Consider the following 57,366-nt stretch of genomic DNA (forward strand, 5'->3'; position numbering starts at 1 on the left):
TGCCGCGCCCATCAGCAGCGCGGGCGTCGTCTTGTCGCAGCCGACCAGCAGAATCACGCCGTCCATCGGATTGCCGCGAATCGACTCTTCGACATCCATCGAGGCCAGATTGCGAAACAGCATCGCGGTAGGGCGCAGATTGGTCTCACCGAGCGACATCACCGGAAACTCGAGCGGCAAGCCGCCCGCTTCATGCACACCTTTCTTCACGTACTCCGCGAGTTCGCGAAAGTGCGCGTTGCACGGCGTCAGTTCCGACCACGTATTGCAGATGCCGATCACCGGACGTCCGTCGAATTCGTCGTGTGGAATGCCCTGGTTTTTCATCCACGAGCGATGCAGAAAACCATCGCGGTCCTTGAGACCGAACCACGCCTGGCTGCGCAGCGGCTTTTTAGTCTGGTTCGAATCAGCCATGAAATCTCCTGTTGGCAAACATGTAGAGGGGGCGCGCGTCAGTGCACGCGCTTGCTGCGGCGGAACTGGTCGAACAGCACCGCGAGCAGCAGAATCCCGCCGCGAATCAGGTATTGGTAGAAGGTCGGCACGTTCAACAGGCTCATGGCGTCCTGCACCGAGCCCATGATCAGCACGCCGACCAGCACACCGGAAATCGTCGCGACACCGCCCGTGAGCGAGACGCCGCCGAGCACGCATGCCGAGATCACGCCGAGTTCGAGGCCGACCGAGGTTTTCGGGTCGCCCAGACTCATACGTGACGCAAGCATCACGCCTGCAAAGCCGGTGACGAGGCCCTGCAATACGAACACTGTGATCTTGATGCGCGTGACCGGCAAGCCCGCCAGTAACGCCGCCTCGCTATTGCCGCCGACGGCCAGCACGTTCTTGCCGAACACGGTTTTCTTCAGCAAAAAACCGAACAGCACGAAGCCGATGATGTTGCTCCAGATCGGAAACGAAATGCCGAGGAACGCGCCGCCGCCGAGGTCGAAGAAACGCTCTTCGGAGATCATCACCGCGTCGCCGTTCGAGGTGATGTAGGCGAGGCCGCGCACGACCTCCATCATGGCGAGCGTGACGATCAGCGAGTTGATCTTGTAGCGCGCAACCAGCACGCCGTTGACGAGTCCGACCGCGCCGCCCGCGAGCACGCCGGCCGCGACGCCGAGCATCACGCTATGCGTTGTGGTGATCAGCGTGGACGCCACCACGCCCGCGAACGCGACGATCGACGCCACCGACAAATCCACTTCACCGAGCGCGAGAACGAACATCATCGTCACGGAGATCGAACCGATCAGCGTGACGGAGAGCAGCAAGCCCTGGATGTTTCGCGAGCTTAAAAAATCCGGCACGGTGAACGACAGGGCCGCGAACAGAATCACGAACACCATCACGATGCCGGACTTGTTGATCAAATCCCAGGTACGCACGGCGCGCGCGCTCAAGCCTGCTGAGGCGACGGCTGGGGTCGTGGAATCGGTGGAGGGTGTATGCATGGTGTGTATTCCGTTTCAATGGCGCGATTCGATTCAGTTGCCTTCGTTGTGTCGAGGATTTAAGGCAGCGTCAGCGGGGCAGCGCGAGCTTGATCAGCGCATCCGGCGTGGCCTGCGCCTTGGGCAGATCGCCGACGATGCGGCCTTCCTTCATCACGATCACGCGATCCGCTACGCCGATCACTTCGGCGAGATCGCTCGACACGACGATCACTGTGCGTCCCGCTTCGGCGAGCCCATACAGCAGCCCGTAAATCTCGCTGCGCGCGCCGACGTCGATGCCGCGTGTGGGTTCGTCCATCAGGAAGACGTCGATGTCTTCGGCGAGCCAGCGAGACAGAATCACCTTCTGCTGATTGCCGCCCGAGAGTGTGCCGATCGGCGTTTCGCCATTGCGCGTCTTGATCGCGAGCTTGCCGATGAACTCTTTCGCGGTCTGCGCTTCCTTGCGCCCGTTGAGCACGTTGAAGCGGCTGAAATGGCGGCGGCAACTGATGTTGAGGTTGTCCGATACGGACGCGATCGAGACGATGCCTTCCTGTTTGCGATCTTCGGGACACAGCGCCACGCCGGCACGCACGGCATCGCGCGGCGTGGCGAAGCGCACGCGCTTGCCTTTGAGCGTGATCTCGCCGGCAGCCGGTTTGACCGCGCCGTAGATAAGCTTCATCAACTCGGAGCGACCCGCGCCGACGAGGCCGAAGAATCCGACTATTTCGCCTTTGCGTGCCGCGAAAGAAGCCGGTTCGCGCAGGCCACGTCCCACCAATTCCTTGACGTCGAGCTGCACGTCGCCGAGGTCGCGCGATCGATAGCCGTACACGTCGGCGATCGAACGGCCCACCATGCAACTGATCAGGCGATCGCGATCGAGTCGTTCACCCGCTTCGAACGTATCGATGCGGCGGCCGTCACGAAACACCGTCACGCGATCGCACAGCTCGTAGACTTCATCCATTCGATGCGTGACGTAAATGATCGCGCGACCTTCGGCCTTCAACGCGCGAATGATCCGGAACAGTTGCGTCGTCTCGCGCGACGACAGCGAACTGGTCGGTTCGTCGAACGCGATCACGCGCGCGTCGCGCATCAACGCCTTGCCGATCTCGATCATTTGCCGCTGGCCGATCGAGAGATTCTTTACTTGCTGCGACGGATCGATCTTTTCGCCGAGCCGTTCCAGTTCGCGCACGGCGCGTGCCACCAGCGCTTTTTCGTCCAGTATGCCGAAACGATTCGGCAGGGCGCCGAGCATCAGGTTTTCCGCAACCGTCAGTTCCGGCACCAGATGCAGTTCCTGATAGATGATCGCCACGCCTGCGGCAATCGCCGCCTTCGTGGTGGTGAACTGCTGCTCGACGCCATCGAGCGACAAGGTGCCCGCCGCGGGTTGATTCACGCCGGACAACACCTTGAGCAGCGTCGATTTGCCGGCGCCGTTTTCGCCCATCAAGCCATGCACTTCGCCGCGCCGCACTTCAAGCGACACCTGGTCGAGCGCGAGCACGCCGGGAAAGCGCACAGTGATGCCGTCGAGTCGCAGATACGGCTCGGTAGACACGAACGCAGGCGAGGGCGCCGCTTCGGCTGAATGGGACTCGGTGTGTGAGGACATCATCGAAAAACCTCAAGCTGGTGAACAACCTGTGCGGGCCGCTCTCGCGTGAGCGAGACGGCCCGCAGCGTGCAAACTCGAATGCCGCTTAAATACCGAGTTCTTTACGCACGTCCTGCCAGTTGCCGCGCACCATCAGCTTGCCGGTGGTCTGCGTATCGGCGGGCGGCTGCTTGCCGTCCTTGATCCACTCGACGAGGTTCTCCGTGCTGTCCTTGCCGTGCATCGTCGAGCTCACGGCGATCGTGCCGTAAAAGCCCGTCGGTTCCTTTTTCTGGAATTCGGCGAATGCTTCGCCCGCGCCGTTGATGCCGACACCGATCACGTCCGCAGCCGGAATATGCAATTGCTCGGTCGCGCGTACGCCGCCCAGCACGCTTTCCTCGTTGAGCGCGAAGATCACCCACTTCTTGATGTTCGGATGCTGCGCGAGCACTGGCGACGAAGCGTTGAAACCGCCTTCGTCATCGGTCGTCTTTTGCGGGGCGTCGAAGATGTTTTCCTTCTTGAAGCCGCCGGCGATGAGCGATTGCGTCGCGCCATCGGTGCGCAGTTTCGCGGTCGGCAATTCGTAGTTCGTGATGCGCAGCGCGCCGACTTCTTCCGGCTTCCAGCCGCGGCGCTTCATCTCTTCAGCAATCGCGGTGCCGACCTGATTGCCGATCTTGAACGCGGACATGCCCAGATGCGGCACGTTCGGCAGCGGCTTGCCGGTGGAGTCGACCAGTTGATCGTCGACGGTGACGAACTTCATGTTGTAGCGCTTCGCGCGCGCCTGGATCGCCGGTCCGAGACGCACGTCGGGCGCGCAGATCACGAAGCCTTTGGCGCCTTGTGCGCCGAGGTTGTCGATTGCGGCCAGCACTTTTTCACCGTCCGGCGTGCCGATGTTCACTACCGCGAAGCCGTCCTTCTGACCGAGCGCGCTCGCGGCTTTCTGTTCGTTGATGAACCATGCCTGTTCCGGCATCTTCACGAGGAAGCCGACTTTGAGCGGCGCGTCCGCGTGTGCGGAAAGTTGTGCGGCAAAAGGCGCGGCGAGGGCGGCGGCCGCCATCGCGGATACCGTCAAACGGCGAAGCTTGCTGGTCATATCTGTCTCCTGAGGTTGAAGGGCTGCATTGATTTCGTTTAATTGCAGCGGGTGATGCACGGCGGCGTCAGCCGGGACGTGGATGAGCGTTGGGGTGCGCGGTGAGGTGAAGCGATCTCGTCACCATCAGCCCGCCACGTACGCCGTTTTCACGGCGGTCCAGAAGGCCGCATCCGTAGCGCCGTAGGCGGACGCCTTACGGCCGCCGCCGGGCGCGTGATGCTCGACGGCAGTGGTCGGCAGATTGATTGTGACGAGGCCGCTATGCACATGACGGCGAAAATGCCGCGCGCGATTGAGCGAGCGCGTGCAGATGCCGGCGCACAGACCGTATGCGGTGTCATTCGCGAGATGCAGCGCGTGGTCGTAGTCGTCCGCGCGCAGCACGACGGCGAGCGGGCCGAAGATTTCCTCCCGCGCGACACGGTGTTCGGATTCGCCGATGAACAACGCAGGCTCGAAAAAGTAGCCACGTGTCGCGCGCTCCAGCCGGCGCCCACCGTGCAGCAATTGCGCGCCTTCCTCCTGACCGATGCGCACGTAGTCGAGATTGCGCTCCAACTGTGCTGCGTTCGCCACAGGACCCATGTCCGTGCTGTGCTTCAACGCGTGGTCGATCGAGAGTCTGGCGAGCTTCGCCTGCAATGCGTCCACGAACGGCTCGAACACCGCGCGTTCGATGATCAGCCTTGCGGAGGCAGTGCTGCGTTGGCCCGTCGAGCCATAGGCGCCGCTCAAGGCGGCCTCGACGGCGCCGTCGAGATCGGCGTCGGCCAGCACGACGAACGGATTCTTACCGCCCATCTCCAGTTGCACACGCGCCTGGCGAGCGGCGGCGGCTTGCAGCACGCGTGTGCCGGTTTCCGCCGAGCCGGTAAAGCTGATCGCCGCCGCCAGCGGATGCGCGGCAATCCGCGCGCCGACCTGGCGGCCGCTGCCCATCACGAGATTGAATACGCCCGCGGGCAAACCGGCGCGGCTGATGATCGAGGCCAGCGCCGCCGCGCAAGCCGGCACCGATTCGGCCGGCTTGAAGACGACGCAGTTGCCGTGAGCGAGCGCGGCGCCGATCTTCGCCGCGGCAATCACCAGCGGCGCGCTCCACGGCGCGATGATGCCGATCACGCCGAGCGGTTCACGCGTCACGTCGATCTCGACGCCGGCGCGCGCCGACGCAACGGGTTCGGCGAAGGCGCGCATTGCCTCGGCCGCGCACAGCTTGAAGATCTGCCCAGCACGCGTCGCTTCAGTTAAGGCCTCGGGCAGCGTCTTGCCGACTTCACGCGCGAGTAGCCGGCCGAGTTCGTCGCGGCGCGCGAGCACCTCGCTGCCGATGGCGTCGAGCGCATCCGCGCGACGCTGCGCCGAACCCAGCGACCACTCGCGGAAGACCGCGTACGCCGCTTCGATGGCCATATCGGTTTGCCGCACGTCGGCTCGTACATATTCGCCGACCGGGTCGTCCAGGTCCGACGGATTGAGCGAGACGCCCGCGGTCGCGCCCGTCTCCCATCCGCCATTGATGTAGTGGCGGAACGGACTTGCAACGAGTGGGACGAGCGGATCGCGGTTCATCGACGGAAAGGCGCCACGTGAGGAAGCTCAGAAAGTCCACGAATGGTATGAGCCGCCCCAATAACTTTCCAATCCCTTTTTCGGCTATCCTGATATCAATTCCGGTATGGCGCGATGAGGCCTTGCCTTGGGAGAGTGCACGGTTCGTGGCTTCGAGCCGCGCCTCATAGAAAACAGGTTGGAGACAGGCCATGACGCGTAGCTACTCGAACTGGTTCGTGCGAGCGCGGCTCAAGACGCGGCAGTTGCTGCTGCTCGCGGCGATGGAGGAGGAGGGTAATGTCCGGCGGGCCGCCGACGTGCTCGGCATGACCCAGCCCGCCGCATCGCGTCTGCTGAAAGAACTCGAGGACATGCTGGAAGTGAGCCTGTTTGACCGCACGCCGCACGGCATGCACGCCACGCTGTACGGCGAGGTCATGATCCGTCATGCGCGCATGGTGCTGTCGAATCTGAGCCATGCGCATGACGAAATCTCGGCACTGCGCGCCGGTCTGGCGGGCCAGGTGCGGATCGGCGTGATCGCGGCGGCTGCGGCGACCATGGTGCCGCGGGCGATCGCCAGCGTGAAAGAACGCTATCCGCAACTGCAAATCTGGGAAGAGGTCGAAACTTCGGACGTGATGCTGCCGCGGCTGGCGGAAGGTGAATTGGACATCATGATCGGCCGCGTATTGGAGCGGCAAAACCAGTTCAAGACCGAAGTCCGCTACGAACCGCTCGCCGATGAACCGCTTTGCGTGGTGGCGCGTCCCGGCCATCATCTCGAAAATGAGACAGGTTTGACACTGCGTGGAATCGTCAACGCCAGCTGGGTTTTACATCCGCCGGGCAGCGTGTTGCGCCATCGTTTCGATCTGATGTTTTCTCAAATTGGGCTGAATCCGCCCCAAAACGTGGTCAATACCAACAATTTTCTGGCGATTTCGAGCTTGCTGCTCCAGAGCGACATGTTGGCGGTTTTACCCGACGAAGTGGCGCGTCAATACCAACAGTATGGCGTGCTGAAGCGGGTACCGATCGATTTACCGTGCAGGATGGATACATTCGGTATCATCACGCGCCAGTCGCACCTGCTTTCGCCGGCGGCCTCAGTCGTGCTCGAAGCCTTGCGGGAAGCCGCTGGCGAGGTCTACGGCACCGCTTTCGAACCGACAGTGGCGCGATAAATGCTTCTCCCGTGGTCATGACGGCCGGCTGGCGGCGCGGGAGGAATAGAAGATGTACAACAAACACGGAAAACGGCAACGCGCCGTCGACGATTCTTTTTCAGTTCGCTCCGGTGGAGCGAGCGCCTGGTTTAGCAACGGCATGGCTCTCAAATCGACGATTTACAAGGCGGAACTGCAGATCGCCAACATGGACCGGCACTACTACGCCGACCATTCGCTGACGATCGCCCGCCATCCCTCGGAAACCGACGAACGGATGATGGTGCGCGTCGCCGCGTTCGCGCTGTTCGCGCAGGAGCGCCTCGAATTCTGCAAAGGTCTGTCGGATGTGGACGAACCGGACCTCTGGCAAAAGGATCTGACCGGCGCGATCGAAACCTGGATCGAAGTCGGCCAGCCGGATGAACGGCGCATCGCCAAGGCGAGCGGTCGCTCGAACGAAGTGATCGTAATCGCCTACGGCGGCCGCGCGTCGGACATCTGGTGGCAGGGCGTGCGCAACAAGGTGGAACGCATGCGCAACGTGACGGTGTGGACGCTCGGCGAAGACGTCGCCACTGCCCTCGGCTCGCTGGCCGAACGGACCATGCGGCTGCAATGCACCGTGCAGGACGGCGAGGCATGGCTCGGCAGCGCCGAAGCGGATGCGGTGAAAATCGAATGGACGGTGCTGAAGGCGCCCGCCAATGCCTGACGCTTTTTGAGAGCTGCAAAGCTAGAGCGACGTCACACGCGCCGCTTCCGGTGGCCCCTTGAGTTCCACCATGTTGCCCTCCGGGTCGAACAGATACAGTGACTGTCCATAGCCGTCCGCGCCGTAGCGCAGCCCCAGTTCGCCCAGCCGCGCGCCGTGTTCGACCAGATGCGCCTTGAGCGCTTCAGCGTCGAACGGATCGATGCGCAAACATACGTGATCCATATTCCGCCCGGTGCCCGGCACGCCGTTTTCGGCATGGTCGAGCTTGGCGCCGACCTGCAACAGGTCGATCAGCGAGCGCCCCGCGCGCAACTGGGTCAGGCCCAGATCGCGCTGCTCCTTTTCGATGCGGCAGCCGAGCACGTCGCAATAGAAACGCGCCATGACCTCGATGTTGGTCGCCCGAATGACAATGTGATCGATCTCGCGAATGTGGATTTTCATGTGGAACGCCCCTTGGCTGGCTCGCAGAACGGGTGAATTGCCAGTGTAGAAGAAGAAAGGGCGGCGCTGCGAGTGCAGGCCGTGAAACCCGCATTGAGGGACAGATCAGGATCGTATGGACGAAAAAAAGCCCGCTCTATGTGGAGCGGGCTGAATCCATATCAGGAGGAGACATGGAGGAGACAAGTACTAATATACACATGCACCTGGTGCGGCGCAATAACTTTTTAAGGGAAAACCCGATATCGTGCCAAATTGTCGCAGTTTTCCCCAAAACGGACGCCTGGCGGGGCTTCGAGCCTACGAAGAAGCGCAATGACAGAGCAAGAACCGGGGCGTAGTGTGTCGGCATGCGGCCTACATTGGTGGCATCGACACCGTCTCTTCGGGACCATCATGAACCGCAAACCTACCGATATCACCTCCGGCGTCACCAACTGGACTTCCGACGGCGAGCGCTGGGAAGCCGTCACGCGCCGCGAATCGCAAGCCGACGGCGCGTTCTTCTACGGCGTCAGAACGACCGGCGTGTTCTGCCGTCCGTCGTGCGCCTCGCGGCTGCCGCGCCGTGAGAACGTCGCGTTCTTCACCGATGCCGCCGCCGCGCGCGCCGCGGGCTTTCGCGATTGCAAGCGCTGCCAGCCCGGCGGCCTGCCGCGCGAGCTGGAAATCGTCAATCGCGCGTGCGCCGCGCTGGACGCCGAGCCGCAAGAGCGCCTCACGCTCGCGCAATTGAGCGATGCCGTGCACGTCAGCCCGTTCCATCTGCAGCGTCTGTTCAAGCGGGTGGTGGGCGTGTCGCCGCGTCAATATCAGGCCGCGCAGCGGGGCGCAGCACTGCGCGACGCGCTCCAGAGCGGCTCGGACGTCACGCGCGCCACGCTCGACGCCGGCTTCGGCTCGCCGTCGCGGATGTACGACAGCGCCTCGGCCGAACTGGGCATGGCGCCGTCCGCGTATCGCCGCAAGGGCGCTGGGCTCACCGTGCGCTATGCCAGCGCCCCGACGCCGCTCGGCTACGTGCTGGTCGCGGCGACGGAAAAGGGCATCTGCAAGATCGGTTTCGGCGACGACAAAGCCGTCCTCGCCGACGACCTGCGCGGCGAATTCGCCAACGCCGACCTGTTGGAAGATACCGAACACCTGGCGCCGTTCATCGCGCAGATCGACGCCTATTTACACGGCACCCGCCAGGACTTCGATCTACCGCTGGATATCGCCGCGACGGCATTCCGGCAGCGCGTGTGGGACGCGTTGCGGCGCATTCCGTACGGTGAGACGCGCAGCTATTCGCAGATCGCCGAAACGGTCGGCGCGCCACGCGCCGTGCGCGCGGTCGCCAGCGCGTGCGCGACGAACCCGGTGGCATTGGCAATTCCTTGTCATCGCGTGGTGGCCAAGGGCGGAGCGCTGGCAGGCTATCGCTGGGGTTTGCCGCGCAAGGCCGCGCTGCTCGACAACGAGGCGCAGCACGTCGGCGACTTCCCGCGCGGCCAAGCCGAACGCAACACGCGCGCCCATGCAGACGCCGAAACCGACATCGAAACCACCACCAAACTGGACCACGCCGCGTGAGTACGCTTGACGAAGTCGCTACCCTTGAATTGCCGTTCAAACCACCCTTCGACTGGCCGCGCCTGCTGCGTTTCTTCGGCGGACGCGCGACGCCCGGCGTCGAAGCGGTGGAAGACGGCGCGTATCGTCGCGCGATCGCTTGGGCCGGCGACAGCGGCACGCTGAGCGTGCGTCTGCATCCACGCAAGCGCTGCCTTGTCGCCAGCATCGAAGGGCCCGTGAGCGTTCACGCCGACGCGCTCGCCGCGCCGATTGCGAAGATGTTCGACCTGCACGCCGATCCGAAAAAGATCGGCACCGAACTCGCTGCGGACCCGTGGCTCGCGCCACTGGTCGAAGCGGTGCCCGGCTTGCGCGTGCCGGGCGCGTGGTCAGGCTTCGAACTCGTGGTGCGCGCGATCGTCGGGCAGCAGGTCAGCGTGAAGGCGGCGACCACCATCATCGGAAGACTGGTGCAGCGCGCCGGCGAGCGCATCGACGGACACCCGCATGAGAACACTGCCTGGCGCTTTCCGACGCCCGCCGCGCTGGCAGCCGTGGATCTCGCTCAGATCGGCATGCCGGGTAAACGTGTAGCGGCGTTGCAGGGCTTCGCGCACGCGGTCGCCACCGGCCACGTGCCGCTCGACAGCAACACGGCCGATGCCGACAGCCTGCGCGCCGCGCTGCTCGCGCTACCCGGCATCGGTCCGTGGACGGTCGAGTACGTCGCCATGCGCGCGTGGCGCGATGCCGACGCGTGGCCCGCGTGGGACCTCGTGCTGATGCAGTCGATCTGCGCGCGCGATCCGTCGCTCGTGCGGCCCACGCAGCAACGTACTCGAACCGACACGTGGCGGCCATGGCGCGCGTACGCGGCGATGCATCTGTGGAATGAAGTAGCGGACCGCGCTGGCGCCGCGCGTGGCGGTTGAAGCAGCGCGTCGCTCCCGGCGGTTGACGCGCTGCGTCGCCGGTGGTGCCCGTAGCATCGCGCGGTTTTGGGGAGAAGAAATGCGGATCGCGCGCGAGGCGCGCGGCGGACAGAGTGATGTGGCGCAGACCCGACGGACTGGCACAAAAAGCAGCGAAATTGGCCCCAAAGAGAAGCGGCCCGGAGTGCTCCGATGAGCCGCCGAAGCGGCCTCAAGCAGCCGTTCTGGCGAGATGTTAAAGTGCCCGCTACTGAAAATTCCGCCGAACGTTGTCAACCGCAGTGCTGCGGCACATGGCGGCCGACAACGCCCGACTCGCATCAATGCCAAACACGACACCTTCCCGCACGACCGACGCGTTCTCGCACCGCCTGTCCGTGCTGACCTCAGGCCCGCAGCGCGACGCGCTGATACGCGGCCTGCGCGGCATCGAAAAGGAAAGCCTGCGCGTGACGCACGAGGGCAAGCTCGCCTTGACGCCGCATTCGCGCGCGCTCGGTTCGGCGCTTACGCATCCGTCGCTCACTACGGATTATTCCGAAGCGCTGCTCGAACTGATCACGCCGGCTGAGCAAGACGTCGCGCTCACGCTCGAGAAGCTCGACACGCTCCACCGCTTCGTCTACGCGGAACTCGGCGACGAGATCCTGTGGAACAACTCCATGCCGGGGCTGCTGCCCGACACCGACGACGGCATTCCGATCGCGCACTACGGCAACTCGAACATCGGCAAACTGAAGTACGTGTACCGCATCGGCCTCGCGCTTCGTTACGGCCGCACGATGCAGTGCATTGCGGGCATCCACTACAACTATTCGCTGAACGAAGAAGTGTGGCGGCTGCTGCATGCGGACCAGCAATCCACTGCGAATGCCGTCGACTTCCAGTCCGACCGCTATCTCGCGCTGATCCGCAATTTCCGCCGCACCAACTGGCTGCTGATGTATCTGTTCGGCGCATCGCCGGCGCTGGATCGTCGTTTTCTGCGCGATCGCAAACACACGCTCGACACGTTCGACGCCGACACGCTCTATCGTCCGTACGCGACCAGTCTGCGCATGAGCGACCTCGGCTATTCGAACACCACGGCGCAAGCCGCGCTACACGCCGACTACGACACGCTACCGGGCTACCTCGACGCGCTTGCGAAAGCCGTGAGCCAGCCGTATCCGGCGTACGAGGCAATCGGCACGCAGCGCGATGGCGAGTGGGTGCAGATCAATACGAACGTGCTGCAGATCGAAAACGAGTTCTACTCGACGATTCGTCCGAAGCGCGTCACGTATCCCGGCGAGCGTCCGTTGCACGCGCTCGCCGCGCGCGGCGTGCAATATGTGGAAGTGCGTTGCATGGACATCGATCCGTTCGAGCCGAGCGGTATTTCTCTCGAGACGTCGCGCTTTCTCGACGCCTATCTGCTGGTCTGCGCGCTCGACGATAGCGCGCTGTTGCCGCCGGACGCTTATGCCGAAGCCAACCAGAACTTCGGCCGCGTGACGATGGAAGGCCGCAAGCCGGGCCTCGAACTGACACGCGACGGCCGTCCGGTTGCGATGACGGACTGGGCGAACGAACTGCTCATCAAGATCGATGCGGCCGCGGCCACGCTCGACACCTTGCATGGCGGCGACGCGCATGCACGCGCCGTCGCGGTTCAACGCGCGAAGCTGGCGGATGCATCGCTGACGCCGTCGGCGCGTGTGCTGCAGACCATGCGCGAGAAGCAGCAGAGCTTCCTCGCCTTCGGCCTCGAACAAAGCGAAGCACACGCCGCGTATTTCCGCACGCGTCCGCTGGATGCGGAGCAGACCAAGGCGTTTACCGATCTCGTCGCGAAATCGCTCGCCGAGCAGGCCAAGCTCGAACAGGAAGAAGTCGGTTCGTTCGACGCGTTCGTCGCTGCGTATCGGGCGTACACGCTGAACCGGTTCAGCGTCTGAATAACGCTTGCGGGCAAGCGTGACGAAAGAGCGGCCAGCATGGCCGCTTTTTTTATTCCGCGCCGGTAACGTCTACGCAATGTGCGTCGCGTTTCAAACGCCATCGGCAAATTCTCCGCGCGTTCTGACGATTCTCTGATCCAGATGAAACACCGTACCGACGCCGCGGTCCAAACTTACATGACGCGCACCACAGAGGGAGGATTCAACGTGATGAACAAAAGTCTGTTGGCCATGCTGTGCGTAGCGGCGGCGGGATGTTCGACGCAAGGGCAGGTCGATCCGGACGTCATGCAGATCGCGACCACGCCGTTGACGTGTTCAAACAAAGCGGAATGCGATGTCTGGTGGCAACGGGCGCAAGCGTGGGTGGCGGGCCATTCGGCGTACAAGATCGATGCCTCGACCGATACATTGATCCAGACAGCCGGACCGGACGGCGGCAAGCGCGCGTTGGCGTATCAGATCACGCGCGCCGCTAACCCGGACGGCACGTCGACGATCGGTTTTGCCGCGCATTGCGACGGCTCGATGGGCTGCAAGCCGAACCCATGGGAAGCCGGCGCCGACTTCAAGCAATACGTGCGAGGCACCGCAACCGGTGCGCCGCAAAGTGGCGCCAAACCCCCGCAAGCCGCGCCGACGACTCCGCATCCGGATGCCATGCAGGGTCAATCGATCCCGGCGGCGAATGGCGAAGCCGTCACGCAATAAAGGCTGAAGACGCGCGCGAAGAGTCGAAGGAAAAATATCGTTTCGGCGCGCGTCCGCTTAAGGCGTCGTCTGACTTCAATGTCCCATTGAAGGGCCCACGCCCTTGCGTGGCTTGGTGATCCAGACCAGCACCGCGAGCACGAGAAACGCCGCGCAGGAAATCCGGAAGAAATCGTTGGTGGCCATCATGTAAGCCTGCGCCGTCACCACCTGGTTCAACTGCGCGGTGATGCCGTCGCCGGAGAGCCCGATACCGGCCAGCGCATTGGTATAAGCATTCGTGTTCGCGGCGTAGACGTTGACCGAGTCGGTCAGCATCGCGTGATGGTAGATCGTGTCGTTTTCCCAATACGTCGTACTGATCGCCGTGCCGATCGCGCCGGACAAGGTCCGGAAAAAATTGGACAGGCCGGAAGCACTCGCCAGCCGCTCATCCGGCACGCTGGAGAGCGTAATGGTAGTCATCGGCACGAAGAAGCAGGCGACGCCGATGCCTTGCACGAGCCGCGGCCAGATCACGTGATTGAACGGCACGTCGAGCGTGAAGGTGGAGTTCCAGAACGAGACGAACGCGAACACGATGAACGCGAAACTCGCCACGACGCGCAGGTTCAGCCGGTGCATGTTCTTGCCGATCATCGGCGACAAAAACAGCGCGAGCAAACCGACCGGCGCGGTCGCGAGACCCGCCAGCCCGGCGGTGTAACCCATCACGGTTTGCAGCCAGAGCGGGAAAATCACCACCGAGCCGAAGAAGGCCATGAAGCCGAACGAGACGATCACCACGCCGAGCGCGAAGTTGCGATCCTTGAACAGCGAGAGATCGACCACCGGCTCTTTCTCGGTCATCTCCCACACCAGCATGAAGGCGAGCGACACCACCGCGATCACCGCGAGCGTCACGATAAACGTCGAGTTGAACCAGTCGCGATCCTTGCCGAGGTCGAGCACCATCTGCAGGCACGACACGCCGATCACGAGCAGCGCGAGGCCGACCGCGTCGATGCGCTGTTTCGTGGTCTTCGTCTCGCGGCCGCGCAGCAGCAGGAACGCGCACACCGCCGAGAACAGCCCGATCGGCACGTTGATGTAGAAGATCCACGGCCACGTGTAGTTGTCGGTGATGTAGCCGCCCATCACGGGCCCGAAGATGGGCGCGCAAATCACCGTCATCGCCCAGAGACCCAGCGCGAGCCCGCGCTTTTCCGGCGGATACGAGCGCATCAGAATGGTCTGCGAGAGCGGGACCATCGGCCCGGAAACGAGCCCCTGCACCAGCCGGAACGCGATCAGCGATTCGAAGTTGTGCGCGAAGCCGCACAGCGCCGAGGCGATCGTGAAGAGCAGCACGGACAGCGTAAACAGCTTCACTTCGCCGACGCGCCGCGCGAGCCAGCCTGTCAGCGGCACCGCGATCGCCGAAGCGACCGAATACGACGAGATCACCCAGGTGCCCTGGCTGGTCGCCACGCCGAGGCTGCCGGAAATGGTCGGCACCGCGACGTTCGCAATCGACGTGTCGAGCACTTCCATGAACGTGCCGAGTGCGAGCCCGACCGTGAGCAGGGCAAGGGCGCCGCCTTTCAGCGGGGCGGGCCCGGCGGCGGGTAGGGCAGCGGCGGAAGCCGTGGCATCCATTTTTCTTCTCCTCAGCCTGGAAAGCTTGTCGCGACAGCTTTATCGCCCGGTCCAAATGGCGTGCTTACATGCCGCATCACTCTCTGCCCAGACAGATATTTTCAAACGATGACGCTCTTGAAAAGCGCGTCTTGTTAGTCCTCGCCGTATTCCCGCGGCGACGCTTCGGGTGATTCGTCCAGCGATTCCTGTTGCGGCCCCAATCCGCATCCCGCGCTTGCTCCCGCGTCGATGCCGTTCGCGATGAAACGGCCGAGCAGGTCGATCAACGTGGCGTGGTCCGAGGCCGAAAACCCGCGCAACTGCTCGTTCAGCACCGCCGCGCCCAAGCCGGGCAGTTGCCGCGCGGCGTCGTGACCTTGCGGCGTCAACTCGAGCTTCACCATCCGCCGGTCGGTCTCACTGCGCGAACGCACGATAAAGCCTTTCTTTTCAAGGCGATCGAGCAGGCGCGTCATCGATCCGCTGTCATACGACATGGCGCGCGACAACTCGAACGGCGTGCTCGCGCGCCGCGACGACAACATCAGGATCACGCCGATCTGCTGCGTGGTCAGTCCCAAGGGTTTGACGGCACGGTCCGTCCGCTCGACCAGCACATTTCGAGCTTTCGTCAGGTAGTAGCCAAGACTCGATTCGAGGTGAATCTCGTCCGCCTTGTAGGGGCCGTCAGTCATCGTGTATCCGGGAACGTCTCAAGCAGAACGGATTTTAGCTGCCTAAGCAGACAAGTCAAACTTGATTTCGCGTAGTGCGAACGGCAGAAAAACAACACGGCCGACGTTCGCGGGGGAAGTATCTTGAAATTTAATTGCATAGTCAATATTATTATAGGCAACGAGTTACGCGCGACCCGCGCCACCCGAGACCATGTTCTGACCGATTGTCTGCACGCCGCGAGCGCGACGTGCGAAAAGGATTTCCCCGATGCTGTACCTCAAAAACACGCTTGGCGGCCTGAGCCGCTCCCTGACCGATTCCGCACTCAGCACCTTTCAAGGGCCGCACCGCTGGTGGAAACTCGCGTTGTTCGCCGTGCTGTTCGTGTTGCCTGGCGGATCGGTCGGCGTGGCGGTGCTAGCGTGGTTCGAGCATCGGCGGGGACAAAAGGACGTCAAGACGGCGAAAGTGGAATTGGTCGCGGCGTCGGTGCCTACGGTGAACGGCGCTGTTGTTCCTACCGGCGCGGAAAAGCGGGTGGGCCCCGCCGGCGCCTGCCAGTCGCGCGCCGATGCGCCGTGCCGGGCCGCCGCCGGTAAGCTGGCCCGCCAGGCCAAATCGACGGAATCACGGGTTTAACGGCCACGCCGGTAACAGCGCGTAACCTTCGCGACATCCTCAGTAACACACCTGCCTCCTTCCTCGCATTACCCTTTCAGTTTCCCGCGCCCAGCGGGCTCATACGCTAACATTCCGGCAGACCAAGATCTCGCCCGGCCGGCGGTGCCGCCATCGGCCGCGCCGCGGCGTCCAGAAGGAATTCATTGCATGCAGTCTGATCGAATCTCGCGCGCGCGGACGCTTGCGCCTCGCGCCCTGACTATTGCCGTAGCCGCGGCCCTCGCCAGTTTGCTGGCGGCCTGCGCAGTCGGCCCGGACTACAAACGGCCGGCCGCCGAGATCCCGGCGTCGTACAAGGAAGCCGCGCCCGGCTGGAAAGTCGCTCAACCGGCCGATCAGCAGGACCGCGGCGACTGGTGGACCATTTACGAAGATCCGCAGCTCAACGCACTCGAGGAACGGCTGAACACCGCGAACCAGACCGTCGCTCAATTCGCCGCCGCCTACCGGCAGGCGCGCGCGCTGGTCGGCGAGGCGCGTGCGGCGTATTTCCCGACCATTGGCGCGTCGGCCGGCGCGACGCGTTCCGGCAACGGGACGTCGTCGGGCGGCAACTCGACCACCGCGACGAGCCGCTCCGGCGTCAGCAATAGTTTCAACGTGCAGCTCGACGCAAGCTGGGAGCCGGATCTGTGGGGCTCGGTCACACGCTCGGTCAACGCGCAGAAAGCCGGCCAGCAAAGTGCCGCGGCGGACCTCGCCAACGCACGGCTGTCGGCTCAGGCCACACTCGCCCAGACCTACTTCGCGCTGCGCGCGCTCGATTCGACCCAGAAGCTGCTCGACGACACCGTCGCGGCCTATCAGCGGTCGCTGCAACTCACGCAGAACCAGTACGCAGCCGGCGTCGCCGCCCGCTCCGACGTGATTCAGGCGCAAACGCAATTGCAATCGGCGCAGGCCTCCGCGATCGACAACGGCGTCCAGCGCGCCCAGGACGAGCACGCGATCGCCGTGCTCGTCGGCGAACCAGCTTCGACCTTCTCGATTCCGCCGATGCCGCTTACCGCCACGCCGCCCGCGGTGCCGGCGCAGATGCCGTCCGCGCTGCTCGAGCGGCGTCCGGACATCGCTTCGGCGGAGCGCAAGGCCGCGGCGGCGAACGAACAGATCGGCGTCGCCATCGCCGCGTTCTTCCCGTCGCTGACTCTGTCGGCGTCCGGTGGCTTCGAAAATTCGGTGTTCTCGCAGTTGCTGACCGCGCCGTCGCGCTTCTGGACGCTCGGCCCGCAACTCGCCGCGACGCTGTTCGACGCTGGTCTGCGCCAGGCCCAGACCGACGCCGCGCGCGCTGCCTACGACGGCAATGTCGCGACCTACCGTCAAACGGTGCTGGCTGCGTTCCAGGACGTCGAGGACAACCTCGCGTCGCAACGCATCCTCGAACAGGAAATCGTCGTGCAGCGACAAGCGGTGGATTCGGCGCTTCAGGCGCTCGCCATCGTCACGAACGAATACAAGGCGGGCACGGTCGGCTACGTCAACGTGCTGACGGCGCAGACCACGGCCTTCACGGCCCAGCAGAAGCTGGAGAACATCGCCGGGCAGCGGATGGTGTCGTCGGTGGGTCTGGTGAAGGCGCTGGGCGGCGGCTGGGACGCGTCGCAGATGAATCGCGAAACAGGCGATGTGGCGGCGCCGGCGCCGCTGCCGGCGTCATCGGCTGCGCCTGTCGCGCAAAGCGGGGCGACGCCGCTGTCGCGGATGCACACCGAGTAGAAGCGCTGGCCGTCGAGGCAAGGCAAAAGAGGCATAGCCGCATTCCCCGGCCATGCCTCTTTTTTTCGCGCCGACGCTTCGGCGCCACAACAGATTCAGCAGCCCCACGAGCCTATCGCGCTCCTACGCCGCAGCGCTGGCCGCCTCATGCAACGACGTCGATGCCGCGGCTCAACCAACTGGCGCCGTAGCGCCAGACAGCGCGCCTCAGTGCACGAACGTCAACGCCACCGTGTCCGGCCCGCTCGGCCGTCCTAGCAGGTTCAGCAGTCCCGCGAGGTTATCGCGGGCCTCCGGCGCGGCGCTGGCCGTCCCATGAAACGAGGTCGACGCAGCCGACACCGTGCCGTTGCCGGTCAGCATCAGCGGGCCCTTCGTGGTGGTCAGATCGAGCGTGGACGACTCGCCCTGAGCCTGAAACAGCACCCGGTACGAGCCGAGGGGCTTGACCAGCGAGACCCGCGAACTGACGTCGGTAAGCGTGATGGTCAGTTGCCCGAACGCCTCCCGATTGAAACTGCGCCAGTCCGACCAGGACAGTTGCACATTGCCTTGCAGATCGAGTGTGTTAAAGGGCGCGCCGAGCCCGCTCAGCAGCGAAGCCGGCACGGCGATCGCGCCTGGCGTGACGGTCGCGGTACGCGGCGTGGCATCGACGGTAATCGGCTCCGGCATCGCTTCGCTGTGCCGCATGATCATGCGCACGCGGCCGGTAAACAGCGGCCAGAACGCCGTGTGCCATTCGATCCGCCCGGGCAGCAGCGTCGCCGCGCTCATATCCGAGCCGGCGGCCAGCATCAGCGTGGCCGAGCCGTGCCACAGCGAGCCGGCCGGATTGACGAGATTGACGTGGCCGCTCGTCTGTTTGGCGAACTGCGGCGTGATCCAGGCGGCCGGCAGCATCGCCAGCATCACGATCGCGGCGGACAGCACCGCAATCACCAACCAGGGCAGCGCGACGCGCAAGCGCCGCATCCAGTAATTCATGCGAGATCCTGTAACGGCGCGGTCGCGGTTATTTTCATTTCGCGGTGGACGGCTGCAACGACGCCGTCAGGTCCACCTGGCCGTCTTCCTTGAGCGCCGTGGCGTGCGCCTCCGAGACCTGCACCTTGAACTGCTTGCGCACGTCGTCGACCCAGGCGGTCCACGCCGGGAACGACGCGTTCTTCAACTGGATTTGGACCGCATTGCCGATCACCTGAACCTGCGTCGCCGCGAGGCCGTGATCGCTGAGCGAAGCGGTGAGGGCGTCCTTCAGCGCGGCGCCGGTCGGCGCGACGCCTTGAGCCGCCGCCGACAACTGGCGCGCTTCGTTCGCTTGCGCGGTCATCTGTGCCAACTGCCGCTGCATGGCGGGCAGCGATTCACGCAGATGCGAGCGGCCTTCCTGCGCCGGCGCCCATAGCACCGACCATGCGATCACCACGGCGAGAACGCCGCCGCCCCAGGTCAGGAGGGCCTTTTCGCGCTCGGTGCGCTGCTCCCAGAATCCGGCCCATGTTTGAGCGAGTTCAGCTTTCATTGTCCGTTCCTGATGGTCCACTTGCCGGTATTGCTGTCGATCGCGCCGCTCAGGCCGTTGCGGGCGAGGCGCTTCGCGAAATCGGGATCGAGCTTGATCTCCGGCTTGAAGTTCACGTCGAGCCGTCGGTCGTGATAGTCGAGCGCGGCGATGCCATTGACCGGCACCGGCGCCAGCGAGCGCGCGAGGCCGTCGGCGAGCGGCAGGAAATCGTCCGGCGACAGCTCGCCCGCTGCCACACGCAACTGCTGCAACTGGTGCGCCATCTGATCGGGCGCATCGAGCACGACGGTCGTTTTGGGGAAAGTATTGAGCAGTAGTTCGGTCATCTGCGTGTTGATCGCATCGCGTTGGCGCGCGAGCAGCAGCCACTGCACGTTCGCGCCGACGATCGCAATCAGCAGCGCGCCGACCGCGAGCAGCACCGGCAGACGCAGACGCCGCAGCGTCGCGCGGTCGAGCCGCCACGGCTGCGAAGCGAACTCGAACTGGCACAGGTCGAAGCGGCACTCCAGCGCGCGCCGCGCGAGCTGCTCGAACGGCAGCGGACTGGCGCCGTGGATGTGCGCAGCCAGCCGCGCCGGGCTATTCGGGGCGAGGCTCGGCTCGTTGCCGGGCATTTCGGTGAGCATATGCAACGAGACCTTCGCCGCCCCGGCGAGCGCGCCGAGCGTCGCGTTGACGGCGTTGGCCGGCACTGCCAGGCCTTCGCCTTGTACGCCGCGTGCGATCGCCAGTTCGACGCGCGGCAAGCTTCTGTCGCCCGCGCCGTCCACAACGCCTTCGAGCAGCATGGCGGGCGCGGTCTGCACCACGGCGCCGAGCACGGCGGCCACCATCGGCACAGCGGCCGCGGCGCCGGGCGCCACCACCGGCGCGACACCCGGCAGCGACGTCGCCACGCCGGCGGCGCCCGCCATCGCCGGCTCACCGGCGTTCACCGTTTCCGGGACTTCGGCGGGCACATCGGCATCGAGCGCGGCCGCCAGCGGCAGGCAGCGCGTGACCGGCACCGCGCGCAAGCTGCGGTGGCCGGCATTGGAAAACGATTCGCAGATAAAACGGAACCAGCCGCGGTCGATGATCGCCAGCAACTGCCGCCCGCCCGCGAGCGGTTTCGGATCGACGGCGATATGACAGGTCTGCGGGTCCTGGATCAGTTGATCCTCGACGATATTGGGCAACGCCTGACGCAGCCGCGGACCGCGCAGCGGCGGCAGTGTGGCGGGCATCATCAGGAGGTCGCGCGCGGCGACCATCAGTACCGTGGTGGAGGCGCGCGGCAGCAGCGCGAGCGCCGACCGGCCGGCGCGCTGGGTGCGGCCCGATTTGTCGAGCAGCACGAACGGCAGCTCCGGCAGTTGCCATTCCTGCGATGGCACCGCCGGATCACGCGGCGGCAGTAGAACGATCAGCGTGCTCAAAGGCCACTCTCTCTGGGAAAGGCGTTATTCATAATTGGTCTTCTACTCGCACGATACGCGTAGTGTGAGTCAATGCGTCGCGATAGACGAGGGTCGTGCGGTCCACCTCGGCGCGTTCGTGCTGCACGCGGCCGTGGATCAGAAAGTAATTCGAGTTGACGTCGAGTTCGCTCGGATCGATTGAGATCGATTGCACGCCGGCGGCTTGCAACGCCAGTTGCACGTCGCCGACGTTACGGAAAAACACCGTCTGCCGGCGCGCGACGAAAGCCTGCGCCGTCGAGACGCTCATTCCCGGTACGACCGCCGCGATCACTTCGGCCGAAGCCGTGTTCACGTTGACCGCCGAGACGGTCGGCAGCACGGTGACGAAGGGCCGCAAGCGGGCGACCATTTCGGGCGTGTAGCCCGGGATATCGAGCAGCGAGTCGACGCTGGTCATCTGGATCGGTGCGTTCGCGGAGCTGTCGTCGCTGTCTTCGATGCCGGGTTTGTCGGTGAAACTGCCGCCGGTGGCGCCGCCCTGGATCGGCGGCGGGGTCGCGGTTGTGCCGTTCGTGGACGTGATGGTCTGGAAACGGGTTGCCGATTGCGCGAGGCTCGCGCGGACCTGGAGGGCTGTGGTTTTTGCCAGCTGGCTGCTTGCGCCGAGCGATACCAGTAGGCGCTGGTAGGCGCCGATTTGGTCCATGTCCAGTTGCATGACACCGGGGGCCGGGCTCTCAACCAGGTTTCTTAGGTTGAATTTTGCCTGGGCGTCTTCGATTGAACCCGATAAGTAGGTTTCCGCGCCTTGTTGAGCTCTGACTTCGCCGATCTGGCCCAGGAAATCGGATAGGCGGGTTTTGGCGATGGGGACGCCCCATAGGCCACCTAAGTAGGTGATGCCGGCGGAAGTGTCGCCTTCTGAGCGGAGGATCAGGCGCGTCCAGTCCAAAGCGCCGCGTGATACCCATTGGGCCTGGGAGAGGAGGCGCTGGTTTTCTATCCTTCGGATTTGGACTTGCTGGCGCCAGAGCATGCCTGAGACCAGGATCGCTGATAGCGCGACTACTAGCAATGCGCTGATGATGGCTACGCCGGTTTGGTTCTTCTGGTTTTGGTTTTTGTTGGCCTTTCCTTGAATTCGTAGTGGTCTATTAGCGTTGCCCCTGTGCGGGGCGGCACCTACTTTCTTTGCCGCGGCAAAGAAAGTAGGCAAAGAAAGCCGCGTCACACCGCTAATGCTAAGCGGGTCCCCCGCACAGCCTCGGTAGTGGACCATCTGGAATCCGTCACCTCGCACATTCGACACCCGTGACAAAGCCGTCATACCTCCCCCCTCGCACTCCGTGCGCGCCGGAAGGGTCCGACTTAGCACCAGCGGCTTCGCTTGGGCGCGGTGGGGGCCGTCGGCTTCGCCTCGGCGAGGCGCCGAAGCGGGCGCGGACGCAGCGGCAGACCGAAGATATTGTGAGGTGCCGTCGGACGTCGGCAAGGACGGGTGGTTTTGTTGCATGCCGCTCGGCGCGCGCAGCGCCGCCGGAACGGATGACTGCCTGGTCACTGCCGTTTGCTGTGCGAGGGATCGTTCGTTGAACGTGCCACTACCGTGGCTGTGCGAGGGACCCGCTTGTACGTTAGCGGTGTGAAGCCGCTTTCTTTGCTTACTTTCTTTGCGGCGGCAAAGAAAGTAAGTGCCGCCGCGCACAGGGGCAACGCTAATAGACCACCGCGAATTCAAGGAAAGGCCAACAAAAGAAAAACCCACCCCACCCGATCGGAAAGACAAAAAAGAGAATTTCATTTCACTCTCCGACGAGAAAAACCCGCGTCACAGGCCGCGCCAAAGACTTAGCCCCGACACTTACCTGAAGCCCCGTCACAGACCGCGGCAGCGGCGCACTCCCAAGCTGGGGCACCTTAAGATTATTGTCCGCCTCCGTAATGGCACTCTGCACGTCGCTCATCTGAGTAGTCCACCCCACCTTCGGTACATAAACCTGCGCCGAAATAGAACCCACACCGCCCATCAACGGCACGCCACTCCATCCCTCACCTTCACTACCGCGCAGCGCCCGCCGCAACTCCCCCATATTCCCCAACGGCGGCGACGCATACCGAATCACACGCCCATCGGACACCCGATACCGCACCACCTGCAACCGCGGCGGCGCGCCCGGCAAATTCATCTGCCGCACGATCTGCAACACGCTGCCCGACACCGACACAGCCGCCTGCCCAGCCTCATCATCCGACGCCGCCTGCCGAGCATCGATCCGCATCTGATCGAACAACTGCGCAAAGACGCGCTCGTCCTCCATGGCATTCGTGATGGTCTGCCGGCCGCGAATGATCTGGTCGAGCCCGCGCCACGACAGCACGGCAATCACCGCCAGAATCGCAATCGCCACCAGCAATTCGATCAGCGTGAAACCACGCGCGCCCGATCGGCGGCGCTCAGAGCGAACGGTTGTTTTCATTCGCGACCACCGTCACCATCTGAGCCAGATTGCCGGACCCGCCCGGCATCGTCACCATCACTTCCACTCGACGAAACACCGGATTCGGCGTGGCCGTCACATGCTCCGTACAGATCAACTGCAAGTTGCCCTGCGAACAATCGAAACTCGTCGAACCCACGTTCGGCCAGGCATGCGCCAGATGCAATTGCGCCAACGTATTGTCCGCGCTCCAGCCCGCCAGCAAACGGCGGTGCAGATCGGCCTCGCCGCTCGCGAGACTGCCCACCGCGCGCAACGAAGCCGCCAACGCCACCGCGATGATCGCCAGCGCCACCAGCACTTCGATCATCGTGAAACCGCGCTCCGATGCGCGAGCGGTCATGCTCCTGCAACGACGCATCTCAGTGCACCTCATAGCGGCCATTGCCGGTGCCGACGATCGTCGCGCTCCCGGCTGCCGAAAACAGCGTGATCTGCACGGGCACGTCGATCGCCTCGGTGCCGAATACGATACGGCTGGGCTGCGCATCCGAACCGGGGTAGCTGATGCTCACGCCGGTCACGCCGCCTTCCCAGCGACGCGGCCCAAGCAGATCGTCACGCAACGGACGCCAGCCGTCCTCGGTGCGCAGATCGAAACGAAAGCCGCCGTCGAGCGGTTGCCAGGCGATCGGCCGCGCGCGCACCTGCGCTTCGTCGCCAGCCGATTCGAACAGCAGCGCGAGACGCTGCGCTTCCTCGTTCAGATCGGTGCGCGGATTGCGCGTGATGGTCAACGCGGTCAAGGACACCAGCAAGCCCGCAATCACCAGCACCACCAGCATTTCCAACAGCGTGAAACCCGCCGCGCGTTTGCCGCCGCCGCGCGTGCTCGCGTCACCCGAGCGGCGCACACCATGCGGGCGCGCGCCGGCCCACGCCGCGCGCGGCAACGAAGCCGTACACGGTGTGTCCACACGGGACTTGCAAGGGGACAATCGCATAGTGCCGGCCACGAACGATCAACTCAAAATCAAACGACGATGCATCGACAGGAACGCGCGGGATTCAATCCCGCCGCGCGCATGCAAATCACCGACTCCTCAAGCGCCTACTGCCACGAGCCGACGTCGGCGTCATTGCCTTCGCCACCCGCCTTGCCGTCCGCGCCGTAGCTGAACACGTCGATCTCGCCGTGCACACCCGGATTCAGATACTGGTAAGCGTTACCCCACGGATCGTTCGGCAGACGCTCGAGGTAGCCGCCGTCCTTCCAGTTGGTCGGCACGGGGTCCGTGCTCGGCTTTTCGACCAGCGAGCGCAGGCCTTGCTCCTGCGTCGGATAACGGCCATTGTCGAGACGGTAAAGCTTCAGCGCCTGCATGACCGTGCCGATGTCCTGCTTGGCGGCGACGCGGCGCGCTTCGTCGGGACGGCTCATGATCTTCGGCACGATCAACGCGGCCAGAATGCCCAGAATCGCGATCACGACCATGATTTCAATCAGCGTGAAGCCGCGTTGACGACGGCTGCGCGGACCCGCGATGTCATGACGGCGAGTGGTCGACAGTTGCATAGCTTGCTACCTCTTTTCGGGTGAAATTTTGACTGGGCGGGATTCGCATTTTGGCAATCAGGGTGCCATTGAACACGCCCGGCCGGTCATTTTAATGTCATGCGGTTGAAGGGTCCTGAGAAAACGCCGGGTCGCCCCAAGTTTGCTCACCCCCTCGGGGGCCTGGCACGAAGCGCCAGGTTAGGGGCGCTTTCAACCCCACGCAATTTTCACAATAGTCCGTACAATGATGCGCATGAACGCCATCCAAATCCGCCTTCTGTCGCTCGCGCTGTTCGCCGTGTTCTGCGCGACGCTGACCTACTGGGTCATCACGCTCAGCACGCTGTCCGGTGCGCCGTTGCCCGCCGCCGCCGCGCACGCGCAGATCTCGACCGAGCAGGCTGCCACGCTATTCGGTGGCCAACTCACGCGCAACGCCAATCAGGACGTGCGACTGTTCGGCATCCTGGCTTTGCGGGAAGGCGCCGCAGCCATCGTCAGCGTGGGCGGCGAACCGCCGCATGCCGTGTCGCTCGGCAGCGCGCTGATGCAAGGCACCAAACTCTCCGAAGTCCGCGCCCGTTCGATCATCATCGACCGCAATGGCGCGCATTCCGAAGTGTTCTTGCCGGCCAACCCCGCAGGTCCGACGATCTACGTGCGCTAAAGCCAGGCGCACCGCTTCGTTCCAACTGATTGCGCGGTCGCCGTACCGGTCACCGTGCAATCCAGTCTCTCTCCCGGCCTTACTGCACCAGGTTGTTCAACTCGATGATCGGCAGCATCACCGCCAGCACGATCACCAGCACCACGCCCCCCATCGCCAGAATCAGCAAGGGCTCCAGCAGGCTCGTCAGGAACATCGTGCGGCGTTCCAGTTCGCGCGCTTCGCCGTCGGCCGCGCGGTCGAGCATCGTGGTCACGTCGCCAGTCGCTTCGCCCGAACGGATCAGGTGAACCAGCACGGGCGGAAACGTCTTCGTGTTGCCGAGCGCGCGTGACAGCGACGTACCTTCGCGCACGCGCACGATCGCATCGTCGATGTTCTCGCGCATCGCGTTGTTGCTGAGCGTTTCGGCGGCGGCTTGCAGCGCACGCAGAATCGGCACGCCCGCCGCGGTGAGAATGCCGAGCGTGCTGGCAAAGCGCACGGTGTTATAGCCACGCACGAGTTTGCCGAGCAGCGGGGCAGTAAGCAGCCAACGGTCGAACGCGAGGCGCGGGCCGGGCTGCTTCAGAATCGAGCGCACCAGATACACCAGCACGACCACGCCGATCAGCATCGCCCACCACCAGTTCCGCACGAAGCCCGAGAGCGCCATCATCATGATGGTGAGGAAGGGCAGTTGCTGCTTGGTGCTGGCGAACACGTTCACCACCTGCGGCACCACGTAGCTCAACAGAAACGTGACGATGCCGAACGCGATGATCGTGACGATGGTCGGATACGTGAATGCGAGCACGATCTTCTGCTTCAGCGCATTGCGTTGCTCGATATAGTCGGCGAGCCGCGATAGCACGAGGCCAAGCTTGCCGGTATGTTCACCAGCCGCGACCAATGCGCGGTAAATCTCGGGGAAGTCCTTCGGATGCTGCGTCAGCGCATTGGCCAGCGAATGGCCACCGAGCACTTCCGCGCGAATCGACGCCATCAGTTCGCGAATGTAGTCGCGCTCCGATTGCTCGGTGAGTACGGCGAGCGCTTCGTCGAGCGGCAGGCCGGCAATCAGCAGACTGGCGAGCTGGCGCGTCAGGATCGCCTGCTCGCGCTGCGACAAACGCCGCCCCAGCGACAGCCGTTGATTGCGCTCGCCGCGTGTGCGCGTGGCCGCCGGTTCGACGACGAGCGGCGTCAGTCCCTGCGAGCGCAGATTGGTCCGCGCGCCGCGCGCGCTGTCCGCGTCGAGTACGCCTTTTTGCGCCTTGCCCGCCGCGTCGATCGCTTCGAAACGAAATGCCGGCATGCGCTTATGCTCCGCCCGTGACGCGGATCACTTCTTCGAGCGATGTCAGCCCGGAGGCGAGCCAGCGGTCCGCATCCTCGCGCAGCGTGCGCATGCCTTGCGCACGGCCGGCCGCGAGAATTTCCGCATCAGCTGCGTTGCGGTGAACCAGCGTACGGATGTTGTCGTCGATCAGCAGCAGTTCGTAGACGCCGCGCCGTCCCGCATAACCGGAGTGGCCGCAGCGATCGCAACCGACCGGATGCCAGCGCACGCTGCCGTCTTCTTCGACACGCTCTTCGCGGCACACCGGGCACAGCCGCCGCACGAGCCGCTGCGCCAGCACGCCGAGCAGCGACGATGCCAGCAGATACGGCTCGACACCCATATCGGTCAGACGTGTCACGGCAGATGCAGCGTCGTTGGTGTGCAGCGTGGCCAGCACGAGGTGGCCCGTCAGCGATGCCTGCACCGCGATCTGCGCGGTCTCCAGGTCGCGGATTTCACCGATCATGATGACGTCCGGGTCCTGCCGCAGAATCGAGCGCAGCGCCCGCGCGAAGGTCATGCCGATCCGTTCGTTGACCTGCGTCTGGCCGATGCCGGACAGGTCGTATTCGATCGGGTCTTCGACCGTCATGATGTTGGTGGTCGCGGTTTCGAGCCGCGACATCGCCGCATACAGCGTGGTCGTTTTACCGGAGCCAGTCGGCCCGGTCACCAGCACGATGCCGTGCGGCCTGCCAATCAGCTTGTCGAACTTGCCGAGCGTATCCGGCCCCATGCCGAGCGCTTCGAGGTTCAGGCGCGACGCATCTTTTTCCAGCAGACGCAGCACCGCGCGTTCGCCGTGACCGGTCGGCAGCGTCGAGACGCGCACGTCGACCGGGCGGCCGCCCACGCGCAGCGTGATACGGCCATCCTGCGGCAAACGCTTTTCGGCGATGTCGAGCTGCGCCATGATCTTGATCCGCGAGATCAGCGCGCCGTGCAGCGCTTTCTTCGGCCGCACGACGTCGCGCAACGTGCCGTCGACGCGAAAGCGCACCACAGAAGAGGTTTCGAACGGCTCGATATGAATATCCGATGCCTGCTCGCGCGCCGCTTGCGTGAGCAATGCATTGATCATGCGGATGATCGGCGCGTCGTCTTCCGACTCCAGCAGATCCTCCACCTCGGGAATGTCCTGCATGAGGCGCGAGAGATCGACTTCGCCTTCCACTTCGCCGACCACCTGCGCAGCGCTGCCGTCCTGGCGCGCATACGCCTGGTTGATCGCCTGCGTGAGCTCGTCGGCGGGCAGACGTACGATCGACACCGCGCCGAAGTTGCGCGCGACTTCGGAAAGCGCGGCGTCGCTGGTGCGTTCGCTGATCCAGACTTCGAGGCTGTCCGCATGCTGATGCGCGACCAGAATCTGGCCGGCACGGGCAAAGCCGTAAGGCACGAGCCGCGCGGCGATGGCCGAAGGCGCCTCGCGCCCGCCATGCTCCGTCACACCCGCGGGCGACATCGCCGCGGCTTGTGTCGCGGCACCGGCTCGCGCCGCTGCGGGCGACGCAGACGCTGACGGTGGCGTGGACGGCGTGCTCACGGCCGCACTCCAGGCGACGCGGTGGAAGGTGTCACAGTGACCGGACTGCTCTGCGTGGAAGGCGCCACGGTGACCGGATTGGTCTGCACGGTGCCATTCGTGGCCGGCGCTGGGCCGACGGTGGCTGGCCCAGCGTTGGCGGGCGGCGGCGCCAGCTGCTGACGGCGCATCTTGTCGATATCGAACAGATTCATCGCGGGCGAACCGCCCTGGCTCGGACCGATCGGCATCGGCGGAACCACCGGATCGTCGTTGTCCTTCATCAGGTTGTTGTCCTGCTTGTACGCGCCCTGCACGCCCTGGATGTAGTCGTAGCGATTCGACGTCACGGCCTGAGCGGTACCGCGATCGCTGATGATCACGGGACGCAGAAACACCATCAGGTTGGTCTTGTTGCGAGTCTTCTGTTCCGAGCGGAACAACTGCCCGATCCATGGAATATCGCCGAGCAGCGGTACCTTGCTGTTGCTCACCTGGTAGTTGTCCTGCATCAGGCCGCCGAGCACGATGATCTCGCCGTTATCGGCGAGCACCGTCGACTGGATCGACCGCTTGGTGAATTCCGGGCCGGCCGGGTTGGTCGTCGCGTTGGTCGTGCCGGTCACGATCGCCGAGTCTTCGGTGTAGAGCTGCAGCTTGAGAATGCCGCCGTCGGTGATCTGCGGCTTAACGTGCAGCGTCAGGCCGACGTCGACGCGATCGAAGGTATTGAACGCCGACGTCGCGGTGGCGCTCGTGAGGTTCGAATACGAACCCGTCTGGATCGGCACGTTGGTACCGACGACGATCTTCGCTTCCTCGTTGTCGAGCGTGATGAGGTTAGGCGTGGACAGCACGTTAGCGTCGGCGGTTTGCGACAGCGCTTGCAGCAGCGCGCCGAGTCCCTGCACACCGAAGATGTTGTGAATCCAGCCGATGTTCAGCCCTTGCTGGAGTGCCCCGCCACCGAGCGCGGTGGCCAGACCACCGGTGGCCCCGGCCGCCACAGCCGCCCCCGTCAGGTTGATGATGCTGTTGCTGCTGCCGGTCTGCAGATTGGTGCCGGCAAATATCGAATTGTTCGCGACCTGCCACTGAATGCCGAGATTGCCGCTCGTGTTCGAATTCAACTCGACGATCAGCGCTTCGAGATAAACCTGTGCGCGCCGGGCATCGAGCTGGTCGATGACCGCGCGCAGATTGCGGTACACCGGCTCGGCCGCGGTGATGATCAGCGAGTTGGTCGCGGAATCCGCCTGGATCATGCCGCCCTGCTGATTGTCGTCGCTCTTGTCCTTGTCGTTGCCGAGCAAGCCGCCGGAATTGTTATTGCCACCCGCGCCGTAACCGCCACCACTGCCACCGCCCATCGGCGAAGACAGCGAGCTGCTGCCGAGTCCGCCCGACGGCAACGGCGGCGTACCCGACGAGCCCGTCGAATTATTGCCGCCCAATCCGCCGCCGCTGTTCTGGTTGAACGAATTCGCGTCGTTCGAGTTCGACGAGCTGTTGTCGCCGCCTTTGCCGAACATGCCGCGCAAGGTCTTGGCGAGCTTCGTCGCGTCCGCGTTGCGCAGCGGCACGACGTGAATGTTGCCGGGCATGGTGGTCGGCGTGTCGAGTTCCTTCGCCAGTTGCTTCGCGGCCGCGAGACGCGCGCCGTTCGAGGCGCGGATCAGCAGCGAGTTAGTGCGCGGGTCGGCGGTGACCGACACCTTCAGCGTCGCATCGGTGCTGCCGATCGAACCGGGGTCGAGCATCTTGTTCAGTTGCGTGGCGATATCGATCGCGTTGGCGTTCTTCAGCTGCACCACCGATACGGACTGACCCGCCGCCGTATCCACACCCTGGATGATCTGGGCAATACGCCGCACGTTGTCGGCGTAATCGGTGACTACAATCGTGTTGTTGGCTGGGTAGGCCGCCACGGTATTGTTCGGCGAGATGAGCGGACGCAGCACCGGCAACAGATTGTTAGCCGATTCATTCTTCAGCACGAACACTTGCGTGACCACCTGGTCGCCGCGCGCCGTAGGCGCATTGCCGACATAGGTCGGCACGCCCTGCAGCTTCGCGTCGGCCTCGGGCACGACTTTCAGTACGCCGTGGTCTTGCACGAGCGCGAAGCCCTGCATCCGTAGCGCGGACTGCAAGGTTTTCAGCGCCTGATCTTCAGGCACCGCGTTTTCCGACACGAGATTCAACTGACCTTTCACACGCGGGTCGACGATGATCGTTTTGCCGGTTGCGGCGCCAATCGCCTTGGCCACCTGATCGATGTCCGCGTTGACGAAGTTAAGTGTCACCTGTGCCTGTGCTGTCTGCGCGGTGATCAAGCCAGCCACCAGCAGCGCCGTTGCAACGCGACGCAAAGCCATACGATTTCTTCTCATGGAATAGGGTATCGATGCCGACAGCCGTAGCCGTCGACGGTCATGCAGTGCGGACATGGGAGCAGGCCGCCGCCCTGTCGATCTGCCGGCCGGCCTCGCGGACGATCATCGCCCTCGTTACCCGCCGCCCGATGTCCGAAAAAAATGAACAGTAACAGTTTTTCATGTCGGATTTGTCACAAAACGAACCGCCTCGTGCGATTTCTCTAGCGACCGCCACCTGATGTCAAGTAATTGAAAGCCAATAGAAAGTCGTACGAATGAGCGCGAAAACGCTTCGTTTTCTGCTCTCTTATGTCGGTTAGCCAACTTGACGGGGGTCCGTCTGCCGGTATGATACGAGCCGTTCGAGTCCCTGGTTGCGAGTCGCCGACGCGGGTTTACCCCGATGTCAGACCAACACCCGGCCAGCGCGGCTCGGCGGCTGTCAGTGGCTGAAGTATGGCCGATGCGATCCCTTACCGAACCTTACTCTTGCGCTTTGCTTAGTGGTCTTGACTGATGAATCGAAGCTTCGTCACCGTCGCCGTAGGACTTGCCGTGCTGGTAGCAGCAGGGTCCGCACGCGCCGATTGCTTTGATGAAGCAGCGAAGTATCAGAAGGTCAACCCCTTGATTCTGCGCGCAATCGCGTGGCAGGAGTCACATAATCGCCCCGACGCAACGCATAAAAATGCGAACGGCTCGACCGACTACGGGGTGATGCAGATCAATTCGATCCATTTGCCCACGCTCGCACAGTATGGCATCTCGCAGGGCACGCTGATGGAACCGTGCAAGAACGTCTACATAGCGGCATGGCATCTGCGCCGCCAGATGAACAAGTACGGCAACACCTGGCAGGCAATCGGCGCCTATCACTCCGAGACGCCGGCGCTGCGGGACAAGTACTCGCAGCAGATCGCCGCGATCCTGCGCAAGTGGAATCTGATGCCGGCTGCGCGCTGATCCGGCCTGTCACGCGGCCTCCGTCCGTTTTGATGCACAATGCGGCTTCGTGCCGCCGTCGAGGCTCGGCCCGGTTGCGGTCTGCATTATACGGCCTCAAGCCCGGCACGCCTTCCAATCCTCTAGCTTCTCCGTACTGCAATGAACCAGCCGCTATTGCCCGTCACCGTGCTCTCCGGTTTTCTGGGCGCCGGCAAGACCACGCTTCTGAATCACATCCTCGCGAATCGCGCGGGTTTGCGCGTGGCCGTGATCGTCAACGATCTGGCCGCCGTCAATATCGATGCGACCCTCGTGCGCGATGCCGCTGCGCTGTCTCACGTCGAGGAACAGCTCGTCGAGTTGTCGAATGGCTGCATCTGCTGCACGCTGCGCGACGATCTGCGGGTCGAGATCAAGCGTCTGGCCGGCGAACAGCGTTTCGACGCGATCCTGATCGAGTCGACCGGTGTGGCCGAGCCAATGCCGATCGCCGAGACCTTCAGCTTCGTCGACGATGACGGTGCGTCGCTCGCCGACGTTGCCCGGCTCGACACAATGGTGACCGTGGTCGATGCGTTCAACTTCCTACGCGACTACGGTTCGGCCGACGCGCTCGCCGAGCGCGGCATCGCCGCGACCGAGGAAGACGACCGCACGCTGGTCGAACTGCTGATCGAGCAGATCGAATTCTGCGATGTGCTGGTGGTGAACAAGGCCGATCTCGTCAGCGCGGACGAACTCACGCGCCTGCAACGCATTCTCGGCCGGCTCAATCCGCGCGCGGTCCAGGTGGTCGCCCGGTTCGGCGAAGTGCCGCTCGCGCAAGTGCTGAACACTGGCCGCTTCGATTTCGACGAGGCGGCAAGCGCGCCGGGCTGGCTGGCGTCGCTCAATCATGAGCATGACCATGGGCACGGCCATGCTCACCACGGCGAAGCGGACGAATTTGGCATCGGCAATTTCATTTACCGCGCGCGCCGGCCGTTTCACCCGGAACGCCTGTGGGCATTGCTGCATCAGGAGTGGAAGGGCGTGCTGCGCAGCAAGGGCTTCTTCTGGCTCGCCACGCGTAACGATATCGCCGGTTCGCTCTCGCAGGCGGGCGGTGCTTGCCGGCACGGTCCGGCGGGCATGTGGTGGGCCGCTCAGGATCGCAGCGAGTGGCCCGACGGCGACGACGAGTTGGCCGCCGAAATCGCCGCGGACTGGTACGGTGACCCGGACGATCTGAGCATCGGCGACCGTCGCCAGGAGCTGGTGATGATCGGCGTCGGCATCGACGCAACTGCTTGGAAAGCGAAGTTCGACGCGTGTTTGTTGACGGACGAGGAATACGCGCAGGGACCGCAAGCATGGGAGCAATTCGCCGATCCATTCCCGGCCTGGGACTTCGACGAAGACGATCACGATCATCATGACCACGATCACGATGGTCATGGCCACGGTGAAATCGTGCATCGTCACAACTGACCAAGCTTTGCCTCTCGTCGGGAGGCGATCGAGCCGCGACGCCCGTCGCCGCTCGATCCCATGCACAGCGCGCAGGCGAAAAAAAACCCGCCGTTGGCGGGTGTCAACTGCCTGGCAGTAATCTGCTTAGCGCTTGTTGACTGCGTCCTTGAACGCCTTACCAGCCGTGAACTTGACGGTCTTGGCGGCCGGAATCTTGATAGTTTCGCCGGTCTTGGGGTTACGACCCGTACGCGCTGCGCGCTTGCCCGAACCGAAGCTGCCGAAGCCGATCAACTGGACCGCATCACCCTTCGACACAGACTTCTTGATCACTTCAAGCAACGTGTCCAGCGTTTCACCGGTTTGAGCCTTGCTGGCGCCCGTCTGTCCTGCGACAGCGTCGATCAGTTCCTGTTTGTTCATTAAGGTTCCTTTCTGAGTTTAGGTTGACACGAACAGCGCGAACGCGCCGATTATACGTGCGCGGGCCGCGCCGTCGAGCAGCGCCGGCTCCGGATCCCCTCCGGACCAATGGCGCCGGAGAGATGACTGTCCGGCGGCCGTGCTGCCGCTCCCTTCGCGGCGCTTGCTATGATAGCGCAGCGCAAACCCAATCAGGATAAGGGTTTCGCAGAATTACGCGGTTCCGGGGTCGATATCGCAAGGAAATCGCAATTTTTGCGCTCCGCGACCTCCAACCGAGGCCTGAAACCCAGTATGGACGGGGCCTGGCGTTGGTTTTTGCCAACGTTCGGCGCGTCTTTTTCGCGGTCCGGCGAGCTGCGCGCGCGGGCGACAACGTTCGACCCGCGCGTGAGAAAACGCCGGGCCGCCCCAAGTCTTCTCATCCCCTCGGGGGGCCTGGCGTGAAGCGACAGGTCTGGGGGCATTTTTCCGAGCGTCATTTTCCGTCGCGCATGACCGATCCGCTGATCCCCGCCGTCCTCGCTTTTCGCGACAACGGCACGCCTTTTTCGCCGCTTTACGACGACATCTATCACAGCGCCGTGGGCGGTCTCGAACAGGCTCATTACGTTTTCCTGCGCGGCAATTCGCTGCCCGACCGGTGGCAGGGCCGTCGCATGTTCACCGTGCTCGAAACCGGCTTCGGCATGGGCATCAACTTTCTGATGACCTGGGCCGCGTGGCGCGCGGACTCGTCGCGCTGCGAGCAACTCCATTTCGTGTCGATCGAGAAGCATCCGTTTACCGTCGCCGATTTACGCAAGGTGGTCGCGGCGACGATTTCCGATCCGGAGATTGCCGGCCTTGCGGGAGCCCTCGCGAACGCCTGGCCGATGCTCGTTCCCGGCACGCATCGGCTTGAGTTCGATGAAGGGCGCGTCGTGCTCACGCTCGTGTTCGGCGACGCGCAGGAGAGCTTACCGGTCTTGAGACTGCGCGCCGACGCGTTCTATCTCGACGGCTTCGCACCGGCCAAGAATCCCGAGCTTTGGACGCCGGCAATCTTCAAGGCGCTCGCGCGGCTGGCAGGCGAGGGCGCCACGTTTGCCACCTACAGCAGCGCCGGCGACATCAAACGCGCGTTGACGCAATGCGGCTTCGAATACCGCAAGGTGGACGGCTTCGGCTGGAAGCGAGCAATGCTGGTCGGCCACTTCGCGCCGCGCTGGCGCGTGCGCCGTCATGAGCCGCCCGCGCCGCTCGTGGTCGACGAAAGGCATGCGGTCGTGATCGGCGCGGGTCTGGCCGGCTGCGCGGTGATCGAGCGGCTCGCCGCGCGCGGCTGGCGCGTCACGTCGCTGGAGCGGCACGCTTCGGTGGCGCAGGACGCGTCGGGTAATCCGGCCGGCGTGTTCCATCCCATGATTTCGCACGACGACAGCGTCGCCTCGCGCGTCACGCGGGCCGGCTTTCTGTATGCGCTCAGACGTTGGGCCGCGCTCGAACGGCTCGGTCACACGCCATTGCGCGGCGGCCAGGGCTTGCTGCAAATCGCCGCGGACGACGATGAAGCCCGCTTGATCAGCGAAGCAATCGCCGCGTTCGGTTATCCGTCCGACTACGTGACGCCCGTCTCGCCGACCGAAGCACAGCGGCTCGCCGGCATGCCGCTCGCGCGCGGCGGATGGTTTTTTCCGCACGGCGGCTGGATCGACCCGGCGTCGCTGTGCGCTGCGCAGTGCGCTGCGGCGGGCCAACTGCTCGAACGCCGCTTCGGTGTGGACGTCGCACGGATCGAGCGGTCAGGAGATCAATGGACTGTATTCGACACTGCTGGCGAGGCCATCGCACATGCGCCAGTGGTGATCGTCGCCAGCGCGCACGATGCCGCGCGCATCGCCGGTTTGCAGCACGCGCCGACCCGCAGCATTCGCGGCCAACTGACTTTGCTGCCGGCAGGCTCGGTGCAGCCATCGCTTCAGATGCCGGTAATCGGCGAAGGCTACGCCGTACCGCTTACCGACGGCGTCACGCTCACCGGCGCCACCTACGAACTCGACGACCCCGACACATCGCTGCGCGCGGCCGGCCATCTGGAAAACCTGGAGCGCGTCGCGCAGATGCTGCCGGCATTTGCTGACGTCGTCGCTCGGGCTCAGTCGGCGGCGTTAACTGGACGTGTCGCTTTCCGCTGCGTCACCAGCGATCGCATGCCGCTGATCGGCCAACTCGCCGACGAAGCGCAGGCAGCGCGCGAGAGCCAGCGCCTACGTGGCGCATGGCCGCTCGATCTGCCGCGCACCGAAGGCCTGTACGGCGCCTTTGCGTACGGTTCGCGCGGCCTCGTATGGGCGGCGCTCGGCGCGGAACTGATCGCTTCGCAACTCGAAGGCGAACCGTGGCCTCTCGAACGGGATCTGGCTGAAGACATCGACCCCGCGCGCTTCCTGTTGCGCGCATTACGTCAGGGGACGGTGAGTTAACTGCGGACTCCGCCCGGCATGCTCGACGGATAGCTTATCCACCGGGAGTTGTGGATAACCATGTCGTTTACCGGCGCAACTGGTGTGGAACCGTTGTGGACGTAAACGGGGTAACTTTGCCGCCGCCGAAAATCGCAAAAAGTTACCCTCGTATACGCGCCGCTCCCGCACATGCTGTGCATCCGGTTATGCCGTCGGCAAACCGATGATTCATTTCGGTAAACAGGAGTTATCCACAGAAAACGAGGCAGCTTGTTAACTGTTACTACGTATACATACGGTAAACCTGTAAACATAAAGACCGGGGCTGGAGCAGAGCCTATCGGCGCAGTCCGGCCGCCCCTAAGCCCGTGCAAAACCTCCGCGTCGATGTCCCGAAAAGCACATCAACCGCGTTCAAACTAACCGCTCGCACGGCCGGATTCGTCCTCAAAACGGTCGGTTTTTCCTCATGTCAGCGAGATAACGTACGTTTTTACCGTTTTGCCGGCATGTTCGTGCCTTTTCGGTCGAGGCTGAAAAAGCTATGGCACAATCGCCGTTCTTTTCCGCGTCGTGCCTTGTCTCTACAGCGGCACACGCAGCAAACGGAACGGTGCCGCTCAATCAGAATCTGATTCAAAGTCGACGGCGTTCTTTCACCGTGCCGATTGCTACGGCCGCACCCCGAATGCGCCAGGTTCCTTGCTGCTGCCGCGCATTCAGATCATCCGATCGTTGAAAACTCGCAACGCTGGTCACGCGAAGCGATCGCGACAGTGAGCGCTTCATGTGCCCACCCGCTCGCCGGTGTTTGCGCCGGTTCGTGTCGCCTGCCGTTGCTGCTAAGGAGAACCCATCACGATGAATTCGGCGTTTTCATTTTTTCCAGCCTGGCCGCTTTCACCCGACGCCATTTTTTGGGCTGGTCTCGCATTGCTCGCCGCCGGTCTGTGCGGTGAGCTTTGCTATCGCGCGTGGCGTTTGCCGCGCATTTCCGGGTATGCGGTCATTGGTCTGATTGCCGGCGCGGCCGGTTCGGGCGTGATCGATGCGGATTCCGCGAGCGCCGCGCGGCCGTTGCTCGATGTCGCGCTCGGTTTGCTGTTGTTCGAACTCGGCAGCCGGCTCGACTTGCGCTGGATCCGGCGCAATCCCTGGCTGATTCTGTCGAGCGTCGCCGAAGCCACACTGACATTCGCGCTCGTGTTGCCGGTTTTGCTGTTCCTGAACGTGCCGCTGATGGTGGCAACCGTGCTCGCGGCGATCGCCATGGCGACTTCGCCGGCGATGGTGATTCAGCTGAAAACGGAATTGCGCGCGGAAGGCCAGGTTACCCAGCGTTTGTTGACCTTGACCGCGCTGAACAGCATGTATGCCGTGGTGATCGAAAAGCTCGTGTCGAGCTGGCTGCATCAGGAGATGTACGGCAACGTATTCGCGACCATCCTGCAGCCGCTTTATCTGCTGGTCGGATCGCTCGTGCTCGCGTATCTGCTCGCACGCACCTGCACGTTCTTTTATCGGCGTTTGAACATGCAGGACGAGCACTCGTTCGTCGCGCTGTTCGGGCTGGTACTGCTGGCCATTGCGGTCGCGCATCTGTTCAAGCTGTCGACCATTCTTGCGTTGCTGGCTGCCGGCATCATTGTGAAGAATCACGAAGCGCGTCCGCAGTTGTGGCCGGAACATTTCGGTACGGCCGGCTGGTTGTTGACCGTGATTCTGTTCGTGCTGACGCTGACTTCGTTCGAATGGAAAGACATCGCGCTCGGCGGCGTCGCGGCGCTGGGTCTGATTGTTGCGCGCCTCGTAGCGAAACTGGTCGGCGTGCTGGCCTTCGCCAAGCCGAGCGGTTTGAACTGGAAGCAGGGGATGGCGCTCGGTCTGTCGTTATCGCCGATGTCGGCGCTCGCGTATCTGCTGGTCGACGACACCTACAACCTGTATCCGAACTTCGATCCGCAACTGCGGGCGATCGTGATGTGTTCCATTTTCGTGCTGCAGATTCTCGGGCCGTGGCTCGTCTATCGCAGCCTGGCGCTGGTGGCTGAACGGCGTGAAGAGTAAGCGCAAGTCGAGCGCGCTGCGCTGCTCAAGGCTCGATGCTTGACACGTTTATCCAACTTATATTCGATTCAAAAACGGCCGGGCATGTGACCCACACCCGGCCGACCTGACTCAGGGGACGCCATGTCACTCGAACCCTTCATCGATTCGAAACCGTTCACATTCGGTGTCGAACTCGAGATGCAGATCGTCAATACGCATGACTATGATCTGACCAAAGCCGGCTCGGATCTGATGCGCCTCATCAAGGACGAAAAGATCCCCGGCAACATCACGCCGGAAATCACCGAAAGCATGATCGAGTTGTCGACCGGCATTTGCACGACGCATGAGCAGGCCGTCGCCGACTTGCGCAAGATTCGCGATACGCTGGTTTCCGCGGCGGATCGTCTGAACGTCGGTTTGTGCGGCGGCGGCACGCACGCGTTCCAGCAATGGAGCGAGCGGCAGATTGTCGATACGCCCCGTTTTCAGTACATCTCCGAGTTGTACGGCTATCTTGCCAAGCAATTCACCGTGTTCGGCCAGCACGTGCACATCGGCTGCCCGGATCCGAACAGCGCGCTCTATCTGCTGCATTCGATGTCGCGCTTCATTCCGCACTTCATCGCCTTGTCCGCATCGTCGCCGTTCGTGCAGGGTGTCGATACCGGATTTCATTCGGCACGACTGAATTCCGTGTTCGCGTTCCCGCTGTCGGGCCGCGCGCCCTTCGTGCTGACTTGGGACAGTTTCGAGGAATATTTCTCGAAGATGGTCCACACCGGCGTCGTCAACAGCATGAAAGATTTTTACTGGGACATTCGGCCGAAGCCGGGTTTCGGCACGATCGAAGTTCGTGTGATGGATACGCCGTTGTCGGTGGATCGTGCGGCGGCGATTGCCTGCTACATCCAGACGCTTGCCCGGCATCTGCTGCTCGACAAACCGATTACGCCACAGGAAGACGACTACCTCGTCTACACCTTCAATCGTTTCGAAGCATGCCGCTTCGGTCTGGCCGGCACCTGCATCAATCCGCAGACGGGCGAGCGTAAGACGATTTCCGAAGACATCCTCGAAACGCTGGATCTGATCGCTCCGCACGCCGAAGCGTTGGGTTCGGGCAAGGCGCTTGCCGAAATCGGCGCGATCGCTCGCGGTCAGGTCAACGATGCGACCTGGTTACGCGGCGTGGTCGAACGGGAAAAGTCTTTGCATGAAGCCGTCAGGCAGCAGTGTTTGCAGTGGCGGGCCTAGGCGAAGACGGGATTGCTTGCGTCAAATCGTAAGGAAACCCGCCTCGAGCGGGTTTTTTTCAATAAATTAATTTTCCAGCTCGGCGTGCCTTAGGTTTTTATAGAGTTAACGTATACAAACGTAGTAGTAGTTAACAAGCATTGCATCTGCCTGTGGACAACTGAATAATTTCCTGCAAAGTCAACGCGCTGCGTAAACCATAACCGAGCTGATCGAGGACGCATCGGCGCCGGTATGCGAGGACAACTTTGGGACGGGCAGACCGGGCCTGGGTGCTTATCAAGAATCGGCGCACAAGCCATCCCCAAGTTTTCCCGTGGTTATCCACAGCTTGTGTTGGATAAGTTAGCTGTACGATTTGCCGCTCTCGCATAGAATGTCGTTTTCGCTGCTTTGCCTGGCAAGGCGGTAAATTTTTGAGATAGTAGAAACCGTCTTGTCCGCAGTTGGGCGAGGCTACCCCACACAGGCTACGGGCGCGGTCGGCAAGGAGTTTGCCGGCATCGTACGAAAGCTGTAAATAAACCAATCGAAGATTATGAGCGAAGGCGTATACGGAGAACAGGCGACCGGGCGGGTGACCCACAGCCTATTGCGATTGAGCACCGCAATGCGGAGCCAGGCTTGGGAATGGGCGGAAGGCGCTGGCCTGACGCCGACCCAAGGCGAAATTCTGGTCTTGCTGATGCAGCGCAAAGGCCCGATGCGTCTCGGCGAAATTGCCCGTGAAACGGCCCTCACCGCCGCGACGACCAGTGATGCAGTCAGCACGCTCGAAACCAAGGGGCTGGTGGAAAAGCGCCGTGCCCTCGACGACGGCCGCGCCCTCGCGGTCCGCCTGACGGCGCGTGGCCGTACCGCGGCGAAGCGCGCCGCGCAATGGCCGGACTTCCTGGCCAAGGCGGTCGGCACGCTGCGTGACGACGAGCAGGCTGTGTTTTATCGCACGCTGCTCAAGACCGTTCATCAGCTGGAAGCGCAAGGCACGATTCCGCCGCACCGCATGTGTCTGAGCTGCACGCACTTCGAGCCGAGCAAGAACCCGAAGAAGACGCCGCATCATTGCGCGTTGCTCGATCTGAACATGTCGGATACGGATCTGCGCCTCGATTGCTCGGTGTATGAGACGGCTGACGTCGCCACCCAGAAGAAGACCTGGAAGATCTTCGCCCAATAAGGCGGCTTCTTCCGGGACAATCCGCTACACTGCCAAGCCGGCTTCGGCAGGCGGCATAGGCCGCCTGTCAGCCGACTGGTGCCGCGTGGCGGCAAGTCTTTAGTCAACCTGAAGGTGGGCAGGCCGATGAATCGCGAAGTTCTGGCCATTCGCCACGTGCACTTCGAGGATTTGGGCAGTCTCGAACTGGTGCTCGGCGAGCGCGGGCGCCCGGTCCGCTATCTCGATGTCGGCTTTGCCCGTATCGAGGCGCCAAATCCCGTCGCCGCATCGCTGATGGTGGTGCTCGGCGGCCCGATCAGCGCAACCGACGACGCGCTTTACCCGTCGCTCGTGCCGCTGCTGTCCATGATCGAGAAACGCATCGCGGCCGGGTTACCGACGCTCGGTATCTGCCTCGGCGCTCAATTGATCGCGCGTGCCCTAGGCGCTCGCGTCTATCCCGCTGGTCATACTGAACTTGGCTGGACACCGCTCACGCTGACCGACGCCGGTCACGCTTCGCCGGTGCGTCATCTGGATGGCGCGCAGACCTCCATGCTGCATTGGCATGGCGATACCTTCGATCTGCCTGACAACGCAACGCGTCTCGCGTCGACGCCGGCCTGCGAAAACCAGGCGTTCGCGTGGGGCAATCATGTGCTGGGTCTGCAGTGTCATCCGGAGATTCGCACCGATCGCTTCGAACCCTGGCTGATCGGCAACGCCGGTGAACTGGTTGGCCACGGCATCGACGCGCGCCAGTTGCGGGCCGAGACCGCGAAGTTCGGTCCCGCGCTCGAAGCCGCGGCGTGCCGGATGTTCGGCGAGTGGCTCGATCAGGTCGAGGCGAAACCCTGAACGCTGAAAGGCTGAAAGGCCGCGGGCCAGCACTAAATCACTTGCAGTGCTATGCTCGATCGCTCTCGGGTTTCTACTGGGCGTAATCCATGAGCGCGCTTTTTTCTCCGCTCACGCTGCGTAGCGTGACGCTTCCCAATCGTATCGTCGTGTCCCCGATGTGCCAGTATTCCGCCGACCGTGGCGAGGCAACGGCGTGGCACATGATCCATCTCGGCAGCATGGCGTTATCCGGTGCCGGCATGCTCTGTATCGAGGCGACCTCGGTCGAGCCGGACGGCCGCATCACACCCGGCGATCTCGGCTTGTGGGACGACGTCACCGAAGCCGCGCTCGTGCCTGTGCTGGCCGCGATCCGCAAGCATTCGCACATCAAGGTCACGATGCAGTTGTCGCACGCCGGGCGCAAGGCGTCGAGCCACGCGCCGTGGGAAGGCGGCCAACTGATCCCGGTATCGCAAGGCGGATGGCTGCCGCACGCGCCGTCCGCATTGCCGCACAAGGCCGGCGAAGAGCCGCCGCTGGCGCTCGACACGCCTGCGCTGAACCGCATCCGCGAAGCATTCGCAGCCTCGGCGCGGCGTGCCGCGCGGCTCGGTGTCGATGGACTGGAAGTGCACGCGGCACACGGTTATCTGCTGCATCAGTTCCTCTCGCCGATCGCCAATCAGCGCGACGACGACTACGGCGGCTCGCTTGAAAACCGCATGCGCTTTCCGCTTGAAATCTTCGATATCGTCCGCGCTGCATTTCCCGCCGACAAACCGGTCGGCGTGCGTGTCTCCGCGACGGACTGGGTCGAAGGTGGCTGGACGCTCGCGGACACGATTGCGTTCGCGCAGGAGCTGAAAAAGCGCGGCTGCGACTGGATCGACGTGTCGTCCGGCGGCGTCTCACCGTTGCAGAAAATTCCGCTTGAGCCGGGTTATCAGATCCCGTTCGCGAAGGCGGTCAAGGAGGCCACCGGCCTCACGACCATCGGCGTGGGCCTGATCACCGACCCGTTGCACGCCGAACAACTGATCGAAGACGGCGACGCCGATCTGATCGCGATGGCCCGCGCGTTGTTGTACAACCCGCGCTGGCCGTGGCACGCTGCGGCGCAACTTGGCGCGACGGTCGAAGCGCCGCCGCAGTACTGGCGTTCGCAACCGCGCGAGCAAAAGGCGCTGTTCGGCGACATTTCGTTCGGACAACGGTGAAATTGGCGACCCGTCATGCGCGCGCGTCTTTTTGACGGTTGAACGAAGCCGTCTTGAGCGTGTAGGATGCCGGTTGTGGCGCGAGAGCGTCGCAGGTCGACGCGGCGCTCGCAAGGCGCCGCGTTTGCTATCCGCGTCAGAAAAAAGCAGCGCGTCAGACGCGGGCGTTTCGGACGGCTGCCGAACTTCACCCCCAGTTCTTCACAAGGATTCATTCAATGAGTTCACGCAGGATCGCCGTGCGCCGTTCGGGTGTGCACGGCAAAGGCGTGTTTGCCCTCGAACCGATTGCGGCCGGCGAGCGCCTAATCGAATACAAGGGCGAGCGGATCTCTTGGAAAGAAGCGTTGCGCCGTCATCCGCACAATCCGGCCGAACCGAATCACACGTTCTATTTCGCACTCGATAGCGGCAAGGTCATCGACGGCAAAGTGAACGGCAATAGCGCGCGCTGGATCAACCATTCCTGCGCGCCGAACTGCGAAGCCGAAGAAATCGACGGGCACGTGTACGTGCACGCATTGCGCGATATCGCTGAAGGCGAGGAAGTCTTTTACGACTACGGCCTCGTGATCGACGCTCGTCAGACCAAGAAGCTTAAGAAGGAATATGAGTGCCGTTGCGGCGCACGTAAGTGCCGCGGCACGATGCTGGCGCCGCCGGAGAAGGAGAAGAGCGCGGGCAAGTCCGAGAAGTCGGCGAAGAAGGCCAAAACGTCGGCGAAGAAAGCGAAGAAGAAATGACATGCGGGCTGTCGGAGTCGATCACGTCTTTGTGAACGCGCCAGACAGCCTGTCGAGTCGCCAGACCGTTAGCTATCCACCGGCGCCGAGTGCGCCGATTTTTTTGCCGGGCGCCTCGGTTCAACGGCTTCCACTTCGCTCTGCACGGTGATCGGCACGAGGGGAATGCGCACGATGAAACGTGCGCCGCCTTCCGGTGCGTCCTCGTAATGCACGCTGCCGTGATGCAGCACCATGATGTCGTGGACGATCGCGAGGCCGAGACCGGCGCCGCCATCCACGCCGGCGTCGCTCTGACCGTCGCCGCGGAAAAACCGCTTGAAGAGATCAACCTGCTGGTTGCGCGGCACGCCCGGCCCGTTGTCTTCGACGATGATCTCCGCCATGCGCAGTTCGTCGATCACTGTTTGCGACACCGTCACGGTGATGCGCCCGCCGTCGAACCGAGACGGCGGCACATATTTGAGCGCGTTATCCAGCAGATTGGCGATCACTTCGTGCAGCAGCACGGGATTGCCGCGCGCCATCAACGGATGGCCATTGCTTGGGTCGTCCAGACGCTGGAAGCCGAGGTCGACGTGGAACGTCAACGCACGCGGCACCCATTCCGCGCCCGTGTCGAACGCGAGCGCGGCCATGTCCACGTTGACGAAGCGAGCCGCCTGTTCGCCCGGCTCGGCGCGCGCGAGTGAGAGCAGTTGATTCGACAGCCGCACCGCGCGATCGGCCGCGGCGCGCAGTTCACGCACGGCGGCCAGGGTTTGCTGCGGGTCGCGCGCGATGGCCGCCTGCTCGGCATGCAGCTTGACGGCAGTGAGAGGCGTGCGCAGTTGATGCGCGGCGTCGGCGATGAATTTGCGCTGGCCGTCGAGTGCGGTTTTCAGGCGACCGAGTAGTGCGTTCAGCGCGCCCGTCAGCGGCCGGATTTCGACCGGCACATAAGTTTCGTCGACCGGTTCGAGCGACGTGTGGGTTTGCCGGTTCAGCGAGTCGGCGAGATCGGTGAGCGGATTGAGCTGCTGATTGACCACGCGCCACACGATCACCCAGCCTGCCAGCAGCAGCAACAACAGCGGCATCATGATCGCGACCAGGAACTCGGCGGCGATGCGAAACCGGTGATGCACCGGTTGACCGACTTCGACGACGATTGGATTGCCCGTCGGCTGATCAACGCGCACCTGCGCGACCCGCACCGTCACGCCTTGATGCTGCGTTTCGAAGACGTACGCGTAATGCATGCGCCGCACGCTCGTGCCTTGCAGCGGAAGATTGTGATCGCCGGCGATTTCGGTTTCGCCGGTGCTGATCCGGTAGACGAGATGTTCGACCGGGTCCGAAAACATGGCTTGGGCGAGCGGCGGCACCGTGATGCGCGCATTCGGGCCGGCAATCTGGATCTGTTTGGAGATCGCGGTGGCGAGATCGGCGAGTGAACGGTCGACCACGTGCTGCGTGTACTGCCACGCCAGCCAGTAGGCAATCAGGCCGCTCATGAGCGCGAGCAGCGAAAGGGGAGCAGCGAGGCGCCGCAGCAGCGTGCGGCGCAGACTATTGGCGGCCGGCTGGGGCATGATCGAACGCGCGGGAAAGAAGCAACGGCGCAAGCACCGCGAAATTTCGCCGGATGCCGGCGAATTGCGCACCGAGTGCGCGGCGCCGGCCCGGCGCCGTCAGGCCGCAACGCAACGTGCGGCCTTCACGACGATTATGCGGCCTGACGGATTTCCTGCAACAGATAACCGAAGCCGCGCACCGTGACGATTTCGACACGGCAGTTTTCGAGCTTTTTACGGACCCGGTGCACGTAGACCTCGATCGCCGTGTCGCCGAGATCGCCGCCGAAATGCGTCAGATGGTCTTGCAGCTGCGCCTTGCTGACCACGCGGCCATGACGCAACAGCAGCATTTCGAGCACCGCGAATTCACGCGGCGAGAGTTCGAGCGGCTTGTCGTCGTTGAAAATGCGGCGATCGACGCCCGACAGGCGGACACCGCCCAGCGACACCTCCGGACGCGGCATATCGCCGTGCGGACCGCTGCGGCGCATGACCGCGCGGATGCGCGCTTCGAGTTCGGTGGGTTCGAACGGCTTCAGCATGTAGTCGTCGGCGCCGGAATTCAGGCCTTGCACGCGGTCGTTGAGCTCGTCGCGCGCGGTGAGGATGATCACCGGCGTGTGACGATTGCTCTGACGGAAGCGCGAGAGCAGCGTCATGCCGTCGATGCCGGGCAAACCCAGATCGAGGATCACCAGCTCATGGCGATTTTGCGTGAGGGCCTGTTCGGCGAAAATGCCGTCGTGGACCATGTCGACGGTGAAGCCGGCTTGTTCGAGACTGCTTTGGATGCCGCGTGCGATGGGGCGGTCATCTTCGATCAGAAGGAGTCGCATGGATTTCGCTCAAGTACAATGGGTTAGGCGTTTGGGCAAGCGGTTCGCCGGGGCGCCTGCTGCACAGCAGCGTGCGGCGTGGCCGTACCGAACTGGCACGAAGCAGCCACGAAGCAGGCATCGAGCGGCCTTGAAGCGCCTACCTGGCGCCCTCAGACCTGTCGCATCGCGCCAGTCCCCACAGGGGCAAGAAAACCTGGGACGGCCCGGCGTTTGCTTAAGAGCGATCACGAAGTCATGTCCGAGATAAGCATTCACGAACTGGAAGCCGCGATCAACTTCTGGCGCGCCCGCTCACCTTCGAGCGGCGACGAACTCGTACTGTGCAAGGAGGCAAGCGCGCTCTCCAAGCCGTATGCGCTGATGATTGTACAGCGTCAGCACACGCTATCACCGGATCGTTTAGACGGCATTGCCAGGCAAGCGTGGGATTCTTACGTGCACCTTAAGAATAGCCTGTAGAACTGAAGGTTTGGACAAGGGATTACCTGCAATGCCCTTTCATTACCGCCCAATTATTCAATGTTCAGCGCATAAACACGCCTGAGACGCACTTGTTCGTCTGTATTACGCCGTAATACTGTCGATAAATGTCGCCAATTTGATGTCGCGCTCGGTCAAGCCGCCGGCTTCATGCGTGGACAGCGTGATCTCCACCTTGTTGTACACGTTGAACCATTCCGGGTGGTGATCCATTTCCTGCGCCTTGATCGCCACGCGCGTCATGAAGCCGAATGCTTCGTTGAAGTCGGCGAATTTGAACTGGCGCTGGATCGCCTCGCGGCCCGTCGTGGCTTGCCAGCCTTGCAAGGCGGCGATCTGCGTGGCGCGTTCTTCGGAAGTCAGTTTCTGAACCATGGTGCTACCTCATTTGATCTGAACAGGCACGCCGGTGGGCGTGCGCATCCGCTATTTTTTCACGGATGCCGCCCGCCCGCAGAAGACCCGGTTGGCGTTGCTTTTCAGATATCGCCGTCGGCCAGCCAGCCTTCCTGTGAGCCGCGCGTGATGACGCGATCGTGCTCGAGGACGTCGCCGGCCGTGAATGCCGGTTCGGCGGCGAGCCTGGCCAGCAGCGGCGCGAAATCGGTTTGCGCCACGTTGAACAGCTGCGCGAAGTCGTCGATCACGAAGTAGGTTTTCTGGAACGTGTCGATACGGTAGCGAGTGCGCATCACGCGTTCGAGGTCGAAGCCAAGACGGTTCGGCGCGGTGCTTTGCTGACTGTAGAGCGTTTCGCCCTTGCTCGACACGATGCCCGCGCCGTAGATTTTCACGCCGTTCGGACTCGCCGCGTCGCGGATCAGGCCGAACTCCACTGTGTACCAATAGAGACGCGCGAGCAGCGGCAGGGCGCCGGCGTCGTGGGCGGCGAGCGCGGCGCGGCCATATGCGTGCATGTAGTTCGCGAATACCGGGTTGATCAGCAGCGGCACGTGGCCGAACAGATCGTGAAAACAGTCCGGTTCCTGCAGATAGTCGAGCTGATCCGGCCGGCGCATCCACCACGTCACGGGAAAGCGGCGATTCGCCAGATGCTCGAAGAACACCTGGTCCGGCACGAGGCCCGGCACCGCGACGATCTGCCAGCCGGTGGCGGGCGTGAGCTTCGCGTTGATCTCGTCGAACGAGGGCACGCGGTCGGCCGGCATGCCGATGGTGTCGACGCCGGCCAGAAACTCGTCACAAACGCGTCCTTTGAGCAGCGCCGTCTGGCGCGCGTAAAGCTGTTGCCATACCGCGTGGTCGACCGCGCCGTAGCGTTCGGTCGGTTGATCGATGGTGAAATCGGCGCGGGTTTCGAGGCCGGCGTCGAATTGCTCTTTCAGCTTGGCGGTGTTGGCGGTGTTGGCCGTGGACATGATGCTGCGCTCTACGATGACGGGTGATGTAAATCGGTGATGCAAGTGTAGAGCGGCGTAAGTGCGGAAAGGGCGCAATGATGGCGGTTTATAGTGCGGATATGCAATAATCGTGCATCAACAGATCATTTAATGCGGATATTCGACATGTTCGACTTGGATCACTTCGATCTTGCGCTGCTGGACGTGCTTCAGCGCTTCGGCCGGGCGACGCATCAGCAACTGGCCGAGCAGGTGCCGCTGTCACCGTCGCAGATTGGACGGCGTTTGCAGCGCCTGGAGCAGGTGGGCGTGGTGGACGGCTATCGCGTCGTGCTGCGGCCGGAAAAGCTCGGGCTCGGTGTCACCGCGTTTACCAGTCTGAAGTTGAAGCACCACGGCGATTCGATCATCGAGCAATTCCAGCAACAGATCGATGTGCTGCCTGAAGTGCTGGAGTGTCATGCCGTGGTGGGCGACGCCGACTATCTGTTGCGCATCGTCGCGCCCGATCTGAATTATCTGTCGACGTTCGTGATGAAGAAGCTGATGCGTGTGCCGGGCGTCGATAGCGTGCGTTCGAATATCGTGCTCACCACCTTCAAGCGCAATGGCCCTTTGCCGCTGGGCCATCTGTCGCCGGGGACCGCTGCCGCTTGATGCGACGGCAGTAGAGGGATGCGGCACCGGCCGCGCTGACTCTGTCCGCGGCCTTGTATTGCCTCAGTCTTAAGCCGCTTGCTTCGGCTCGCTGTCCGGGCTCAGCAAATCGACGTAGGCCACTGCCACCAGATCCGATTCCAGCACGCCGAGTGTGGCGAACATCGCATGCGCTTCGGCGTGGCCGCCTTCTTCGTCGTCGTCCTGGGCGAGCAGCACTTCGAGTTCCACGAAGTCGCCGAGACCGTCGACCCGGTCCAGATGGATCCGCGTCCGGCCGGTCAGATACACATGCCGTTCCTTGGTGACGATGCCGCGCGTGGTCAGCGCGGTGGCGAGCAGCGCGTGCATGGCTTCCGGGTTGGTCACCGGGCTGCGCGTGTAATACGACGCCTTGGGGCCGTCACGGTCGTCACGCTGATAGAAGATCAGCTCGGCCGGCGTGCCGTCGTCGAACTGGCGCAGCTTCAGGCGGCCGCGCGGCACGTCGTAGAAAAAGTCCTGCTGGCGGAAGATCAGCGGCGCGTCCGGCGCGAGCTGCGCCGCGCGTTCGCGGAGTTGCTCGAAATGCTGGGCGCGGGCTTTGATTTCAATGTTGCGTGCCATGTCAGGCTCCTGTCGAAGGATGGAGTGGTCGGCGGCTTCCGGTGTTGCCGGGGCGAAGCTGCCGGGAAGGACAAATCAAGTGGAACGGAAAAGGATGCGGAGCGGGCGCGTGAGCGCGAACCCTCAATCTAACAAAAACTGCGTGACGGTGTGGTTTCAGATGCGGAGCTGGAGGTCGGGGCGGGCGTCCGCATTCCGCGATCGGGGCGCTGGCGAAGGTGCTGCGCAAGGAGATCGCCAGGAGGACCGCATTGTTTGGGCGTGTCATGAGAGCGACTCATATCGCGTTCCTTTGCGTACGCGTGTTCTCGTGCCCTACGCAACACCGGTCACTTGCGCCTCAAGTCGCCCACTGCTGCTCGATCAACTTCAACGCCGCGGCAATCGCCGGTTCTTCCTTGCGCTGCGCGAGCGTGATAAAGCTGAGCTGAGTCGGCACGGTGACACCTTCGACGATGGTCAACGCGTGCGCATGCGCTTCGGCTATCGCGGTGGCGTCGCGTGCGAGCGTGAGACCGACGCCCGATTTGACCAGGTCGAGCATCGACGGCTCCTGATCCACTTCCGCCACCTTGACCGGTTTCACACCGGCCTCGTCGAAGCAGCGCGACAACAACCGGTTATGCGCCGACGCGGGCGGCGTCCAGATCCACGGCAGCGCCGCGAGCGAACGCCAGTCGCGCGCGCCCTTGACGCGGTCTTTCCAGCCGGCCGGGGCGAGCACGCGGTACTGGAAATGAGTCAGCGTGACCGCATGAAAAGCGGGGCCGTCGCGCGGTTCGTCTTCGGACGGAAGGCCGATGTAGTAGCCGACATCCAGCTCGCCCGCGCGAACCTGCTCCAGTACCCAGCCCGACATGCCGTGGCGCAAGGCCGTCTCGATGTGCGGCCAGGTCTCCACGAGTTGCTTGAGAAAGCCGCCCAAGCGCAGAAACGCCGGGTCGAGGATCGTGCCGATCCGCAGTCGTCCGCGCACTTCGTGACGCAGAGATTGCGCCGCTCGCTGCACGTCGTTCGCCGCGCCGAGCGCGCGTTCGGCGTGGGGCAGCAGCGCCTGTCCATCGCGTGTGAGCGAGAGTCCGTGCGAAGTTCGCGTGAACAGCGTCACGCCGAGCGTCTCCTGCAAATGCTTGATTTGCAGGCTGACGGCGGGTTGGGTCAGGTGAAGCTGCACCGCGGCACGCGTGAGGTTGCCCTCGCGTGCCACGGTGACGAACGCCCGGAGCAGAGTCAGATCCATATCCTGATATTAGCGCGCCTTATAGCGCAGTTGAGCATTACTCATTGGATTTGTCGACCCGAAGCGCCGTACGCTTCACCTTCAGCACGCCTTTATCACGCCGCGGGCGCCGGGCAGACGACTTCACAGGAAAGAGGACACCATGAGCGAGACATATCAGGACGAAACTCAGCGCAGCGCGACCAGCGCCCGTGCACTGACCCATTTCATCAACGGCAAGACCCTCGAAGGCACGAGCGGCCGTTTCGGCGACGTCTTCAATCCCGCGCAAGGCAGCGTGAGCGCGCGTGTGCCGCTAGCGAGCGTCGCCGAGGTGGATGCCGCCGTCGCCGCAGCCCGGGCCGCCTTTCCCGCGTGGAGTGAAACCGCGCCGATCAAGCGGGCACGTGTCCTGTTCAAGTTCAAGGAACTGCTCGACCGTCACCACGACGAACTCGCGGAACTCATCACACGTGAGCACGGCAAGGTGTTTTCCGACGCGAAGGGCGAGGTGATGCGCGGCATCGAGATCGTCGAGTTCGCGTGCGGCATTCCGAATCTGTTGAAAAGCGACTTCACCGATCAGATCGGCGGCGGCATCGACAACTGGAATCTGCGTCAGCCGCTCGGCGTGGTCGCCGGCATTACGCCGTTCAATTTCCCGATGATGGTGCCGTGCTGGATGTTCCCGGTCGCGATTGCATGCGGCAACACGTTCGTGCTGAAGCCGTCGGAGCGCGATCCGTCGTGTTCGAACCGTCTCGCGGAATTGCTGAAGGAGGCCGGCTTGCCGGACGGCGTGTTCAACGTTGTGCACGGCGACAAGGTCGCCGTCGATGCGCTGCTGGTGCATCCGGATGTCAGCGCATTGTCATTCGTCGGTTCGACGCCGATCGCCGAATACATCTACACGGAAGGCACGAAGCACGGCAAGCGCGTCCAGGCTTTGGGCGGAGCAAAGAATCATCTGGTGGTGATGCCGGACGCGGATCTCGATCAGGCCGTCGATGCCTTGATCGGCGCGGCGTACGGTTCGGCGGGCGAGCGTTGCATGGCGATTTCGGTGGCCGTCGCGGTGGGACATATTGCCGATGAGCTGATTGAGCGGCTCACACCGCGCGTGAAGAGTTTGAAGATTCTCAACGGCATGGAATCGGATGCCGAGATGGGACCGTTGGTGACGGCGGTGCATCGCGAGAAAGTGGTCGGCTATATCGACTCCGGTGTCGCGTCGGGCGCGAAGCTGGTTGTCGATGGACGAGGCCATCAGGTCAGCGGTCATGAGAAGGGTTTCTTTCTTGGCGGCACGCTGTTCGACAATGTTTCGACCGATATGAAGATTTATCGCGAGGAGATTTTCGGACCCGTGCTCTGTGTGGTGCGCGTGCCGGATTTTGCTTCCGCGGTGGACCTGATCAACGCCAACGAGTTTGCTAACGGCGTGTCGTTGTTTACGTCCGATGGCGGCGTCGCGCGCGCTTTCTCGCGGCAGATTCAAATCGGCATGGTGGGCATCAACGTGCCGATTCCCGTGCCGATGGCATGGCATTCGTTTGGTGGCTGGAAGAAGTCGCTGTTCGGCGATCACCATGCGTATGGTGAAGAAGGCGTGCGGTTCTACACGCGCTACAAGAGCATCATGCAGCGCTGGCCCGACAGTATCGCCAAGGGTGCTGAGTTTACGATGCCGGTGGCTAAGTAGTGTGAGGTGATTGCCTTCGGCAGGCAGCGCTTCTGGTTGCCTGTCGAAGGTCGTAGTAAAAACGCGCGCCGTATAGGCAGAAAACACAAATAGAGCCCGACGCCGAAGTCGCATGACAACCAGGCGACTAATCGGCAAAAAAGCTTAGGAGACTGAACAATGAGCCATACCGACACGACGTCCGCGGCCCGGCGTCTCGAAGGCGAATTCGATTACATCATCGTGGGCGCGGGGACAGCGGGTTGTGTGCTGGCTAATCGCCTCACCCAGGATCCGGACGTGCAGGTACTGCTGCTCGAAGCCGGCGGCAAGGACGATTACCACTGGATTCACGTACCGGTCGGCTACCTCTATTGCATCGGCAATCCTCGCACGGACTGGCTTTATAAAACGCAGGCGGAAGCAGGCCTCAATGGCCGCTCGCTTTCGTACCCGCGCGGACGCGTTTTAGGCGGCAGTTCCTCCATCAACGGCATGATCTACATGCGCGGTCAGCGCGAAGACTACGATGAATGGGCGCGCGTCACCAACGACCCGTCCTGGTCCTGGAACTCAGTGCTGCCGGTCTTCAAACGCAGCGAAGATCACCATGCCGGCGCGACCGAATCGCATGGCGCGGGCGGACCGTGGCGCGTCGAGAAACAGCGGTTGAAATGGAAAATTCTCGAAGAGTTTTCGCGCGCCGCGCAAGAGACCGGCATTCCCGCCACCGAAGACTTCAACCGCGGTGACAACACCGGTGTCGGCTACTTCGACGTCAATCAGAAACGCGGCATTCGCTGGAACGCATCGAAGGCGTTTTTGCGCCCCGCACTCAAGCGGCCGAATCTTACCGTGATCACTGGCGCGCACACGCAGCGCGTCGTATTCGAAGGACGCCGTTGCACAGGCGTCGAATATCGCGGCGACAACACGGACTATCTGGCCAAGGCTCGCTGCGAAGTCATCCTCAGTTCGGGCGCGGTCAACTCACCGCAATTGCTCGAACTGTCTGGCATCGGCAATGGCGCACGTCTGCAGAATTTGGGCATCGAGGTTGTCAACGATCTGCGTGGCGTGGGCGAAAATCTGCAGGACCATTTGCAATTGCGCATGGCCTACAAAGTCGACGGCGTCCGCACGCTGAATACGGCGTCCGCGCATTGGTGGGGCAAGCTGCTGATCGGCATGCAGTACGCGTTTTTCCAAAGCGGCCCCATGTCGATGTCGCCGTCGCAACTTGGTGCGTTTGCCAAATCCGATCCGGATGACCGCTCGCTCACGCGACCCGACCTCGAATATCACGTCCAGCCGCTTTCGCTCGATCGCTTCGGCGAACCGTTGCATCGGTTTAATGCGTTCACGGCGTCGGTGTGCCAGTTGCGTCCCACATCGCGCGGCAGCATTCACATCGAATCCGCCGACCCTTCAGCGCCGCCGTTGATCGCACCGAACTATCTCTCCACGGATTACGACCGGCACGTTGCCGCGAATGCGCTGCGTCTCACGCGCCGCATTGCTGCGGCGCCCGCGCTCGCACGCTACCGGCCGCAGGAAATTTTGCCGGGCATTCAGTACCAGACCGAGGAAGAGTTGCAGCAAGCCGCAGGCGCGGTCGGTACGACCATCTTTCACCCGGTCGGCACCTGCAGCATGGGCACGACTGACGACCCCGGCGCCGTGGTCGACAACCGGCTACGGGTTATCGGTGTTGACGGACTGCGGGTGGTTGATGCATCTGTCATGCCCAACATCACCTCGGGCAACACCAATTCGCCCACGCTGATGATCGCCGAACGCGCCAGCGAGATGATCCGCGAAGATCGGCGTGCACGCGTGGCCGGCAGTTTGGCGGCACAAACGAGCTCGACGCCTTCCATGTCCGCTGTGTGACAGCGAGCGCACGAGCCGCATGAGAGGCCCGTCCCTAATGCGCGGCGGGCATCTCGCACGTATGAGCCCCGCGCGGGGCGGGCATTGCCCACTAAGTGCAAATCCCAATGAATGCGCTGCATCATTGGCGCGACAATGGCAGCCATGCTGCGTGCCGCCCCATGGATTACCGTCCGGATTGGTGCAGCACGCCAACGAGCGGCACGGGGTGCCGCCGTCATAAAAAGTCGCGCAGCGGTTCGCGCGTAAGATCGTAATGCTTCGCCTCACTCCGTATGGAAGGGAACATGATTCTCGGCGATACGATTCTCGAAACGCGCGGCCTCACCCGTGAGTTCAAAGGCTTCATCGCCGTGAACGGTGTGAACCTGCGCGTGCGCCGTGGCTCGATCCATGCGCTAATCGGCCCGAATGGGGCAGGCAAGACCACCTGCTTCAACCTGCTCACCAAATTTCTGGAACCCACCGCGGGTCAGATCGTTTTTAACGGTATCGACATCACGAGCGAACGCCCGGCGCAAATCGCGCGGCGCGGCATCATACGCTCATTCCAGATTTCTGCTGTGTTTCCGCATCTGACGGCATTGCAGAATGTGCGCATCGGTTTGCAGCGCCAGCTCGGCACGGCATTTCACTTCTGGAAGAGCGAGCGGACGCTGCGCCAGCTCGATGACCGCGCAATGGATCTGCTGACTCAGGTCGGACTGACCGATTTCGCCGATGTGTTGACGGTCGAACTTTCCTACGGCCGCAAGCGCGCGCTGGAAATTGCCACGACGCTCTCCATGGAGCCCGAGCTCATGTTGCTCGACGAACCCACGCAAGGCATGGGCCATGAAGACGTCGATCGCGTGACGGCGTTGATCAAAAAAGTATCGAGCGGCCGCACCATCCTGATGGTCGAGCACAACATGAATGTGATCGCCGGCATCTCCGACACGATTACGGTGCTGCAACGTGGCGAAGTGCTCGCCGAAGGCAGCTACGCCGAAGTGTCGAAGAACCCGCTCGTGATGCAAGCCTATATGGGCAGCGCCGATGCGGCGCTCGCCGGAGCCCACGCATGAATACGATTGCCGAGCGCGAAAGCCTCGACGTAACCGGGACGGAGAACGCCGCTCCCGCGCTGGACATCAAGGGTTTGCAGGCGTGGTACGGGGAATCCCATATTCTGCACGGCGTCGATCTGACGGTGGACCGCGGCGAAGTCGTTACGCTGCTCGGGCGCAACGGCGCGGGCCGGACCACCACGCTGCGCGCCATCATGGGCCTGACCGGACGGCGCACCGGTTCGATCCGCATCGGCGGACGCGAAACCATCAATCTGCCCACGCATCGCATCGCGCATTGCGCTGTGGGTTACTGCCCGGAAGAACGGGGTATCTTTTCGAGCCTCTCGTGCGAGGAAAACCTGCTGTTGCCGCCGCCCGTCGGCGACAAGGCGCACATGATGTCGCTCGAAGAAATCTATTCGATGTTTCCGAATCTGCAGGAGCGCCGCATGAGCCAGGGCACGCGGCTGTCGGGCGGCGAACAGCAGATGCTGGCGGTGGCGCGCATTCTGCGCACCGGCGCGAGCTTGCTGCTGCTCGACGAGATCTCGGAAGGACTCGCGCCTGTTATCGTGCAGGCGCTGGCGCGCATGATCATGACACTCAAGGCGCGGGGCTATACCGTTGTGATGGTCGAACAGAACTTCCGTTTTGCCGCGCCGCTTGCAGATCGCTTCTACGTGATGGAGCACGGCGCGATTGTCGAGCACTTCGGGGCGAGTGAACTCGAAAGCAAGATGCCTGTTCTGCACGATCTACTGGGCGTATAAAAATGCCCGATTGCCTCTGATAACCACAAGTGAAGAAACCAGGAGACAGGAATGAAAAAGAACCCACTCGCGCGGCTTGCCACACTTTGTTTCGCGGTCGCCGCCGGGGCCGCTTTGACGATGGGCAGCGCGCAAGCGGCTGACGATGCTGTGAAGATCGGCTTCATCACCGACATGTCTGGTCTGTATGCGGATATCGACGGGCAGGGTGGACTCGAAGCGATCCGCATGGCGGTGGCGGATTTTGGCGGCAAGGTCAACGGCAAGCCGATCACGGTGGTATATGCAGACCACCAGAACAAGGCGGACATCGCGGCGTCGCGTGCGCGCGAATGGTTCGATCGCGACGGCGTCGATCTGCTGATCGGCGGCACGAATTCGGCAACCGGTCTGTCGATGAATACCGTGGCCGGCGAAAAGAAAAAGGTGTACATCAGCATCGGCGCGGGCGCGGACAATCTGACGAACGAGCAATGCACGCCGTACACGATCCACTATGCGTACGACACCACCGCGCTCGCCAAGGGCACGGGTTCGGCCGTGACGAAGCAAGGCGGCAAGACGTGGTACTTCCTGACGGCCGACTATGCATTCGGCAAGGCGCTCGAGAAGAACACCTCGGACGTGGTGAAAGCGAACGGCGGCCAGGTGCTGGGTGCGGTGCGCCACCCGTTGTCGGCGTCGGACTTCTCATCGTTCCTGTTGCAGGCGCAAGCGTCGAAGGCGCAGATTCTGGGCCTCGCCAACGCGGGCGGCGACACGATCAACTCGATCAAGGCGGCCAAGGAATTCGGCATCACCAAGACGATGAAACTCGCCGCGCTGCTGATGTTCATCGACGACGTGCACAGCCTGGGTCTGGAAACCACGCAAGGTCTCGTGCTGACGGACAGCTGGTACTGGAACAAGGACGCCACCACGCGCAAGTGGGCGCAGCGCTACTTCGACAAGATGAAGAAGATGCCGTCGAGCCTGCAGGCCGCCGACTACTCGGCGACCATGACCTATCTGAACGCGGTGAAGGCGGTGGGTTCGACCGACTCCGACAAGGTGATGGCACAACTGAAGAAGACCAAGATCGACGATTTCTATGCGAAGGGCTACATCCGTCAGGACGGCAGCATGATCCACGACATGTACCTGATGCAGGTCAAGACGCCGGCTGAATCCAAGGAGCCGTGGGATTACTACAAGATCACGGCGACGATCCCCGGCGAGCAGGCGTTCACGACCAAGGCGGAAACGCGCTGCGCGTTGTGGAAATAAACGCTGGTTCGTAACCAGAGAGCCGTCTGTCTGCTGCGCCTGTCAGGCGATACATGATGTCGCGATGGTACACAGGCTGACGGCGAACTGTTTCACATGCCGCGCGCGATCGGCGCTTTGTCGCTGATCGCGCGCCGGCCGGATCGTGCGTGACCGATCTCACCTTGGCGATGGGTTAAGGCTTCAATGGAAATCTTTGGCGTTCCGCTACCGGCGATGCTGAGCCAGCTGCTGCTGGGGCTCGTGAACGGCTCGTTCTACGCAATTCTGAGCCTCGGGCTGGCGGTGATCTTCGGCTTGCTCAACGTGATCAATTTCGCGCACGGCGCGTTGTTCATGCTGGGCGCGATGCTCGCGTGGATGGGCTTTTCGTATTTCGGCCTGCCTTACTGGGTGATGCTGGTGCTGGCACCGCTGATCGTCGGACTGTTCGGCATGGCGATCGAACGCTCGATGCTGCGCTGGCTCTACAAGCTCGACCATCTGTATGGGCTCCTGCTGACCTTCGGGCTCACGCTGGTGGTGGAGGGCGTGTTCCGTTCCATCTACGGTTCCTCCGGCCAGCCGTACGACGTGCCGTCGGCGCTTTCCGGCGCAACCAATCTCGGCTTCATGTTCCTGCCGAACTATCGCGCGTGGGTCGTGGTGGCCTCGTTGGTGGTGTGTTTCGCGACATGGTTCGTGATCGAGAAGACGCGGTTGGGCGCCTATCTGCGCGCCGGCACGG

General features: G+C 63.0%; 52 protein-coding genes (1 of these 52 only partly in view). 26 read left to right on the forward strand and 26 right to left on the reverse strand.

All coding sequences use genetic code 11. The features are described from left to right. The 5 genes from PQR32_RS36230 to PQR32_RS36250 form a co-directional block, all read right to left on the reverse strand. On the reverse strand, positions 1-417 hold a 417-nt coding region (locus tag PQR32_RS36230; protein WP_408238945.1), incomplete at its 3' end, for a dihydroxy-acid dehydratase domain-containing protein. Positions 418-455: 38 nt separating this feature from the next. Next, positions 456-1,460 carry an L-arabinose ABC transporter permease AraH gene (gene araH, locus PQR32_RS36235; RefSeq protein ID WP_408238948.1) on the reverse strand — a complete coding sequence of 335 codons (1,005 nt, stop codon included), beginning with the start codon at positions 1,458-1,460 and terminating at the stop codon, positions 456-458. 70 nt (positions 1,461-1,530) lie between these two features. Further along, positions 1,531-3,078, reverse strand: a complete 1,548-nt coding sequence (araG, locus tag PQR32_RS36240; protein WP_408238951.1) for an L-arabinose ABC transporter ATP-binding protein AraG — start codon at positions 3,076-3,078, stop codon at positions 1,531-1,533. Positions 3,079-3,163: 85 nt separating this feature from the next. Further along, entirely contained in the window at positions 3,164-4,168 is a 1,005-nt protein-coding gene (locus PQR32_RS36245; protein WP_408238954.1) for an arabinose ABC transporter substrate-binding protein, read from the reverse strand. A gap of 126 nt (positions 4,169-4,294) precedes the next feature. Further along, on the reverse strand, positions 4,295-5,743 hold the full coding sequence (locus tag PQR32_RS36250; RefSeq protein WP_408238957.1) for an aldehyde dehydrogenase family protein: 1,449 nt from the start codon (positions 5,741-5,743) through the stop codon (positions 4,295-4,297). A gap of 191 nt (positions 5,744-5,934) precedes the next feature. Between PQR32_RS36250 and PQR32_RS36255 the strand changes: the two genes are divergently transcribed. Next, complete coding sequence (locus PQR32_RS36255) at positions 5,935-6,912, forward strand: LysR family transcriptional regulator (protein ID WP_408238960.1); 978 nt, start codon at positions 5,935-5,937, stop codon at positions 6,910-6,912. 142 nt (positions 6,913-7,054) lie between these two features. After that, on the forward strand, positions 7,055-7,609 hold the full coding sequence (locus PQR32_RS36260) for a YaeQ family protein (RefSeq protein WP_408238963.1): 555 nt from the start codon (positions 7,055-7,057) through the stop codon (positions 7,607-7,609). 21 nt (positions 7,610-7,630) lie between these two features. Here PQR32_RS36260 and PQR32_RS36265 read toward each other — a convergent pair whose 3' ends face one another. Next, on the reverse strand, positions 7,631-8,056 hold the full coding sequence (locus PQR32_RS36265; protein ID WP_408238966.1) for a VOC family protein: 426 nt from the start codon (positions 8,054-8,056) through the stop codon (positions 7,631-7,633). A 396-nt stretch (positions 8,057-8,452) separates the two neighbouring features. Between PQR32_RS36265 and ada the strand changes: the two genes are divergently transcribed. The 4 genes from ada (at position 8,453) to PQR32_RS36285 (ending at position 13,199) form a co-directional block, all read left to right on the forward strand. Continuing rightward, positions 8,453-9,631, forward strand: a complete 1,179-nt coding sequence (ada, locus tag PQR32_RS36270) for a bifunctional DNA-binding transcriptional regulator/O6-methylguanine-DNA methyltransferase Ada (RefSeq protein WP_408238969.1) — start codon at positions 8,453-8,455, stop codon at positions 9,629-9,631. Then, entirely contained in the window at positions 9,628-10,545 is a 918-nt protein-coding gene (locus PQR32_RS36275; RefSeq protein ID WP_408238972.1) for a DNA-3-methyladenine glycosylase family protein, read from the forward strand. Before ada ends, PQR32_RS36275 begins: the two co-directional genes overlap by 4 nt. A gap of 323 nt (positions 10,546-10,868) precedes the next feature. Next, on the forward strand, positions 10,869-12,485 hold the full coding sequence (gene gshA, locus PQR32_RS36280; RefSeq protein WP_408238975.1) for a glutamate--cysteine ligase: 1,617 nt from the start codon (positions 10,869-10,871) through the stop codon (positions 12,483-12,485). A gap of 213 nt (positions 12,486-12,698) precedes the next feature. Further along, complete coding sequence (locus PQR32_RS36285; RefSeq protein ID WP_408238978.1) at positions 12,699-13,199, forward strand: hypothetical protein; 501 nt, start codon at positions 12,699-12,701, stop codon at positions 13,197-13,199. Between the two features lie 75 nt (positions 13,200-13,274). Here PQR32_RS36285 and PQR32_RS36290 read toward each other — a convergent pair whose 3' ends face one another. After that, positions 13,275-14,837, reverse strand: coding sequence for a DHA2 family efflux MFS transporter permease subunit (locus PQR32_RS36290; RefSeq protein ID WP_408238981.1), 1,563 nt, complete (start codon positions 14,835-14,837; stop codon positions 13,275-13,277). Between the two features lie 134 nt (positions 14,838-14,971). Beyond that, entirely contained in the window at positions 14,972-15,514 is a 543-nt protein-coding gene (locus PQR32_RS36295; RefSeq protein ID WP_408238984.1) for a MarR family winged helix-turn-helix transcriptional regulator, read from the reverse strand. A gap of 250 nt (positions 15,515-15,764) precedes the next feature. On the opposite strand from PQR32_RS36295, the gene PQR32_RS36300 reads away from it, so the two are divergent. Then, positions 15,765-16,136, forward strand: a complete 372-nt coding sequence (locus tag PQR32_RS36300; protein WP_408238987.1) for a hypothetical protein — start codon at positions 15,765-15,767, stop codon at positions 16,134-16,136. A 189-nt stretch (positions 16,137-16,325) separates the two neighbouring features. Beyond that, positions 16,326-17,897 (forward strand): efflux transporter outer membrane subunit, encoded by a 1,572-nt coding sequence (locus PQR32_RS36305; RefSeq protein WP_408238990.1) that lies wholly within the window; start codon positions 16,326-16,328, stop codon positions 17,895-17,897. Between the two features lie 207 nt (positions 17,898-18,104). Here the strand turns inward: PQR32_RS36305 and PQR32_RS36310 are convergent, their stop codons facing one another. The 8 genes from PQR32_RS36310 to gspG form a co-directional block, all read right to left on the reverse strand. Then, positions 18,105-18,884, reverse strand: a complete 780-nt coding sequence (locus tag PQR32_RS36310) for a type II secretion system protein N (RefSeq protein ID WP_408238993.1) — start codon at positions 18,882-18,884, stop codon at positions 18,105-18,107. A gap of 34 nt (positions 18,885-18,918) precedes the next feature. Next, the gene (locus PQR32_RS36315) at positions 18,919-19,422 is read right to left on the reverse strand and encodes a type II secretion system protein M (protein WP_012434848.1); all 504 of its coding nucleotides are present in this window, start codon (positions 19,420-19,422) and stop codon (positions 18,919-18,921) included. Then, positions 19,419-20,846 carry a type II secretion system protein GspL gene (gspL, locus tag PQR32_RS36320; RefSeq protein WP_408238996.1) on the reverse strand — a complete coding sequence of 476 codons (1,428 nt, stop codon included), beginning with the start codon at positions 20,844-20,846 and terminating at the stop codon, positions 19,419-19,421. Before gspL ends, PQR32_RS36315 begins: the two co-directional genes overlap by 4 nt. Positions 20,847-20,874: 28 nt before the next feature. Then, positions 20,875-22,158, reverse strand: a complete 1,284-nt coding sequence (gene gspK, locus PQR32_RS36325) for a type II secretion system minor pseudopilin GspK (protein ID WP_408238999.1) — start codon at positions 22,156-22,158, stop codon at positions 20,875-20,877. Positions 22,159-22,633: 475 nt separating this feature from the next. Then, positions 22,634-23,308, reverse strand: coding sequence for a PulJ/GspJ family protein (locus PQR32_RS36330; RefSeq protein ID WP_408239002.1), 675 nt, complete (start codon positions 23,306-23,308; stop codon positions 22,634-22,636). Then, positions 23,286-23,690 (reverse strand): type II secretion system minor pseudopilin GspI, encoded by a 405-nt coding sequence (gene gspI, locus PQR32_RS36335; RefSeq protein ID WP_408239005.1) that lies wholly within the window; start codon positions 23,688-23,690, stop codon positions 23,286-23,288. The genes PQR32_RS36330 and gspI overlap by 23 nt, the downstream gene beginning before the upstream one ends. Before the next feature lies 1 nt (position 23,691). Further along, positions 23,692-24,273: a GspH/FimT family pseudopilin gene (locus PQR32_RS36340; protein WP_408239008.1), complete on the reverse strand. Its 582-nt coding sequence runs from the start codon at positions 24,271-24,273 to the stop codon at positions 23,692-23,694. Between the two features lie 107 nt (positions 24,274-24,380). Next, a complete protein-coding gene (gspG, locus tag PQR32_RS36345; protein ID WP_408239011.1) occupies positions 24,381-24,845 on the reverse strand; it encodes a type II secretion system major pseudopilin GspG in 465 nt (154 codons plus the stop codon). Positions 24,846-25,080: 235 nt separating this feature from the next. Here gspG and PQR32_RS36350 point away from each other — a divergent pair, with 235 nt between their 5' ends. Beyond that, a complete protein-coding gene (locus PQR32_RS36350; RefSeq protein ID WP_106303723.1) occupies positions 25,081-25,494 on the forward strand; it encodes a general secretion pathway protein GspC in 414 nt (137 codons plus the stop codon). Positions 25,495-25,573: 79 nt separating this feature from the next. On the opposite strand, the gene gspF is transcribed toward PQR32_RS36350, so the two are convergent. Genes gspF through gspD form a run of 3 tightly spaced genes read right to left on the reverse strand, consistent with a single transcriptional unit; the run spans position 25,574 to position 30,721 of the window. Next, complete coding sequence (gspF, locus tag PQR32_RS36355; RefSeq protein ID WP_408206996.1) at positions 25,574-26,791, reverse strand: type II secretion system inner membrane protein GspF; 1,218 nt, start codon at positions 26,789-26,791, stop codon at positions 25,574-25,576. A 4-nt stretch (positions 26,792-26,795) separates the two neighbouring features. Then, on the reverse strand, positions 26,796-28,364 hold the full coding sequence (gspE, locus tag PQR32_RS36360; RefSeq protein ID WP_408239016.1) for a type II secretion system ATPase GspE: 1,569 nt from the start codon (positions 28,362-28,364) through the stop codon (positions 26,796-26,798). Further along, entirely contained in the window at positions 28,361-30,721 is a 2,361-nt protein-coding gene (gene gspD / locus PQR32_RS36365; protein WP_408239019.1) for a type II secretion system secretin GspD, read from the reverse strand. Before gspD ends, gspE begins: the two co-directional genes overlap by 4 nt. Before the next feature lie 516 nt (positions 30,722-31,237). Between gspD and PQR32_RS36370 the strand changes: the two genes are divergently transcribed. Both PQR32_RS36370 and PQR32_RS36375 read left to right on the forward strand, forming a co-directional pair. Beyond that, a complete protein-coding gene (locus PQR32_RS36370; protein WP_408239022.1) occupies positions 31,238-31,684 on the forward strand; it encodes a lytic transglycosylase domain-containing protein in 447 nt (148 codons plus the stop codon). A 141-nt stretch (positions 31,685-31,825) separates the two neighbouring features. Then, positions 31,826-33,136, forward strand: coding sequence for a GTP-binding protein (locus tag PQR32_RS36375; protein WP_408239025.1), 1,311 nt, complete (start codon positions 31,826-31,828; stop codon positions 33,134-33,136). Between the two features lie 126 nt (positions 33,137-33,262). Here PQR32_RS36375 and PQR32_RS36380 read toward each other — a convergent pair whose 3' ends face one another. Further along, positions 33,263-33,541, reverse strand: a complete 279-nt coding sequence (locus tag PQR32_RS36380) for an HU family DNA-binding protein (RefSeq protein WP_006050811.1) — start codon at positions 33,539-33,541, stop codon at positions 33,263-33,265. 494 nt (positions 33,542-34,035) lie between these two features. Between PQR32_RS36380 and mnmC the strand changes: the two genes are divergently transcribed. The 7 genes from mnmC (at position 34,036) to PQR32_RS36415 (ending at position 43,256) form a co-directional block, all read left to right on the forward strand. Then, the gene (mnmC, locus tag PQR32_RS36385; RefSeq protein WP_408239074.1) at positions 34,036-36,006 is read left to right on the forward strand and encodes a bifunctional tRNA (5-methylaminomethyl-2-thiouridine)(34)-methyltransferase MnmC2/FAD-dependent 5-carboxymethylaminomethyl-2-thiouridine(34) oxidoreductase MnmC1; all 1,971 of its coding nucleotides are present in this window, start codon (positions 34,036-34,038) and stop codon (positions 36,004-36,006) included. A gap of 843 nt (positions 36,007-36,849) precedes the next feature. After that, positions 36,850-38,055, forward strand: coding sequence for a cation:proton antiporter (locus tag PQR32_RS36390; RefSeq protein WP_408207008.1), 1,206 nt, complete (start codon positions 36,850-36,852; stop codon positions 38,053-38,055). A gap of 123 nt (positions 38,056-38,178) precedes the next feature. Further along, positions 38,179-39,294: a YbdK family carboxylate-amine ligase gene (locus PQR32_RS36395; protein WP_408239029.1), complete on the forward strand. Its 1,116-nt coding sequence runs from the start codon at positions 38,179-38,181 to the stop codon at positions 39,292-39,294. A gap of 538 nt (positions 39,295-39,832) precedes the next feature. Next, positions 39,833-40,471, forward strand: coding sequence for a MarR family winged helix-turn-helix transcriptional regulator (locus PQR32_RS36400; protein ID WP_132376507.1), 639 nt, complete (start codon positions 39,833-39,835; stop codon positions 40,469-40,471). Positions 40,472-40,597: 126 nt separating this feature from the next. Then, complete coding sequence (locus PQR32_RS36405; RefSeq protein ID WP_408239032.1) at positions 40,598-41,311, forward strand: glutamine amidotransferase; 714 nt, start codon at positions 40,598-40,600, stop codon at positions 41,309-41,311. An 89-nt stretch (positions 41,312-41,400) separates the two neighbouring features. Then, positions 41,401-42,513, forward strand: a complete 1,113-nt coding sequence (locus tag PQR32_RS36410; protein WP_408239035.1) for an NADH:flavin oxidoreductase/NADH oxidase — start codon at positions 41,401-41,403, stop codon at positions 42,511-42,513. Positions 42,514-42,731: 218 nt separating this feature from the next. Next, positions 42,732-43,256: an SET domain-containing protein gene (locus PQR32_RS36415; RefSeq protein WP_408239038.1), complete on the forward strand. Its 525-nt coding sequence runs from the start codon at positions 42,732-42,734 to the stop codon at positions 43,254-43,256. A 68-nt stretch (positions 43,257-43,324) separates the two neighbouring features. Here the strand turns inward: PQR32_RS36415 and PQR32_RS36420 are convergent, their stop codons facing one another. After that, positions 43,325-44,830, reverse strand: a complete 1,506-nt coding sequence (locus tag PQR32_RS36420; protein ID WP_408239041.1) for an ATP-binding protein — start codon at positions 44,828-44,830, stop codon at positions 43,325-43,327. Positions 44,831-44,964: 134 nt separating this feature from the next. After that, complete coding sequence (locus tag PQR32_RS36425; protein ID WP_013590077.1) at positions 44,965-45,651, reverse strand: response regulator; 687 nt, start codon at positions 45,649-45,651, stop codon at positions 44,965-44,967. 237 nt (positions 45,652-45,888) lie between these two features. On the opposite strand from PQR32_RS36425, the gene PQR32_RS36430 reads away from it, so the two are divergent. Beyond that, positions 45,889-46,113, forward strand: a complete 225-nt coding sequence (locus PQR32_RS36430; RefSeq protein WP_012434827.1) for a DUF3717 domain-containing protein — start codon at positions 45,889-45,891, stop codon at positions 46,111-46,113. Positions 46,114-46,218: 105 nt separating this feature from the next. On the opposite strand, the gene PQR32_RS36435 is transcribed toward PQR32_RS36430, so the two are convergent. Then, positions 46,219-46,509: a 4a-hydroxytetrahydrobiopterin dehydratase gene (locus PQR32_RS36435; protein ID WP_408239045.1), complete on the reverse strand. Its 291-nt coding sequence runs from the start codon at positions 46,507-46,509 to the stop codon at positions 46,219-46,221. Positions 46,510-46,613: 104 nt separating this feature from the next. Then, positions 46,614-47,513 (reverse strand): phenylalanine 4-monooxygenase, encoded by a 900-nt coding sequence (gene phhA / locus PQR32_RS36440; protein WP_408239048.1) that lies wholly within the window; start codon positions 47,511-47,513, stop codon positions 46,614-46,616. Between the two features lie 147 nt (positions 47,514-47,660). Here phhA and PQR32_RS36445 point away from each other — a divergent pair, with 147 nt between their 5' ends. Further along, complete coding sequence (locus tag PQR32_RS36445) at positions 47,661-48,152, forward strand: Lrp/AsnC family transcriptional regulator (protein WP_132376515.1); 492 nt, start codon at positions 47,661-47,663, stop codon at positions 48,150-48,152. Positions 48,153-48,221: 69 nt separating this feature from the next. Here PQR32_RS36445 and PQR32_RS36450 read toward each other — a convergent pair whose 3' ends face one another. Further along, positions 48,222-48,758 (reverse strand): class IV adenylate cyclase, encoded by a 537-nt coding sequence (locus tag PQR32_RS36450; protein WP_408239051.1) that lies wholly within the window; start codon positions 48,756-48,758, stop codon positions 48,222-48,224. A gap of 340 nt (positions 48,759-49,098) precedes the next feature. Beyond that, positions 49,099-49,998 (reverse strand): LysR family transcriptional regulator, encoded by a 900-nt coding sequence (locus PQR32_RS36455; protein WP_408239054.1) that lies wholly within the window; start codon positions 49,996-49,998, stop codon positions 49,099-49,101. Between the two features lie 142 nt (positions 49,999-50,140). On the opposite strand from PQR32_RS36455, the gene PQR32_RS36460 reads away from it, so the two are divergent. The 6 genes from PQR32_RS36460 to PQR32_RS36485 form a co-directional block, all read left to right on the forward strand. Continuing rightward, the gene (locus tag PQR32_RS36460) at positions 50,141-51,679 is read left to right on the forward strand and encodes a CoA-acylating methylmalonate-semialdehyde dehydrogenase (RefSeq protein WP_408239057.1); all 1,539 of its coding nucleotides are present in this window, start codon (positions 50,141-50,143) and stop codon (positions 51,677-51,679) included. A gap of 159 nt (positions 51,680-51,838) precedes the next feature. Continuing rightward, entirely contained in the window at positions 51,839-53,551 is a 1,713-nt protein-coding gene (locus PQR32_RS36465; RefSeq protein WP_408239060.1) for a GMC family oxidoreductase, read from the forward strand. A gap of 287 nt (positions 53,552-53,838) precedes the next feature. Then, complete coding sequence (locus PQR32_RS36470) at positions 53,839-54,618, forward strand: ABC transporter ATP-binding protein (protein WP_132376519.1); 780 nt, start codon at positions 53,839-53,841, stop codon at positions 54,616-54,618. Further along, positions 54,615-55,373 (forward strand): ABC transporter ATP-binding protein, encoded by a 759-nt coding sequence (locus PQR32_RS36475; protein WP_408239062.1) that lies wholly within the window; start codon positions 54,615-54,617, stop codon positions 55,371-55,373. Before PQR32_RS36470 ends, PQR32_RS36475 begins: the two co-directional genes overlap by 4 nt. A 51-nt stretch (positions 55,374-55,424) precedes the next feature. Continuing rightward, positions 55,425-56,639 (forward strand): ABC transporter substrate-binding protein, encoded by a 1,215-nt coding sequence (locus PQR32_RS36480; RefSeq protein ID WP_408239065.1) that lies wholly within the window; start codon positions 55,425-55,427, stop codon positions 56,637-56,639. Between the two features lie 186 nt (positions 56,640-56,825). Beyond that, positions 56,826-57,366, forward strand: the 5' portion of a protein-coding gene (locus PQR32_RS36485) for a branched-chain amino acid ABC transporter permease (protein ID WP_408207035.1). It continues 344 nt past the right edge of the window; only the first 541 of its 885 coding nucleotides appear in the window; its start codon is at positions 56,826-56,828; its stop codon lies beyond the right edge, outside the window.

The organism is Paraburkholderia dipogonis, assembly GCF_046027395.1.
GTDB classification, from domain to species: domain Bacteria; phylum Pseudomonadota; class Gammaproteobacteria; order Burkholderiales; family Burkholderiaceae; genus Paraburkholderia; species Paraburkholderia dipogonis_A.

Bases quoted from the DNA above. Each gene is read 5' to 3' on its own strand.
- araH (WP_408238948.1), bottom strand. From the start codon at position 1,460: ATGCATACACCCTCCACCGATTCCACGACCCCAGCCGTCGCCTCAGCA.
- araG (WP_408238951.1), bottom strand. From the start codon at position 3,078: ATGATGTCCTCACACACCGAGTCCCATTCAGCCGAAGCGGCGCCCTCG.
- PQR32_RS36245 (WP_408238954.1), bottom strand. From the start codon at position 4,168: ATGACCAGCAAGCTTCGCCGTTTGACGGTATCCGCGATGGCGGCCGCC.
- PQR32_RS36250 (WP_408238957.1), bottom strand. From the start codon at position 5,743: ATGAACCGCGATCCGCTCGTCCCACTCGTTGCAAGTCCGTTCCGCCAC.
- PQR32_RS36255 (WP_408238960.1), top strand. From the start codon at position 5,935: ATGACGCGTAGCTACTCGAACTGGTTCGTGCGAGCGCGGCTCAAGACG.
- PQR32_RS36260 (WP_408238963.1), top strand. From the start codon at position 7,055: ATGGCTCTCAAATCGACGATTTACAAGGCGGAACTGCAGATCGCCAAC.
- PQR32_RS36265 (WP_408238966.1), bottom strand. From the start codon at position 8,056: ATGAAAATCCACATTCGCGAGATCGATCACATTGTCATTCGGGCGACC.
- ada (WP_408238969.1), top strand. From the start codon at position 8,453: ATGAACCGCAAACCTACCGATATCACCTCCGGCGTCACCAACTGGACT.
- gshA (WP_408238975.1), top strand. From the start codon at position 10,869: ATGCCAAACACGACACCTTCCCGCACGACCGACGCGTTCTCGCACCGC.
- PQR32_RS36285 (WP_408238978.1), top strand. From the start codon at position 12,699: ATGAACAAAAGTCTGTTGGCCATGCTGTGCGTAGCGGCGGCGGGATGT.
- PQR32_RS36290 (WP_408238981.1), bottom strand. From the start codon at position 14,837: ATGGATGCCACGGCTTCCGCCGCTGCCCTACCCGCCGCCGGGCCCGCC.
- PQR32_RS36295 (WP_408238984.1), bottom strand. From the start codon at position 15,514: ATGACTGACGGCCCCTACAAGGCGGACGAGATTCACCTCGAATCGAGT.
- PQR32_RS36300 (WP_408238987.1), top strand. From the start codon at position 15,765: ATGCTGTACCTCAAAAACACGCTTGGCGGCCTGAGCCGCTCCCTGACC.
- PQR32_RS36305 (WP_408238990.1), top strand. From the start codon at position 16,326: ATGCAGTCTGATCGAATCTCGCGCGCGCGGACGCTTGCGCCTCGCGCC.
- PQR32_RS36310 (WP_408238993.1), bottom strand. From the start codon at position 18,884: ATGAATTACTGGATGCGGCGCTTGCGCGTCGCGCTGCCCTGGTTGGTG.
- PQR32_RS36315 (WP_012434848.1), bottom strand. From the start codon at position 19,422: ATGAAAGCTGAACTCGCTCAAACATGGGCCGGATTCTGGGAGCAGCGC.
- gspK (WP_408238999.1), bottom strand. From the start codon at position 22,158: ATGACGGCTTTGTCACGGGTGTCGAATGTGCGAGGTGACGGATTCCAG.
- PQR32_RS36330 (WP_408239002.1), bottom strand. From the start codon at position 23,308: ATGAAAACAACCGTTCGCTCTGAGCGCCGCCGATCGGGCGCGCGTGGT.
- gspI (WP_408239005.1), bottom strand. From the start codon at position 23,690: ATGCGTCGTTGCAGGAGCATGACCGCTCGCGCATCGGAGCGCGGTTTC.
- PQR32_RS36340 (WP_408239008.1), bottom strand. From the start codon at position 24,273: ATGCGATTGTCCCCTTGCAAGTCCCGTGTGGACACACCGTGTACGGCT.
- gspG (WP_408239011.1), bottom strand. From the start codon at position 24,845: ATGCAACTGTCGACCACTCGCCGTCATGACATCGCGGGTCCGCGCAGC.
- PQR32_RS36350 (WP_106303723.1), top strand. From the start codon at position 25,081: ATGAACGCCATCCAAATCCGCCTTCTGTCGCTCGCGCTGTTCGCCGTG.
- gspF (WP_408206996.1), bottom strand. From the start codon at position 26,791: ATGCCGGCATTTCGTTTCGAAGCGATCGACGCGGCGGGCAAGGCGCAA.
- gspD (WP_408239019.1), bottom strand. From the start codon at position 30,721: ATGGCTTTGCGTCGCGTTGCAACGGCGCTGCTGGTGGCTGGCTTGATC.
- PQR32_RS36370 (WP_408239022.1), top strand. From the start codon at position 31,238: ATGAATCGAAGCTTCGTCACCGTCGCCGTAGGACTTGCCGTGCTGGTA.
- PQR32_RS36375 (WP_408239025.1), top strand. From the start codon at position 31,826: ATGAACCAGCCGCTATTGCCCGTCACCGTGCTCTCCGGTTTTCTGGGC.
- PQR32_RS36380 (WP_006050811.1), bottom strand. From the start codon at position 33,541: ATGAACAAACAGGAACTGATCGACGCTGTCGCAGGACAGACGGGCGCC.
- mnmC (WP_408239074.1), top strand. From the start codon at position 34,036: ATGACCGATCCGCTGATCCCCGCCGTCCTCGCTTTTCGCGACAACGGC.
- PQR32_RS36390 (WP_408207008.1), top strand. From the start codon at position 36,850: ATGAATTCGGCGTTTTCATTTTTTCCAGCCTGGCCGCTTTCACCCGAC.
- PQR32_RS36395 (WP_408239029.1), top strand. From the start codon at position 38,179: ATGTCACTCGAACCCTTCATCGATTCGAAACCGTTCACATTCGGTGTC.
- PQR32_RS36400 (WP_132376507.1), top strand. From the start codon at position 39,833: ATGAGCGAAGGCGTATACGGAGAACAGGCGACCGGGCGGGTGACCCAC.
- PQR32_RS36405 (WP_408239032.1), top strand. From the start codon at position 40,598: ATGAATCGCGAAGTTCTGGCCATTCGCCACGTGCACTTCGAGGATTTG.
- PQR32_RS36410 (WP_408239035.1), top strand. From the start codon at position 41,401: ATGAGCGCGCTTTTTTCTCCGCTCACGCTGCGTAGCGTGACGCTTCCC.
- PQR32_RS36415 (WP_408239038.1), top strand. From the start codon at position 42,732: ATGAGTTCACGCAGGATCGCCGTGCGCCGTTCGGGTGTGCACGGCAAA.
- PQR32_RS36420 (WP_408239041.1), bottom strand. From the start codon at position 44,830: ATGCCCCAGCCGGCCGCCAATAGTCTGCGCCGCACGCTGCTGCGGCGC.
- PQR32_RS36425 (WP_013590077.1), bottom strand. From the start codon at position 45,651: ATGCGACTCCTTCTGATCGAAGATGACCGCCCCATCGCACGCGGCATC.
- PQR32_RS36430 (WP_012434827.1), top strand. From the start codon at position 45,889: ATGTCCGAGATAAGCATTCACGAACTGGAAGCCGCGATCAACTTCTGG.
- PQR32_RS36435 (WP_408239045.1), bottom strand. From the start codon at position 46,509: ATGGTTCAGAAACTGACTTCCGAAGAACGCGCCACGCAGATCGCCGCC.
- phhA (WP_408239048.1), bottom strand. From the start codon at position 47,513: ATGTCCACGGCCAACACCGCCAACACCGCCAAGCTGAAAGAGCAATTC.
- PQR32_RS36445 (WP_132376515.1), top strand. From the start codon at position 47,661: ATGTTCGACTTGGATCACTTCGATCTTGCGCTGCTGGACGTGCTTCAG.
- PQR32_RS36450 (WP_408239051.1), bottom strand. From the start codon at position 48,758: ATGGCACGCAACATTGAAATCAAAGCCCGCGCCCAGCATTTCGAGCAA.
- PQR32_RS36455 (WP_408239054.1), bottom strand. From the start codon at position 49,998: ATGGATCTGACTCTGCTCCGGGCGTTCGTCACCGTGGCACGCGAGGGC.
- PQR32_RS36460 (WP_408239057.1), top strand. From the start codon at position 50,141: ATGAGCGAGACATATCAGGACGAAACTCAGCGCAGCGCGACCAGCGCC.
- PQR32_RS36465 (WP_408239060.1), top strand. From the start codon at position 51,839: ATGAGCCATACCGACACGACGTCCGCGGCCCGGCGTCTCGAAGGCGAA.
- PQR32_RS36470 (WP_132376519.1), top strand. From the start codon at position 53,839: ATGATTCTCGGCGATACGATTCTCGAAACGCGCGGCCTCACCCGTGAG.
- PQR32_RS36475 (WP_408239062.1), top strand. From the start codon at position 54,615: ATGAATACGATTGCCGAGCGCGAAAGCCTCGACGTAACCGGGACGGAG.
- PQR32_RS36480 (WP_408239065.1), top strand. From the start codon at position 55,425: ATGAAAAAGAACCCACTCGCGCGGCTTGCCACACTTTGTTTCGCGGTC.